The sequence below is a fragment of the Pseudobdellovibrionaceae bacterium genome, assembly GCA_019637875.1.
In the GTDB taxonomy this organism is placed as follows: Bacteria; Bdellovibrionota; Bdellovibrionia; order Bdellovibrionales; family Bdellovibrionaceae; genus JAHBUW01.
The window spans coordinates 169,875-218,346 of sequence record JAHBUW010000006.1 but is presented as its reverse complement, the minus strand read 5'-3'; the positions used below and the strand labels follow the sequence as shown (position 1 = coordinate 218,346).

The 48,472-nt window shown below is 59.3% G+C and carries 47 protein-coding genes and 2 tRNA genes (1 of these 49 running past the window's edge); 17 read left to right on the top strand and 32 right to left on the bottom strand.

Translation table 11 applies throughout. The annotated features are described in order from the left end of the window. Window positions 1–94 precede the first annotated feature (94 nt). The 7 genes from KF767_09855 to KF767_09825 are packed head-to-tail and all read right to left on the bottom strand — an operon-like array spanning window position 95 to window position 6,571. Complete coding sequence (locus tag KF767_09855; GenBank protein ID MBX3018181.1) at window positions 95–1,735, bottom strand: FAD-dependent oxidoreductase; 1,641 nt, start codon at window positions 1,733–1,735, stop codon at window positions 95–97. Then, a complete protein-coding gene (locus KF767_09850) occupies window positions 1,725–3,221 on the bottom strand; it encodes a polyamine aminopropyltransferase (protein MBX3018180.1) in 1,497 nt (498 codons plus the stop codon). The genes KF767_09855 and KF767_09850 overlap by 11 nt, the downstream gene beginning before the upstream one ends. Window positions 3,222–3,230: 9 nt before the next feature. Beyond that, on the bottom strand, window positions 3,231–3,473 hold the full coding sequence (locus KF767_09845) for a DUF350 domain-containing protein (protein MBX3018179.1): 243 nt from the start codon (window positions 3,471–3,473) through the stop codon (window positions 3,231–3,233). Window positions 3,474–3,485: 12 nt separating this feature from the next. After that, on the bottom strand, window positions 3,486–3,623 hold the full coding sequence (locus KF767_09840) for a hypothetical protein (GenBank protein ID MBX3018178.1): 138 nt from the start codon (window positions 3,621–3,623) through the stop codon (window positions 3,486–3,488). 1 nt (window position 3,624) lies between these two features. Further along, complete coding sequence (locus tag KF767_09835) at window positions 3,625–4,941, bottom strand: DUF4178 domain-containing protein (protein MBX3018177.1); 1,317 nt, start codon at window positions 4,939–4,941, stop codon at window positions 3,625–3,627. Further along, window positions 4,931–5,563, bottom strand: a complete 633-nt coding sequence (locus KF767_09830; protein MBX3018176.1) for a DUF4178 domain-containing protein — start codon at window positions 5,561–5,563, stop codon at window positions 4,931–4,933. The genes KF767_09835 and KF767_09830 overlap by 11 nt, the downstream gene beginning before the upstream one ends. After that, window positions 5,564–6,571: an SPFH domain-containing protein gene (locus tag KF767_09825; protein ID MBX3018175.1), complete on the bottom strand. Its 1,008-nt coding sequence runs from the start codon at window positions 6,569–6,571 to the stop codon at window positions 5,564–5,566. A gap of 59 nt (window positions 6,572–6,630) precedes the next feature. On the opposite strand from KF767_09825, the gene KF767_09820 reads away from it, so the two are divergent. Genes KF767_09820 through KF767_09810 form a run of 3 tightly spaced genes read left to right on the top strand, consistent with a single transcriptional unit; the run spans window position 6,631 to window position 9,041 of the window. Next, window positions 6,631–7,377 carry a hypothetical protein gene (locus tag KF767_09820; protein ID MBX3018174.1) on the top strand — a complete coding sequence of 249 codons (747 nt, stop codon included), beginning with the start codon at window positions 6,631–6,633 and terminating at the stop codon, window positions 7,375–7,377. Beyond that, window positions 7,374–8,609, top strand: coding sequence for a toxic anion resistance protein (locus KF767_09815; protein ID MBX3018173.1), 1,236 nt, complete (start codon window positions 7,374–7,376; stop codon window positions 8,607–8,609). The genes KF767_09820 and KF767_09815 overlap by 4 nt, the downstream gene beginning before the upstream one ends. 6 nt (window positions 8,610–8,615) lie before the next feature. Further along, complete coding sequence (locus tag KF767_09810; protein MBX3018172.1) at window positions 8,616–9,041, top strand: organic hydroperoxide resistance protein; 426 nt, start codon at window positions 8,616–8,618, stop codon at window positions 9,039–9,041. A gap of 63 nt (window positions 9,042–9,104) precedes the next feature. Here KF767_09810 and KF767_09805 read toward each other — a convergent pair whose 3' ends face one another. The 6 genes from KF767_09805 to KF767_09780 form a co-directional block, all read right to left on the bottom strand. Next, window positions 9,105–10,913, bottom strand: a complete 1,809-nt coding sequence (locus tag KF767_09805; protein ID MBX3018171.1) for a DEAD/DEAH box helicase — start codon at window positions 10,911–10,913, stop codon at window positions 9,105–9,107. A 15-nt stretch (window positions 10,914–10,928) separates the two neighbouring features. Further along, the gene (locus KF767_09800) at window positions 10,929–11,258 is read right to left on the bottom strand and encodes an RNA-binding protein (GenBank protein ID MBX3018170.1); all 330 of its coding nucleotides are present in this window, start codon (window positions 11,256–11,258) and stop codon (window positions 10,929–10,931) included. Window positions 11,259–11,374: 116 nt separating this feature from the next. Further along, window positions 11,375–12,166, bottom strand: a complete 792-nt coding sequence (locus KF767_09795) for a DTW domain-containing protein (protein MBX3018169.1) — start codon at window positions 12,164–12,166, stop codon at window positions 11,375–11,377. 41 nt (window positions 12,167–12,207) lie between these two features. Next, window positions 12,208–13,197: a hypothetical protein gene (locus KF767_09790; GenBank protein MBX3018168.1), complete on the bottom strand. Its 990-nt coding sequence runs from the start codon at window positions 13,195–13,197 to the stop codon at window positions 12,208–12,210. A 146-nt stretch (window positions 13,198–13,343) separates the two neighbouring features. After that, complete coding sequence (locus KF767_09785; GenBank protein ID MBX3018167.1) at window positions 13,344–15,437, bottom strand: hypothetical protein; 2,094 nt, start codon at window positions 15,435–15,437, stop codon at window positions 13,344–13,346. A gap of 65 nt (window positions 15,438–15,502) precedes the next feature. After that, on the bottom strand, window positions 15,503–17,650 hold the full coding sequence (locus KF767_09780; protein ID MBX3018166.1) for a PAS domain S-box protein: 2,148 nt from the start codon (window positions 17,648–17,650) through the stop codon (window positions 15,503–15,505). A 242-nt stretch (window positions 17,651–17,892) separates the two neighbouring features. Between KF767_09780 and KF767_09775 the strand changes: the two genes are divergently transcribed. Continuing rightward, entirely contained in the window at window positions 17,893–19,704 is a 1,812-nt protein-coding gene (locus tag KF767_09775; GenBank protein ID MBX3018165.1) for a PAS domain-containing protein, read from the top strand. Between the two features lie 19 nt (window positions 19,705–19,723). On the opposite strand, the gene KF767_09770 is transcribed toward KF767_09775, so the two are convergent. The 4 genes from KF767_09770 to KF767_09755 all read right to left on the bottom strand — a co-directional run bounded on the left by KF767_09770 (window position 19,724) and on the right by KF767_09755 (window position 23,335). After that, entirely contained in the window at window positions 19,724–20,365 is a 642-nt protein-coding gene (locus tag KF767_09770; protein MBX3018164.1) for a response regulator transcription factor, read from the bottom strand. Then, on the bottom strand, window positions 20,362–20,913 hold the full coding sequence (locus tag KF767_09765; GenBank protein ID MBX3018163.1) for a phage holin family protein: 552 nt from the start codon (window positions 20,911–20,913) through the stop codon (window positions 20,362–20,364). The genes KF767_09770 and KF767_09765 overlap by 4 nt, the downstream gene beginning before the upstream one ends. 252 nt (window positions 20,914–21,165) lie before the next feature. Further along, entirely contained in the window at window positions 21,166–22,848 is a 1,683-nt protein-coding gene (locus KF767_09760) for a DUF642 domain-containing protein (protein MBX3018162.1), read from the bottom strand. A 112-nt stretch (window positions 22,849–22,960) separates the two neighbouring features. Next, complete coding sequence (locus KF767_09755) at window positions 22,961–23,335, bottom strand: VOC family protein (GenBank protein ID MBX3018161.1); 375 nt, start codon at window positions 23,333–23,335, stop codon at window positions 22,961–22,963. Window positions 23,336–23,508: 173 nt separating this feature from the next. Here KF767_09755 and KF767_09750 point away from each other — a divergent pair, with 173 nt between their 5' ends. The 3 genes from KF767_09750 to KF767_09740 all read left to right on the top strand — a co-directional run bounded on the left by KF767_09750 (window position 23,509) and on the right by KF767_09740 (window position 26,167). Continuing rightward, the gene (locus KF767_09750) at window positions 23,509–24,600 is read left to right on the top strand and encodes a hypothetical protein (protein ID MBX3018160.1); all 1,092 of its coding nucleotides are present in this window, start codon (window positions 23,509–23,511) and stop codon (window positions 24,598–24,600) included. A 59-nt stretch (window positions 24,601–24,659) separates the two neighbouring features. Beyond that, window positions 24,660–25,559: a hypothetical protein gene (locus tag KF767_09745; GenBank protein MBX3018159.1), complete on the top strand. Its 900-nt coding sequence runs from the start codon at window positions 24,660–24,662 to the stop codon at window positions 25,557–25,559. A gap of 71 nt (window positions 25,560–25,630) precedes the next feature. Beyond that, entirely contained in the window at window positions 25,631–26,167 is a 537-nt protein-coding gene (locus KF767_09740) for a hypothetical protein (GenBank protein MBX3018158.1), read from the top strand. A 52-nt stretch (window positions 26,168–26,219) separates the two neighbouring features. Here the strand turns inward: KF767_09740 and KF767_09735 are convergent, their stop codons facing one another. Further along, window positions 26,220–27,371 carry a Gfo/Idh/MocA family oxidoreductase gene (locus KF767_09735; GenBank protein ID MBX3018157.1) on the bottom strand — a complete coding sequence of 384 codons (1,152 nt, stop codon included), beginning with the start codon at window positions 27,369–27,371 and terminating at the stop codon, window positions 26,220–26,222. Between the two features lie 264 nt (window positions 27,372–27,635). Here KF767_09735 and KF767_09730 point away from each other — a divergent pair, with 264 nt between their 5' ends. The 3 genes from KF767_09730 to KF767_09720 all read left to right on the top strand — a co-directional run bounded on the left by KF767_09730 (window position 27,636) and on the right by KF767_09720 (window position 30,149). Then, the gene (locus KF767_09730; GenBank protein ID MBX3018156.1) at window positions 27,636–28,661 is read left to right on the top strand and encodes a pirin family protein; all 1,026 of its coding nucleotides are present in this window, start codon (window positions 27,636–27,638) and stop codon (window positions 28,659–28,661) included. A 116-nt stretch (window positions 28,662–28,777) separates the two neighbouring features. Beyond that, entirely contained in the window at window positions 28,778–29,251 is a 474-nt protein-coding gene (locus tag KF767_09725) for a DUF4383 domain-containing protein (protein MBX3018155.1), read from the top strand. 82 nt (window positions 29,252–29,333) lie between these two features. After that, on the top strand, window positions 29,334–30,149 hold the full coding sequence (locus tag KF767_09720) for an alpha/beta hydrolase (protein MBX3018154.1): 816 nt from the start codon (window positions 29,334–29,336) through the stop codon (window positions 30,147–30,149). A gap of 2 nt (window positions 30,150–30,151) precedes the next feature. Here KF767_09720 and KF767_09715 read toward each other — a convergent pair whose 3' ends face one another. From KF767_09715 to KF767_09670, 10 genes are all read right to left on the bottom strand, one after another. Then, window positions 30,152–31,504: a DUF389 domain-containing protein gene (locus KF767_09715; GenBank protein ID MBX3018153.1), complete on the bottom strand. Its 1,353-nt coding sequence runs from the start codon at window positions 31,502–31,504 to the stop codon at window positions 30,152–30,154. After that, on the bottom strand, window positions 31,501–32,904 hold the full coding sequence (locus tag KF767_09710) for a DUF389 domain-containing protein (protein ID MBX3018152.1): 1,404 nt from the start codon (window positions 32,902–32,904) through the stop codon (window positions 31,501–31,503). The genes KF767_09715 and KF767_09710 overlap by 4 nt, the downstream gene beginning before the upstream one ends. A 24-nt stretch (window positions 32,905–32,928) precedes the next feature. Continuing rightward, entirely contained in the window at window positions 32,929–33,537 is a 609-nt protein-coding gene (locus KF767_09705) for a hypothetical protein (GenBank protein ID MBX3018151.1), read from the bottom strand. Beyond that, window positions 33,503–34,444 (bottom strand): EamA family transporter, encoded by a 942-nt coding sequence (locus KF767_09700; GenBank protein ID MBX3018150.1) that lies wholly within the window; start codon window positions 34,442–34,444, stop codon window positions 33,503–33,505. Before KF767_09700 ends, KF767_09705 begins: the two co-directional genes overlap by 35 nt. Window positions 34,445–34,488: 44 nt before the next feature. Beyond that, window positions 34,489–34,821, bottom strand: a complete 333-nt coding sequence (locus tag KF767_09695; protein MBX3018149.1) for an FKBP-type peptidyl-prolyl cis-trans isomerase — start codon at window positions 34,819–34,821, stop codon at window positions 34,489–34,491. Continuing rightward, window positions 34,818–35,393 carry a dihydrofolate reductase family protein gene (locus KF767_09690; protein ID MBX3018148.1) on the bottom strand — a complete coding sequence of 192 codons (576 nt, stop codon included), beginning with the start codon at window positions 35,391–35,393 and terminating at the stop codon, window positions 34,818–34,820. Before KF767_09690 ends, KF767_09695 begins: the two co-directional genes overlap by 4 nt. Window positions 35,394–35,669: 276 nt before the next feature. After that, a tRNA-Glu gene (locus tag KF767_09685) sits at window positions 35,670–35,745 on the bottom strand. Window positions 35,746–35,793: 48 nt separating this feature from the next. After that, window positions 35,794–35,869, bottom strand: a tRNA-Lys gene (locus KF767_09680). Between the two features lie 124 nt (window positions 35,870–35,993). Then, window positions 35,994–37,226: a chemotaxis protein CheW gene (locus KF767_09675; GenBank protein MBX3018147.1), complete on the bottom strand. Its 1,233-nt coding sequence runs from the start codon at window positions 37,224–37,226 to the stop codon at window positions 35,994–35,996. Beyond that, window positions 37,227–39,365: a PAS domain S-box protein gene (locus KF767_09670; GenBank protein MBX3018146.1), complete on the bottom strand. Its 2,139-nt coding sequence runs from the start codon at window positions 39,363–39,365 to the stop codon at window positions 37,227–37,229. A 221-nt stretch (window positions 39,366–39,586) separates the two neighbouring features. Here KF767_09670 and KF767_09665 point away from each other — a divergent pair, with 221 nt between their 5' ends. Continuing rightward, window positions 39,587–40,861: an alpha/beta fold hydrolase gene (locus tag KF767_09665; GenBank protein ID MBX3018145.1), complete on the top strand. Its 1,275-nt coding sequence runs from the start codon at window positions 39,587–39,589 to the stop codon at window positions 40,859–40,861. Window positions 40,862–40,902: 41 nt separating this feature from the next. On the opposite strand, the gene KF767_09660 is transcribed toward KF767_09665, so the two are convergent. Next, window positions 40,903–41,769, bottom strand: a complete 867-nt coding sequence (locus KF767_09660) for a helix-turn-helix domain-containing protein (GenBank protein MBX3018144.1) — start codon at window positions 41,767–41,769, stop codon at window positions 40,903–40,905. A 114-nt stretch (window positions 41,770–41,883) separates the two neighbouring features. Between KF767_09660 and KF767_09655 the strand changes: the two genes are divergently transcribed. Next, the gene (locus tag KF767_09655) at window positions 41,884–42,108 is read left to right on the top strand and encodes a hypothetical protein (protein ID MBX3018143.1); all 225 of its coding nucleotides are present in this window, start codon (window positions 41,884–41,886) and stop codon (window positions 42,106–42,108) included. A gap of 54 nt (window positions 42,109–42,162) precedes the next feature. After that, window positions 42,163–42,426, top strand: a complete 264-nt coding sequence (locus tag KF767_09650; GenBank protein MBX3018142.1) for a hypothetical protein — start codon at window positions 42,163–42,165, stop codon at window positions 42,424–42,426. On the opposite strand, the gene KF767_09645 is transcribed toward KF767_09650, so the two are convergent. The 3 genes from KF767_09645 to KF767_09635 all read right to left on the bottom strand — a co-directional run bounded on the left by KF767_09645 (window position 42,427) and on the right by KF767_09635 (window position 45,963). Further along, a complete protein-coding gene (locus KF767_09645) occupies window positions 42,427–43,734 on the bottom strand; it encodes an adenylosuccinate synthase (protein ID MBX3018141.1) in 1,308 nt (435 codons plus the stop codon). Window positions 43,735–43,834: 100 nt separating this feature from the next. Further along, window positions 43,835–44,809 carry a phosphoglycerate dehydrogenase gene (locus tag KF767_09640; GenBank protein ID MBX3018140.1) on the bottom strand — a complete coding sequence of 325 codons (975 nt, stop codon included), beginning with the start codon at window positions 44,807–44,809 and terminating at the stop codon, window positions 43,835–43,837. Window positions 44,810–44,814: 5 nt separating this feature from the next. Next, window positions 44,815–45,963 (bottom strand): alanine--glyoxylate aminotransferase family protein, encoded by a 1,149-nt coding sequence (locus KF767_09635; GenBank protein MBX3018139.1) that lies wholly within the window; start codon window positions 45,961–45,963, stop codon window positions 44,815–44,817. A gap of 24 nt (window positions 45,964–45,987) precedes the next feature. On the opposite strand from KF767_09635, the gene KF767_09630 reads away from it, so the two are divergent. The 4 genes in view from KF767_09630 to KF767_09615 are tightly spaced (at most 39 nt apart) and all read left to right on the top strand, a layout consistent with a single transcriptional unit that may run on beyond the window. Continuing rightward, the gene (locus tag KF767_09630; protein ID MBX3018138.1) at window positions 45,988–46,617 is read left to right on the top strand and encodes an LptE family protein; all 630 of its coding nucleotides are present in this window, start codon (window positions 45,988–45,990) and stop codon (window positions 46,615–46,617) included. Next, window positions 46,617–47,720: a DNA polymerase III subunit delta gene (holA, locus tag KF767_09625; GenBank protein MBX3018137.1), complete on the top strand. Its 1,104-nt coding sequence runs from the start codon at window positions 46,617–46,619 to the stop codon at window positions 47,718–47,720. Before KF767_09630 ends, holA begins: the two co-directional genes overlap by 1 nt. Window positions 47,721–47,759: 39 nt before the next feature. Next, window positions 47,760–48,116 (top strand): PilZ domain-containing protein, encoded by a 357-nt coding sequence (locus KF767_09620; protein ID MBX3018136.1) that lies wholly within the window; start codon window positions 47,760–47,762, stop codon window positions 48,114–48,116. Window positions 48,117–48,121: 5 nt separating this feature from the next. Then, window positions 48,122–48,472 carry the 5' end (the start) of a tetratricopeptide repeat protein gene (locus KF767_09615; protein ID MBX3018135.1) on the top strand. It continues 450 nt past the right edge of the window, so 351 of the gene's 801 nt are visible here — the first part of the coding sequence; the start codon lies at window positions 48,122–48,124; its stop codon lies beyond the right edge, outside the window.

Below are 48,472 nucleotides of genomic sequence, written 5' to 3'. Positions count from 1 at the left end.
CTTTGCACCAGAAACAGTGAGAGCGCCACCGCGAACAGCGGGGGCCCTAAAATCCAGATCGAATCGAAAACGGGGCCGCGCAGCCAGGCGTTTTTCACGCGGGCCGATCCGGGGGACGTTTCTTGAGAACCCGGCGGGCGGCTTCGACGCCGCGAAACTGCGCCTCTTCGAAAACCGAAATTCCGCTTTGGTCGGCGTGGGCGAAATGCACGCGTCCGAACGGGGCGAATCTTTTCTCGCGTTCGGTATTCCAGACGTAATCGATGCCGGGCGAGGGCATGCCGTGGCCCCAGACCCAGATGTCAATAGCACGCACCTCGCGGTGCAGGCCCGGATGCATACGCTCCAGATCCGCGAGCACCATTTCGCGCCATTCTTCGAGCGTGCGTTTTTGCGCCTCTTCGCGTTCGGTTTTCGCATCCCTTTCGTCCATGGGGCGGTAATAGGTCAGCACTTTCGCGGTCCGCAGGATGGTCAGATCCTGATGATTCGCGACGATGTAGCCCAAAGAGGGACTGTAGGTGCTGACGTTGTCCCAGCTGAGCGGCGCGCCTTCGGTGACGGGGACGCGCTCGACCGTCACATTCGCGACGACCCAGGGCGCATGTTCGGGCGAGGGCAGTCGCGGCAGGTCCTTCACGATATGATTCGCGGTGAAGCGGGGGCCGGCGTAGATGACGTCCTTCGCACGGTAGCGCATCACTTCGCCCGAGTCGGCTTTGATGACGTCCACCAGCACAAAGTCGCCCTCGTTCTGAATGCGGTAGGCCAGGCGGTTCACGCGCAGGTGTTTTTCCAGTTTGTCGCGAAGTTTCTGCGCGATCCAGCCGTTGCCTTCGGGCCACGTCAAAACGGTCTGCGCGTCGGCATTGGCGGCTTCGCCCGAACGCGAAGCGAAGTAGTGAAGCCCCGCCCATGCCGAAACGAACTCGGCGCGAAAGCCGTAGTCGTCGCGGCAACAGTAGTCCACGTACCATTGCAGCGGCGCCACGTCCCAGCCGCGCTCTTTCAGGAAATCCTGGAAGCTCACGCGGTCCAGCCTTCGCCAATCCGGATCGACGGAGCTGTGCTCGAGCGGAATGTTGAAGATCACCCGGCCATCGCGCCCGCGCTTGTTCTTCAGCGAGTCGGTGAAAGTGAAGAATTCGCGCAGCTTCGCGCGCTCATCTGGCGTCAGGCCCACGTTGGGGACCAGGCTTTCGCTCCAGACGCCGCGATCGAAAAGACGTTCGTGCGGATCCGCGCAGAGATAATACTCGTTGTAAACCGGAAGACCATCCCGGTAGCCGGTGATGATGCCAAGCTCTTCGAAAAGTGCGCGCACCTCTCTCGCCTCGGGCGAGGGCAAAGGGACGTAGTGCGCGGCCCACGGATAGGCCGAGACCTCGTTTTTTCCCGAAGCGGAATTGCCGCCGACCTCGCGATCGAGCTCCAGCACTTCGAAGTCGGTGACGCCGTTTTTCTGTAAGAACCAAGCGGCCGAAAGCCCCGCGATGCCGCCGCCCACGATGAGTGTGCCGATGTCGCGTGTGTCCTGCGGGACCGCTTTGATCGCCTCGCGCAGAAGATGCCCGATCTTGAGATTCGCGCCGTGAAGTTTCGCCGGGATATGGTTGAAGCGCGGCCGGTTCAGAAGTTCGCGAGTCGCGAGACCCGCTCCACCCAGGGCCAGCAGGCCACCGGTGGCGCCCAGAACGTGCAGCGCTTCGCGCCGGGTGATCAGTTTAGTGAGCATACTCCGCCCACTCTTGTTCGAAGTATCGAACCAGGATCTGGTTGTTGAGTTTGTTCACGTCGGTGACCGCGACTTTCATGTCGGCGGGGAACTCGACCAGCGTGCGGGCGATATCGAGATTCATGTACTTCAGGCCTTCGGGCATCTTCGTGGGGAGCGTCGGCGCCACGTTGCCGAAGAGGATGTAACCCCAATCGCCGAAGGCGGGGACGTAGACGTGGTAAGGCAAAGTCCGGAAGCCCACCGAGCGGAGCGTATTGTCGATCGTCCAGAAAGTTTTCTTCGCGACGTAAGGGGAGGTGCTTTGCACGACGCCAACACCGTTCGGCGCGAGTGCCGTGCGGAGCTGGCGGTAGAAGGTATTGGTGTAGAGTTTGCCGACGGTGAAGTTACTGGGATCGGGAAAGTCCACCGCGATGAAGTCGAACTGCTCTTGGTTTTCGCGCAGCCACATGAAGGCGTCGCGATTCACGACATGCATTTTCGGAGAGAGGAGCGCATCCTCGTTCAGGCGGCGCAGTCCCTCTTGTGAACTGAAAAGCTGGGTCATCGCGGGGTCCAGATCCACCAGCACCACCTTCTCGATGGACGGATACTTCAGAATCTCGCGCGCGGCGAGGCCATCGCCACCGCCCAGGATCAGCGCGGTCCGCGGAGCGGCGAGCGAGCCCATCCCCATATGCACAAGGGCTTCGTGGTAACGGTATTCGTCACGCGAACTGAACTGCAGGTTCCCGTTCAAGAAAAGACGCACGTCGCCCGGAGTCTGGGTGACGACGATGCGCTGGTAGGGCGTGGATTTGGTGTAAACGACGGGGTCCGAGTAGCTGGCCGTTTCGGCGAAACCCAGGATGCGGTCGGACAGCACGAAGCCCGCGATCAAGAAGGCGAAGACGGCGAAGCTCGTCATCTTCATGCTTTTGATCCACTTGATGTGGTCGCTGAACAGAAAGAGCGCCCAGATCGCGACCGCCACGTTGAAAATGCCGAACAGAAAGGCCGAGCGCACCAGGCCCAGGTGCGGGACCAAAACCAAAGGGAAAACGAGCGACGCGAGCAGCGCGCCGATGTAGTCGAAGGTGAATACCTTCGAGACCAGATCTTTGAAGTCGAACTGGTTTTGCAAGATCCGCATCAGGATCGGAATTTCGAAACCCACGAGCGTTCCGGTCAGAACCACGAGCGAGTACAACAGAATGCGAAACGAGGCCACGTGCTCGAACGACAAGAATAAAATCGCCGCCGAGCAGCCGCCGACCATCCCGACCAAGAGCTCGACCTGAATGAAGACCGACATCAAATTGCGGTTGATGAACTTGGACAGGTAAGAGCCGATCCCCATGGAGAACAGGTAAACCCCGATGACGGTCGAAAACTGGGTCACCGAGTCGCCCAAAAGATAGCTCGCGAGCGCGCCCGCGATCAGTTCGTAAACCAGACCGCAGGTCGCGATGACGAAAACCGAGAAGAGCAGAACGTAGGACACGAAACCGCCTTAACCGTGCAGGGATGCCGAGATGATCATCGCCATCGCGATGGCCATGGCACCGGCCACGATCGCGAGCGCGGTATTTTGTTCTTCGACGATCTCTTGCCACAGATGTCCGGGCGTCAGGCGGTCGAAGACCCAGAATCCCGCGACCAAGATCACGATACCGAGCGCCGAGTAAACGAGCGCGGCGACGATGTACTTCAAGTTGATGAGCTGTTCGGGAACGAGGACGATTTGTTCGGGCATGGAAGACTCCTTTTATTTGTGATGAAATCCCGCGGCGCCGCGTGCGCCCCAGGTGGCGGCCGATCCGGACATGACGCTCCAGCCGGTGGCGCCCGCGTAGAGAAAAAGCACGCAGATGGTGCTGCCAAAAATGATATAGAAGAGTTTCATATCAATCGTCCTCGTCTTCGCTGAAGTACGGCGAGAAGTCGCTGGTCGACCAGCGATTCACTTCAAAGCTGCGGCTGCGCCACCAGGCGAAAACCGGGAAAATCGTCAGCACGCCCATCGCCCACAGCAGATTCGACCAAGTGGGTACGTTGCGCCAGACGGTGAGTCCGTAGCTCATGGGGTTCATCGAGTTCGCCTGCATCCACGAGGGGCCCGAGCGCGAGTCCGTTTCGTAGTTGATGTGGTATCGCCCCGCGGGCACGCTTGAGATGATCAAGTCCGCATGGCGACTGCCTTCGCGCCAGGTGCCGTCGGAGTCGCGGCCCGTGTAGGTTTCCGCGCCGTGTTCGAAAGCGAGGGACTCGCCGGTCTCTTCGTTGATGAGGTCCGCACTGACGGAAAGCCAGCCGTTGTTCAGGTTCGTATCCAGATCGAAAAGCAAATTCGAGCGGTAGCCCTTCAGCTCGAAAGGCGGCGTGACCTTCGTTTTGACCGGGTCCATGGGATCATGGGTCGCTTCGGTGCGGAAAACGACGGCGCGATCCGCGGTGAGGATAAAGAACGTCTGGAGCATGAAAAGCGCCAGGATGAACATCGCGAAGTAACCCAAGATGCCCGACGAGGTTTCGGCCAGCGTGGTCGGCTGGTTGGGGCCGACGCCCGTCTGCGGGGGCATGGCCTCTTTGATCCCGAATCCATCACGGATTTTATCGGCTTCGATGTAGGTGCTGACGGACCAGATCGCCTCTTTTTCGTCGCCTTCGAAGGACAACATCTCGGGCGGGCTGATGTAATCGCGCACCGTCACGCGTTCGCCGACTTTCACCTGCCAGTTGAACTCGCCGCGCACGAACTGCACTTTGGCGTGTCCCTTGTGGAAAAGATGATAGTCCTTGTCCAGGTAGTGGATCGAGGGCTGGTACGACTCCGCATTGCGCGGAGGATTTTTCGTCACCTTGGTGTAGTTCCAGTGACCGTCGAACTCCGTCAGCCAGCGAAAACCCCGCGCCGGATTGAACAGCAGATATTCGCTCCACATATAAACGCCCGAGTCGTCGGAGCGTTCCATATAGCCGATGCATTCGTAAAGATTGCCGTGCACGCGTCCGCGCCCGCCGAGTTCAATGACCTGCGCGCGTCTTTGCCGCTGCTTGAGCGTCGTCAGCACGCGTAGGGTTTCGTCGGTGGTATCGAGTTCGGATTGGCATTTGTCGCAGACCGCGACGACGCTCAGTCCCTGCGCGCGAATCAGAATGTTTGCGCCGCAAGACGTGCAGTTGATCAAACGTCCTGAGGCGACTTTGGGTTCACCAGCCATCGAATTTCCTCAAATTCTGAAAACGGAAGTCCTCGAATTCGGCATACTTGCCTTGGAAGACGCGCGTGCCCTGCGGACCGTATTCCAAACCGGCGAAGCGACCTTGCTCTGCCGACAGGTCCACGTTCAGGGCTTCGCGTCCGGCGCGGGCTTCGAGGCTGAGCTCCCCTTCGCTGGCCGCGCATTTCACTTCGCGTAAGTCATCGACGTTGTAAGTCGCGCCCGCCAGCTGGACCGGATGCCCCACGCGTAGACTGTCCTTCGCGGGAAGGGCTCCCGGTTCGCGGTTTTCAAAACTCATCAAATAGAAGCCCTGCGCGTCGGCCAACCAGCCGTCGCGACCGTCATCGAAAAGCGCGTACCACTCGTTCCAATGACCGGCGGACCAGGTCATCTTCGCGCGGCCGATCAGCTCGAAACGTTTGCCGTCGAAGTATCCCGTCGTGCCGATTTTCAGCGGGCTCATATCGGGAGGCATCTCGGACATTTTGCCGATGGTCTCGGCGTTCACGCCTTTCCGCGCGACCGCATTTCGGCAGAAACCGCAGACACCGAAGATCGACGCCCGGGATTTGAAGGGAATTGCGGCCCCGCAGGCGGGGCAGCTGACGTTCAGGGCCACTTACGTGATCCTTTTCATGAGCTCGGCTTTTTTGGCCTCGAACTCTTCGCTGCTGATGATGCCGTCTTTCATCATGTCGTGGAGTTTTTTGATCGTGGCCATGGGATCTTCCGCCGTTGCCGCCGGCTTTTCTGTGGCGGTCGCTACCGCTCCACCCGCGCTCTGCGCCATGGCCTGCGACATCGCCAGGCCCACACCCATGGAGGCGCCCGCACCAGCCGCGCCGCCGGAATTTCCCGCCGCGATCGAGATGCTGTCCGCCGCCTGAAACTGGGCGTAGTTGCGCAGATCGCCCAGCATTTTCATCGAGGCGACCTTATCCAAATGACCCTGCAACTCGTCGGGGAGCGACAGGCTTTGCACGAAGAACGACTCCAGTTCCAAACCGTAGGATTGGAACATCTCGGTCAGCGCGCCCTTCAGATAATTCGAGAATTCGATTTGGTTGGCCGCCATGTCGACGAAGGGAATTTCGTTTTTCCCCAGGAAGGCCGCCAGGTGAGTCAGGGTCGCGGCACGCAGTTGTCCTTCGAGCTGCTCGACGCGGAAGACCTCTTGGGTCCCGCTGACTTTTTGGAAGAACAGTCGCGGGTTTTTGATCCGGTAGGAGTAGCTGCCGAACGCGCGCAAACGGATCGGACCGAAGTTTTTGTCCTTCACCAAAATGGGAGTCGTCGTGCCCCAGCGTTGGTCGAGCTGCTCGCGCGTCGAAAAGAAATAAAGATCGGATTTGAACGGCGACTCGAAACCCTTGTCCCAATGTTTAAGATTGGTCAGGACGGGAAGGTTGCGGGTGGCTAGCGCATGGCGCCCGGCTTCGAACAGATCGGCCAGCTGACCTTCGTTGACGAACAGCGCGATCTGCGTGTCACGCACGGTGAGCTGCGCGCCGTTTTGGATCTCTTGATCCTTCATGGGAAAACGGAAGGCCAGGACGCCCGGTTCGTTTTCGGTCCATTCGATGACATCCAAAAGCTGCTTGCGGAAAAATCCGAACACCATACGCACGTGCTCCCTGTCCGTACGCTCACGGACTTGCTCGCGATGAAAGAAGTGGATATGACTGTATGATGAGAAATGACGGGCAAGCAAGTGGCAGTTCCGGTGCGAAAACCCTCGGGCTGAGTGCGGGATTGGTCGCCGGCGCGGGCGCCACGAGCGTCGCGCTGGGGATCTTCGGCATCGTCGCGACTTTACCCGCCGTGGTGGTGGGACTTCTTCTGATCGGCGGTGCTTCGGGCCTCGCTTTGACCCGCGCGCTCGTCGCCAAATCTTTGGCCGGCGGTGCGGAGACGTTGCCGGCGCCCGCGGAACGGGCACTTCTGACGGGTGGCCGCCCTTCACTTGAAGAGATGCGGCGCCAGCTCTCCAAATGTAAATTTCTTGAAAAGGTGGAAGCGGAGGGGACCCGGGCCGCCGCGCTCGCGGAAGAACTGCTGCAACGCGCGAACCTTTTGCGGCGTCGACTGAGTGAAAAGTTCGAACCCGGCGAGATCACCTTTTCACGCTATCAGGACGCGGTGGATGCGGCCGTCTTGGCCTTGGCCGACCAGCTGATGTCCGTCCGCAATCAGCTGGAAAATTTGAACGCGCGTGCGGACGTTCGGGGCGAAAGTTTCGTGCAGGAGCGTGTGGAGGTCGGATCGGCAATCGAGCGTGTGACTCGCGGGCTTGCGGAGCTCGGTGGACTGGATGAAGCTTTAAATCAGATCGTGACCAAAGGCGATCAACGCGATCAACTAGAGGCGCGCCTGGCGGAGGTGCAAAACCTCGCGGCACGCGCCGGAAAGTATTCGAAAGGAACGGAATCATGACGGGAAAGACCAGCACGGCAACTCTTGAGAAAACGGCTCTCGTTCTTCCCGACACGGTCGCCGTGAAGAACGCCCTCGAAATCCAGCCTCCGGACAGCCTGCACGCAACCCCGGGGCAGGATCCGGAACTGGATGCGCGCGCCGACGAGTACGTCAACCGCTTGCTGGATTTCAATCCCGGCGACGCCGATCAAGAGAACTCGCTGAAGGCCTCGGTCGAACAGATGGGCGGCGAGGTGCAAAAGCGCGCGGCGAAACAAAGTGAACTGCTGCGCCAACCCGTCAAAAAGCTCGCGGAACGCGGGGGCGACGGCGGCCCGGTCGCGAACGCGCTGGTCGATTTGAAAATGCAAGTCGAAGAGCTTGATCCGGGAAAATTCGATTTCGAACCCGGTTGGTTCTCGCGCGCGTTGGGCGCACTGCCGGGCGTGGGGACACCGCTGAAGCGTTACTTCACGAAGTTCGAAAGCGCGCAGACGGTGATCGCCGCGATCACGCGTTCTTTGGAAGACGGTCGCGATCAGTTGAACCGCGACAACGTCACGCTTTTGGAAGACCAAAAGCAGATGCGCGAAACCGGGAAGAAGCTCGAGCGCGCCATCGCCCTCGGCCAGCTGATGGACCAGAAACTTCAGTACAAACTGGATCGGGACATTCCCGCCGGGGATCCCAAACACAAATTCGTCGCCGAAGAGCTCGTTTTCCCTTTGCGCCAGCGGATCATGGATCTGCAGCAGCAGCTCGCGGTCAGCCAGCAGGGCGTGATCGCGACCGAAATCATCATGCGCAACAACAAAGAGCTTTCCCGCGGCGTGAATCGCGCGCTCAACGTGACCATCACCGCGCTCGAAACCGCGGCCAGCGTCGCCATGGCGCTCGCGAATCAGAAGATCGTGCTCGATAAGGTGAACGCCGTGAACAAGACGACCTCGGACTTGATCGCGGGGACGGCGGCGCGCCTCAAAACCCAGGGCACCGAAATCCACAAGCAGGCGGCTTCGGCCTCGCTGGACATGAACGCGCTGAAAAATGCCTTCCAGGATCTGAAGATCGCCATGGAAGAGGTCTCGACTTTCCGTATGAACGCCCTTCCACAAATGGCGGGGCAAATTCTTGAACTCGACAACATCACCCGTGACGCCGAAAAAACCATTCAGAAAATGGAAGAGGGCAACCGTGCCCGGCCCCAGGTTCGTTTGGAAATCGACGCCACCCCCACTGAGAGGAAGTAGTCCATGGTGAAACTTGAAAAAGCACTTTATACCGCGGAAGCCAAAGCCACCGGAGGCCGTGACGGCTTCGCCGCGACATCGGACGACGCACTGAAAGTCCGTCTGGCGACGCCCAAAGAACTGGGTGGCCCCGGCGGTCCCGGGACCAATCCCGAACAGCTCTTCGCGATGGGTTACGCGGCCTGCTTTACGGGCGCATTGAAGTTCGTCGCGGGCCAAGAGAAGTTTCAGCTTCCCACTGAGCTTGAAGTCCACTCGAAAGTCGGCATCGGCAAAGTGCCCAGCGGCTTCGGTCTGAACGTCGAGATGAAAGTCAGCGCTCCCGGCGTCGACACCGCGAAATTGCAGGCGCTCGTCGAAAAGGCGCACCAAGTTTGCCCTTACTCGAACGCCACTCGCGGTAACATCGAAGTGAAGCTGATCGTCGGCTAAGTGTCGGCCGATCCTTGAGCCGCAAATAAAAAAACCGGGAGGTTCGCTCCCGGTTTGTGTGAACTAACGACGGCGTCCGCGGCCTCCGCCGCGCCCACCACCACCACGGCCAGAGCCGCGGTGTCCGGTGCGATGACCTCCGCCTTCACGGCGACCACCTCGGCCCAAATCGCCAGAGGACGAGGGGCTCGAGACCGCGGTCGGTACGAAGTCGGGGAATTCGGTCACTTCGAGGGGACGTCCCGTCAGGCGTTCGATACTTTTCAGATCGACACGCTCTTCCGGATTACAGAACGCGATCGCTTGGCCTTTGGCTCCGGCGCGCGCGGTCCGACCGATGCGGTGGACATAGTCCTCGGGCACATTCGGCAACTCGAAGTTGATGACGTGGGTGATTTCGTCGATGTCGATCCCGCGTGCGGCGATATCGGTCGCGACCAGAACGCGCACGTCACCTTGACGGAAACTCTCCAGCGCCTTTTGACGGGCGTTCTGGGATTTGTTGCCGTGGATGGCGGCGCTCTTGAAGCCGTTTTTCTCGAGCATTTCCGAAACCTGATTCGCGCCGTGTTTCGTGCGTGTGAACACGATGACCTTCGCCAGATCGGGGTTTTGCAGAACGTACCGGAGCAGTTCACGTTTGTGCGCCTTTTCGACGAACACGACCTTCTGGTCGATGAGTTCCGCCGTCGAAGACACCGGATTCACCGCGACCCGCACGGGGTTCTTCAGGAAACTCGAAGCCAGTTTGTTGATCTCGTTGGCCATGGTGGCCGAGAAGAACAGGTTCTGACGCTCCGCCGGCAAGACTTTGATGATCTTGCGGATGTCGTGAATGAAACCCATATCGAGCATACGGTCGGCTTCATCGAGGACGAAGATTTCCAGTCCCGAGATGTCCAGATGTCCCTGATCCATCAGATCCAGGAAACGTCCGGGCGTCGCGACCAGAATATCGAGTCCACGTTTCAGCGCGGCGACCTGCGGTCCCTGTCCCACTCCGCCGAAAATCACGGCCGAGCTGAGGTTCAGGTGTTTTCCGTAGTCGACGAAGCTTTGCTGAATCTGGAGCGCGAGTTCACGCGTCGGCGAAAGCACCAGCGCGCGGAAGCGGCGGGGTTCGGCGCGACGGGGATTCTCGAAAAGACGTTGCAGGATCGGCAGCGCGAACGCCGCGGTCTTGCCGGTTCCGGTCTGCGCGTTGCCGAGCAGATCGTGACCTTGAAGCAGATGCGGAATCGACTGCTGCTGAATCGGTGTCGGGCTCGTGTAACCGAGGGCCGCGACGGCGAGTTGCAAGGGTTCGATCAATCCCAGTTCACTGAAGCCTTCGAGTTCGTCCAGCGAGACCGGAGTCGGTGCGGGAGCGTCGGTTTTCAGTTCGGGGAAATGCGCATTCGGAATGCCGACCAGATCCGGTTTGCCGGACTGGGGCTCGCGGGCTGAGCCTTCGCGATTGCGGTTACGACCGCGACCACCGCGGCGACGCCGACGTTGTCCGCCTTCGCCACGCTCTTCGGAAGACGCATTTGCGCTGCGTTCGGGGCGCGCGTCGGTGTTCGGTCCACGTTCGGGACGGTTTTGACCGGGACGTTTGTTTTGATTGTCACGCGTGGGACGGGCGTTGCGTTCCGCTCTGTCATTTTGGCCGCGTTCCGCTCTGTCATGCTGGACGCGTTCCGCGTCACGGTAATTACTGCCGCGGCCGGGACCCCAGTTGCGATCGTTTTTCGCGGGGGTGGCTGCGGGAGTGGATGATGTGGTCTTCGACGGAGAAGGTGTGTCGGTCGAAGGGGATTCGTTCTTTTTCTTCAAAAAAGAAAACCAAGATTTACTCTTGGTTTTCCCAGAAGATTGATTCTGTTCTGACATCGGTTGGAGGATCGCTTACCAGCGTCCGCCGCCGCCACCACCGCGGCCGCCACCGAAACCACCACGACCACCGCCGCCGCCGCCACCTTCGCGGGGAGCTTGAGGACGGGCTTCGTTCACGGTCAGTTTACGACCTTCCCAGTCCGCGCCATTCATTTGGCTGATCGCGTTTTCTGCTTCAGCATCGGTCGCCATTTCGACGAATCCGAAACCTTTCGAACGACCGGTTTCGCGGTCGATGATGATTTTAGCCGATGTGACTTGGCCGAAATCTGCGAATGTTTGGTTGAGGACGTTGTCGTCCACCGAGTACGGCAGGTTGCCGACGTACAATTTCTTACCCATGAAACCTCCTAAAGGCTGGGGACCGATTCGGAGATTTGGGCCCTATTGCCAAAGACTCGAAGCAGTACGCCCAGAGGAGTAACAGGCTTTTTCGGGGAAAGAAAGGCTCAATTTGGTCAGGGTTCGGCAAACCCCAGGCCGGGGCCATTTTGCGGTGCTTCCTCGCCCTCGAGGAGGCCCAACCCCGCGAGGACCTTGCGGTTCTCCTCGCGGCGGTAGGTCACTTTACGGGTGCTCAAATGAGAGGCGCGGATGAAATTGAGCTGTTTTTCCACCATATGATCGAAAACTTGAAGCAGACCCGCATGCTCGGGACGCTCCGGAGCGCTGAATTCCAGCAGCTGGTGGATCGCCTCTAAAGTCGAGAAACACTCGGGCCGGGGCTGTTTGCGCACGCGAAAATTGGACGGACGAGCGGGGGTAAAGGCGAGGCGTGGAAGCGGGGCCAGGTTTTCCGATTGGCGCATCATCTTCCGTGCGGTGGCCCAGGTGCCATCGATCACAAAAATGACGAGCCGCCGGTTCGGCGCGGGCGTCAACATCTGCCGCCGTTCCTCTGCGGGCATGGCCCCCAGATCGGTCGCGCGCGGTCCCGGATACAGGATGCGGCAGTCGTTCGCGGGATCCTCCAGAAGCGCGTTTACTTTGGCGTTCTGGCGGTAGTCTTGCCCTTCGATCAACGAGGAGTTTTGCAGGGTCAGATGGGACATCCGTCCGGTGGCGATGCGGCGCCGGCTTTCGATGGGATGGATCAGGATCGCGAAGTGGATGTCCGAGTGAAAGGGACGGAGCTCCGGGCAGTAACAGGCGAAGCCGGGCTGTCGGCAGCTCCGGCAGAGTTCACGAGTGCGGGGGGCGTTGGCCTTGAGGGCTTCGCGCTGGCGGAGGTAGTCTTCCAGTTTCAACACCCCCTCATTTTAGTGGGGGGCGGCGGCCGGGGCCAAGGGAATTATTGAAGACCGAGAGTCTCGTCGGCCGCATCCATCGCGGGCGATGACGAAATGACGGACGTCGTGCGGTACGAGGATTGACGATAAGTCGGGCAGCGGTTCTCGCTGTCGTTGTTGGTTTGCGACGGGAAGTAGTTATAGACGACCGTGCCGTAACCCAAGTGGCGCTTGATCTCGGCGAATTGGGCCCACGGAATGCCGATGCAGCCATGGGTATGACCATTCGAGGGGTGCAAGATCACGCCGCGGCCGACGGTATTGGAATTTTCCGAGCCCATGCCCTGGATACCGATGGAGTTGAACTCTTGATAAGCGCGACCGTTATGCACTTTCGTGATGTGAAAGCCCGGGGGCGTCGCCAACGAGGATGGCGTGTTGTTGGGGCGCGGGGGGTTGCCGTGCGAGTTGACGCCGTAGCCGACGTGAACCGCGGTCACGCAACTGAGATCCGACTGGCGAAGAACGTAAAGAACGGGGCGGCTTGTGGAGAAGTCGATGATCGAGACGTTGCCGTTCGGAATGCGCAGACTGGATCCGCAGCGGGAAAGGTACGCCTTCATTTTTTCCTTCGCCGCCGGCGCGAGACCGCCACAGTCTTTCAGCGGGCGCGGATCGACGGAGGGCGCGGTCGATTGGCGATTCACGGTGGCGGGGTTCACGTAGTCGGGATATTTCGACATGTTTTTCTGACCTGCGGGCGATTGCATGTACTGCATGAACGCCTGAATCGCGGCCTGCATGACGGGAAGGCTCGCGTCGGGTGAGGGCGGCGTCGGGTAAGCGAGCGGCGCCGCGGTCGTTCCGGCAACGCTGTAGTCGAGGTAACTGGGGCCGTTCACGGCGGCCGCGTAACCGGTGGTCGTCCCCGTGGCGGCTTGTTGCTCCGCGGGCATCGTGCGCGTGTCTTCGGATACGATCTTGCGGCTTTGCGCGAAGGTGGGGGCCGCCAGCCAGCTCGTCACGATCAGGATGAAGATTTGCTTTTTCATGGGCCCCTCCGGTGTCACCCCTCTGAAAAAGCAAGGCCTATGCCCTGTCGCAAGCATCTGGGCCGAGCAGGCCGTTTCACTCCGAGACGGGTGACGATTTGGTGTCGTCACCGTCCCGAGCGCAAGATCGGTCTCGTTTTGAGACGTCAGGCGGAAAGGCGCAGCCAGCTCCGCAGCGACGCGCGCTCACGGTAGGCCAGCGTGACGAGGGTCACGAGCGCCAGGAAGAAGAGAAGTTTGGGAACGCCCGGATGCACGAACGCCGCGAACATCATCACGGGGGCGCTCGCTTCGATCAAGCCGCGTTCGAAGTGGATGACCCGGCGGCCCTCCGGTACGACGACTTTCGCGGGAAGGCCTTGGTAGTCGTCGCCCCCACCGACCGCGCCCTCCGCGTAAGCTTGCTCGGCCGGAGCGTCGGCCAGGTCCTCGGCCGCGTAGGATTCCATCATGGGCGCGGCGCTGCGGGCGCCGGCACCAAAGCTTGAGACTTTGTTTTGCAGAAGGCCTGCCGTCATATTGCGTGCACTGGGGCCTTCCGTCGTTAGATCGCCGCGGATTTTCAGAAGGGTGAAACTTAAGACCAACATCATCGCGAGGGCAAGCCCTCCGCCGACGATCAGGCCGCCCAAAGTTTTATCCCACGTCCACTTGATGCCCGTGAACCAACCGACGAGGCGTGCGCGGTGACGAACGAGGGCGGCGACGGCCAAAAGCAAGACCCCTAAAAGCGCGACGCCGAGTGAATGGGTCGCGATCACGCCCGCGGCCACGGCCGCGCCCAGGCGCCAATTCCTCGGCACTTGCGCCAAAACGAAGTAGGTCAGTGCGGCGAAAAGAACGAAGCTCGCCAGCAGAGCGAAATCGAACAGATCCGATTCGGATTTGCTCAGACCCTGTGCCCACAAAAGGCTCGCGCCGTCTTCGAAGCTGAGGCGCGACTGAATTTGGCTCATGACGGAGTTCGGTTTCGCCAATCGCAAAAAGGGAAAGCCGATGCTCGCGCGGGTTTCGGTAGGCGCTTCGTACTGGACGTAGACCGAACGGACACCGGGGGTGAGTTGCAACAGCAGCTCGCCGTCGGGATTGGTGGCGAGAACTTGGGGTTGACCGTCGACCTCCAGATAAAGGGGACGGCCGCCGACCGCGAGGGGGATTTCGGGTTGGCCTTGGTTGTTGATGCGGAAGGTGGCTTCGACGACGCCTTTGCCACGCGTGGGAATGAAGTAGTTGTAGTCGGCGTTTTCGACCGAAAAGCCCAGCGCCGGCAGCACGTCGAGCTTTTTCGTTGTCCACGCGACGCTTTCACCGTCGGTTTGGAGTAAGAACGCGCGTTGTCCCGCGAAGCGTGACGACAGTCCCGCATCGCGCGCCGAAACCCGGCGCGCTTGGGACTCGGTGGTCACCTGCAAGAGCTGGTGATTCTCGATCAACAGATAGTGCGGACCGCCCGCGATGGGGGATTTGAAGTTCGCGCCGGTGTAAGGGCCTTCGATACGCACGCTATTCGAGCCGGGTTTCAGACGCAGGCGCAGCACGCCGCCGTCCTCGGTGTACTCGCCATCGGTCGCCACGCGGCTGGGACTTTCGCCGTTCGCGAAGCGAATCTCGAAGGGCCGGCTGCCGCGTGCGGGGTTTTCGACCGTGATGTCGTAGTCGAAGCGCGCATTTTCGGGAAGCAGCGAAATCCGGAAGCGTCCCACCGCCGTGACGGGCAGATTCTCGTCGGGACGTGCGCCGCCGCCGATCGCTTTGGTCACGCTGATCTGACGATCGCCGTTGGGGTCGGTCAAGACCAGCGCTTCCGCGCCCGCGACGTCGGCCTTCGCGCCCATGACCTGCACGAGGGTGAATTGCACCTGCCCCCAGTTTTTCGGCAAGATGTCGCACTTCAACGTGAACTTCGGTGCGAGCGCGAGCAGTGAAGCGCTGCCGCCGTCGAACGCGATCTGCGCGTCGCCCGAGCAATTTTCGAAACTCACGTTTTGCGGGTCGAAGCGCAAGAATTCGCGTTTCTCATTCAGGCTTGAGGCCTGACCGTTCAAGGTGAAGCTCAGTCGCTCACCGAAACGACCGCCCAACGAGGCGCCCAGGATCGTGACGAAACGGGGTTTTTCGTTCTGTCGCACCAGACTCAAATACTCTTGCACCGGAATCGTGACGGTGCTGGTGGGCGCGGGGTTCGCCGGTAAATTCATGGCGAGCAGGAAGGGGATACAGAGAGCAAGGATGAAACGCATGAAGAGCCTCCGATCCCGCAAGTCTAACGTCGCGGGAAAGGCTCTGTCTAGGGTCAGCCTCCTGGTCAGTTTCCTGGGCGCTGGGCGGGGTCGGTCGGTTCTTCCAACCAGGAGATGAGCGCTTGTTGAAGGACGTCCATACGCACGGGCTTCGTGATGACGCCGTCCATGCCGGCCTGCATGCACTGCTCACGGTCTTGCGCGGTGGCATTGGCCGTGAACGCGATGATGGGCGTGCGTCGGCCGGTCCCGGTCTCGTGTTCACGAATCAAGGCGGTGGCCTCGAGTCCGTCCATTTCCGGCATCTGGCAATCCATCAAAATCAAATCGAACTGTGAGGTGCGGAAGACGTCGACGGCCTCGCGACCATTGGCCACGACCTGCGCGGAGTAGCCGAAACTTTGCAGCATCGACAGCACCATCATCTGATTCACGCGGTTATCTTCCGCCACCAAGATACGCGGCGCGCGATCGCGGGTCGTCGGTGCGGCGGGACTGGCGGGGCGACGATTCGTTTGGATCGGCGGCAGCACGCGTGCGGGGGATTCCAGAACCATGAAGGCGGGTTTGATCCGGACGGTAAAGAAAAAGCGCGAGCCCTTGCCGGGTTCACTTTCGACGCCGACTTGACCGCCCATCAGCTCCGTCAGCATTTTACAGATGGAGAGTCCCAGCCCCGTGCCGCCGTAGCGCCGGGCCGTTGAACCGTCGGCTTGCGTGAAGGGGCGGAAGAGCATCCGTTTTTGCTCGGGCGTGATGCCGATGCCGGTGTCGATCACGCTGAACTCCAACGTGCAGCCTTGATCGTCGCGGGATTTCAACGCCACGCTGACGCTGACTTTCCCGCTCGGGGTGAATTTGATCGCGTTGCCCAGAAGATTGAGCAGAACCTGACCGATGCGGGCGGGATCGCCGCGCAGCAGGGGCGGGATCGTCGGGTCGATGAAGGTCTCGAGGGTCAGGCCCTTATCGGTGGCCCGCGAGGTCAGTAAGTTCACTTGCGACTTCACGATCGAACGTGCGTCGAAATTGACACTTTCCAGATTCATCTTGCCCGCTTCGATCTTCGAGAAGTCCAAGATGTCATTGATGAGCATCAGCAAGTTCGAGCTCGACTCTTCAAGCGTTTTCACGAACTCTTTTTGCTGTTCATTCAAAGTCGAACGCATCAGCAGGTCGGTCATCCCGATAATCCCATTCAACGGAGTCCGAATTTCGTGGGACATATTCGCCAGAAATTCCGATTTCGCGCGGTTCGCGTCCTCGGCGATTTGGCGCGCGTTGACCAGTTCATCTTCGGCCATTCGCTGTTCCGTGATGTCTTGCGAGAATCCTAAAAGATACTTCTCTCCGTCGGGTAGGGAGATCGCGATTTTTTTGGTGCGCATTTGGCGAACCCCGTGATCGCGCGTTTTCAAGGTCTCTTCGATGTCCAGCGGTTGCATGGACTTCAAAACGTCGCGGTCGCAGCTGGTGAAGTGGTTGGCCTGTTCGGGAGTGAAGAAATCGGAATCGTTCTTACCGATGAAATATTCCGAAGGATATCCCACCAGTTTTGAACCCGTGCGATTGAAACGCACGAAGCGCAGGTCGGCCGAATCCTTGATGTAGATCATCATCGGGATGTTGTCGATCATGGCGTCGAGCAGGACCTGGCTTTTCTGAACGCTTTCTTCCCGATTGCGATCATCGGTCACGTCGCGGGCCGCGGCGTACATGACGTTGCCGATCGGCACCGATTTCCAAGAGAGCGTGCGGTAGCTTCCGTCTTTGCAGCGGAAACGATTTTCGAAAGACATCACCTGTTGGCCTTGGGCCTGACGTTTGATCTCGTGAATGGTTTTGTCCCGATCGTCGGGGTGTACGAACTCCAAGATGGGTTTCGCGCGCAGTTCGTCGACGCTGAAACCGAGCGTCCGCGAGAACGCGGGGTTGAGCTTTTTGAAGAATCCATCCAAGCCCGAAATACAAAGCATCTCCAGCGACTGCGTGAAGAACTGATCGCGCTCTTCTTCCGCTTTCATCAGTTGGGATTCGCCACCCAACGTGACGAGCGCGATGACGAACACGATTAAGGTCAAGATCGAGCCCATCACGATCATGGCCATGGCGCCGTTGATCAGCTCGATATGGGCGATACAAATCCCCACCACGGCGACGATGCCCATGACGGAAGCTAAGATGCCGAAGTTCTTGATCCAAAACGAGCGCAAGTTAGGACTCCTTCATTCCCCGCGCGGGGCCACCTCGGTTATCGGCGTGTTTTGTTCCGTCTTTCAGTGACGTTTTCTTCTCAAATCATTTTGTCGACGGAAGTCGAGCGACAATCGAGATAGAAAGAGTCGAGTTTCCCCCATTTGGGGGAAGCGGAAGTCTCCGTTATCCTTTGGTTTTTTTGAATAGGGAGAACGGCATTTTCGTGGCAATCTGACTGCAAAGAATCGGTGGTTCCTGCATGTTGCCCGTGTACGCGCTTCTCTCCATCATTACGCTCACCATGTGCGCATCGTTCGCGCTGATGGCGTACTCGTGGCAGAATCGTGGCGCGCCCGGAAGTCCCGCTTTCTGCGCGACGATGGCGCTGACCTTTATTTGGTCGACCTTCACGCTCTTCGTTCTGGTGACTCCCGACGAGGCCTTGATGGAAACGCTGATCCGTCTGCGCATGGCGGTCATTCTTTTCGCGCCACCGGCCATCGTTTTGATTCACACTCACGTCAATCCGCGAGCCGATCTTTACGGTCGGCCCTACTTGCAGGCGTTGCTTTTCGTGCCCTGCGTGGTGGCGGTCGCCTCATTGTTCGTGCCGTCGTGGTCCGAGTATGGATTGGTCGATTTCGAGAAGGTTCAATTGAAGACCCTCTCGGCATTGACGTTCACGCGCGGTCCGATCATGAGCTTTCAGCGTATTTACTCCATCTTGTGCGTCACCTACGGTTTGTCGCTGGGCGGACGGATGTGGTGGCGTGGTGATGCCTCGACCCGCCGCCAAGCTTTGTGGCTGATGGCGGGATCCCTCGTCCCCATCGCCAGTCACTGGGCGGGTATGGTGACCGGTTGGACGATCACCATGTACCAGTGGTCCGCGGCCCTCGGTTTGGTGGGCGCGCTTTGTTTCTCGATGGCGCTTTTCCGTTACCAGCTTTTGGATTGGGCGCACTTGGCGAAGAGCCAAGTCTTCGAACGCCTACCGGATCCGGTTTTGAAACTCGACAACGAAAATCGCCTGCGCGTTTTCAACACGGCCGCGCAGCGAGTCTTCGCGATCTCTCAGGGGCATGTGGGACAAGAGTGGAAGACGATCTCGACGCTGCCGGGGCCGGTGATCGACCGCGTCTCGGAAGAGATCTTGGCCATGCGCCAAGGGGTTGAACCGCGTCGGACCCTCGAGGTGATTCACGAAGCGGGGAGCTGGGCCGTTCATATCGAGTGCGCGCGCACCTGGAATCCTCAGGATACCGGGCTCTTGCTGAGCTTCTACGATTTGAGTGAGCGGAAAGCGCTCGAATCCCAGATCCGTGAGCGGTCCGTTGAACTCACGGACGCCAACTCACGGTTGGAAGAGCTGGTCGGTTTTAAGAACCGTCTGCTGTCGTTGGTGGCGCACGATCTGTCCGGCAACATCGGCACGATGGTCATGGTTTCCTCGGCGCTGCAAAGTAAGATCGAAAATGAAGTGGACGAGCCCGCGCGCAAAATGCTGCGGCTGATGGTGCGGTCCTCGGTTTCGGTCCAAGAGTTCTTTTCGAATCTGATCCAGTGGATCGCGAAACTCGATTCACGGATGGAGCCCCGTCTCGGAATCTGCGATCTGCAGGCACTGGTCGAAAAAAGCGTCGAGCAGCTGACGCCGATTCTTTTGGTGCAACGTCAGACCGTCGTGGTCACGGCCCCCAAAGTGGTTTTGATCGCCGCGGATCCGGACATGATCACCGCCGTTATTCGGAATTTGATCTCGAATGCCATCGGCGCCTCGCAAGCGGGGCAAGAGATCGCGGTCGGCATCGACGACGGTCCTTCGGAAGTCACTTTGTGGGTGAAAGATACCGGCGTCGGGATTGCGCCGTCGCGTTTGGCGCAACTCATTGATGGCGGGGCGTTGATCGATCGGGACGCGGAAGCGCCGGCTCCGGGCTTCGGCATCGGTCTGAACGTCTGTCGGGACTTCATCCACTTTCACGGCGGACGTTTGGCCGCCGAATCGACGCCCGGTTCCGGGAGCCGATTCTACTTCACGCTTCCGAAAGGCTCGAAGCCCTCGGTCTAAAAGGCGCGCGGACCTGGCGTTAGATCAACCCGGTGCGCGTCGCCCAGGCGACGATCTCGGCTGAATTTCGCGCGCCCAGCTTACGCAACAAGTTGCCTTTGTGCGTTTTGACAGTTTCCGGGGCGCAACCCAGAGTTTCGGCGATTTCTTTTTGGGTTTGTCCCGCGGCGACCAAACGCACGATCTCGACCTCGCGTGCGGTGAGGTTCGGCTTGAGCGCGGGCACGGGGTTCATGCCTTCTTCTTCGTTGGAGTTCGGAAGCGGGGGGCTCGTGAAGGGCTGGTTGTTGCGTAAAGCTTCCACGGCTTCGACGACGGATTGCAAGGGCGCCATCTTGGACAAAATCGCATCGACTTCCAAGCGACGGAGTTCGCGCTCGGTCTTGGGGTCCTGCACTTGAGTCAGCACCAAAATTTTCGTGGGGATCTGACGACTTTTCACTTCGCGGACGACGTCGAGTCCCGACGTCGATCCCAGAATCAAATCGAGGATCACCAGATCGGGGCGCTTGTCGTAGATCTGATCGAGAGCCGTCTTCGCGTTCGCCGCTTCGCCCACCCACGTGAAGTCTTTGAGGCTCGAATCCAAAGAGAGCTTCAAACCTTCGCGGAAGATCGGGTGATCGTCCACAACCAGGATGCGGGTAGCCAAAGAACTCATGGACGGGTCTCACTTTCGTTTGCGGAGGACGGCGTTTGATCGCCGGCACGTTGAGATTGAGCGAACTGCTTTAACAGTTGAAGCGCGATATCCTCAAGCACGTCCTTGAGTTCGCTTTGAGTCGAACGCGGAGGAGGGGGTTGAGCATTTACTTTATTCTCGGAGCTCGATGAAGCGATGAGGAGGCCAATGAGGCCCCCCAAAAGAGCGATCACGATAAGAATCGTCGCCGAGATCATGAGCCCCGAATAGGTGAGGCCCGCGCCCCGGTCGTACTGCAGACCCGCCTCAATAGCGAAGGTCACGATGGCCGCGAATGAAAAGGCCGCGGTCAGACTGAAAAAGGCACCGGCGATCGCCAGCTTGCGCCCCTTCTCGGCGGCGCGAAGCCCGGCCTCGCGCAGACGTTCGGTCTGTTCGCGTGCTTGACGGTCAAGAAAGGAGTGCAGCAAAAGCGTGAACAGGTTCATCGCGAATCCCGCTCCCGGCGCGAAGTCATCGAACCGAGCACGTAACCCAAAGCCAACGCTCCCAGCGCGGCGGCCCACGGGTGCGTCTCCACCCACTGACGGGCTTCGCGTGTCCAGTCCTTGAGGTTCTCTTGAGTCTCGGGCCCGAGAAGGTCACCGAGCGTTGCGTGGCCTTTTCCCCGTGTTCCTTCGCCTTGATCTTGCGACATGGATGCATTTTAGCGATGGGCGAGGAGCTTGGGAAGAACTTAAGTCGAATGCCACTGACTTTTTCATGGAAGAGACGTGGATTCCGATATCGATGCCTCAAATTTTAGGCAGACTCACATTTCACGGACAGCTCAACTGCGCTTGAGTGTTTTCGTTGACCGCGACTTCTTTGTCGCCGTTCAAACAGCTGTAGCGAATCGTCAACACTTTAACGATTCCGTTTTCGGGATCGCCATTCATGTCGTTGTTCGCGTTGAAGGAGCAAGAGGCTTTGTCTTCGCAGCGTGCGCGCACGAAGGTCGTGGTGTCCACGAATTTGTTTTTACCATAGCGAGCGGCAAGGATTTTGATTCCCGGGGCGGGGATCGCGCCGCCTAAGCACACGCGATCATTTTCACGGATCTCGCGGAAAACAACGTTGTCGATGTAGGCGCCGTTATTGTCGTCGCCACCGCCCTCCATCAGTTTCACTTTCATCCGGTTCGAGGTTCCCGAGTCGATGCGGCGTTGGTAGGTCAACCAAGCGCCCGTGTTCGGTGCGCTGACGGTATCCAGATGATCAAATTGAAAGTTGCCGTCGGTTTTCGAGGCCACGCGATAGACCAAAATCTGCGACGTATTTTGGCTGGTGCCGGGCTCGGTCGCGTAGTCGAAAAGATGACGGTAGCTCGTATTCGGTTTCACGGTGATCTCTTGGTGAATGGCGTCCACGCCTTGGTCCGCGTCGAGTTCGATCCAGTAGTTGCCGCCGCGGAACGAGAAGACGTTCGTGAAACCCGAATTCTGCAATTCGAACTTTTGGTAGGCCAGCCAGCCCGGGAGCGAGGTGAAGTACTTCCACCACGTTCCCGTGGTCGGGAGCGAAAGCCCGCTGACGTTTTCGAAGTCGCCATTGACGACCAGATTTTCGCCGTCGGTGGTTAGGGTCAAGTTGTCGGCCCCCGGTGACCGCCACCCCTCATTCAAAATGGTTTGCATTTGCGAAGTCGCTTGGCCGTCGCGGAAGAGCTCGCCCGAAGCATTGCAAGAAGCCGAGGCCGCGCTGGTGGCGGAACCCACTTTACGCCAGTAAAGCGCGGCGCTGAGCGAGGCCCCCGTGCGGTGGGTCTGGCGCAGACGCAGGCCGATTTGATCACCGCGACGGATGAAGATGTTCTGGTTCACGCACAGAAAACGTGTCTCGTCGATTCCCGTCATCGCCGAGATCCGTTTCACGTAGACCCCACTCGCGTCTTGGATCTCGAGTTCGACCTGACCCGAGGCCGCGACGGCGATCTGATAGGTTCCGTGGTCTTCCTGCGCCAGCTGCAGGTAAGATTCGTACATCACCGCGAAGCGCTCGCGCAGTTCGGTCCCGTCATCGCGCCGGATGGTGCCTTGGCCGCCGAGGTCGTATCCGAAATGGACGGGAAGGGCTTTGATGTCGAGTTTGGGCAAATAGATATTGAGATTCGCCAGGCGCACGTCCGCGCGGAAGAACCGGTCCAGCGAGGTCACGTCCTCGAGTTTTTGCTCTCGCAGATCCGCCAGGCTGAGACGAAACTTCGGAAGTTCGCCGGCTTGACGTGCGCAGAATTGGCCTTGGGTCGCCTGACCGGTCGGGACCGGTGTCGGTGTCGGCGTCGGCATCGGTGCGGGGGCGCCGTCGTTTCCGGCGGGGGGAGCTGACAGGTCGCCGACGCCACTTAAGCTTTGGGTCGCTTGTTCAAGATCGAAGTTTTGGCTGGAACCACAGTTTTGGAAAAAGAGAACGAGGCCCAGAATGGCGATGCCCGCACTGAAACGGCGTTGCTTCCGTGTCACGATTCCCCCTCGATCCGAGTTCTCAGTTTAAAGGGGGGGCGCTTGCGGCCGCCAAAGAATTGCACGGATGTCCCGAAGTTCGACGGGGATTTGGGATCCCCGTCTCAGTTTGTTACGCGTTCGCGGGCTTCATCAGCTTCAAAACATTCCCGTCCGGATCTTCGAAGACCAGCATGTGCCCCCACGGCTGTTCGGCCTCGCCCAGAATTTTACCGCCGGATTTGTGGATGCGGTCCCGATCGCCGCGGACATCGGTTGAATGCAAAGTCAGGGTGCCGCCACATTCTTGTCCGTGGTCGTTGCGCGGAGTTTTCGGAACGCTGCTGCCCTCCGTCCAGTGAAGGCCCAGACGCAAATTTCCCACGCGCATTTCGGTCCAGAACTCATGCGTATGTGAGACTTCCATTTGGAGGGCTTCCTTGTAGAAAGTGACCGCCCGTTTCATGTCTTGAACGTTGTAGTAGAAGTCCACGTATCCAGAAATCATCGGTGTCTCCTTGGCTCATGAAAAGATAAGTCTGACATCAATCGCGGACAAACGCATGGCCTGACGCGGGAATTCACGTTGTTTCGTCGAAAACGTAAATGTAACCTCGGGCCATGGGGCGCGAGCGGACTCAACTCAATTCAATCTTAGGGTCCGCCTTGCATGGGACGTCCTTGGCCCCCGATTTGACGTCGGAGGCGACGCTCGAACCCGACGAAAAGGGGCGTTTGTTCATCGGTCTTTTGAACTTACGGACGGTCGCGGAGCGATTGGGTGAACAGCACTGGCTTTTGACCGCGCAGCCCGAAAGTCACGACCAGCTTTTTTGGGAAAGTCTGGCGCAGTCCCGAAATCGCGAACTGCGTCCGTTGGCCGATTTGCCGGCGCTCTTCGAGCCTTTCGCCGTCTCGAGATTGAAACCTCTGGGAAAAATTCTTCGTGAAAACGCCCACGCGATCGTGCGCGAAAGCCTGCGGATGCCCGAGCCGGAGTATCGAAAGTTCGTGCGCGCGGCCGCGCAAGAGATGTGGGCGTTCTCCGAATTCGAAAGGGAGTGGCGGCCCGAGCGTGTCCGTATCGAGGACTCGCGTTCACGGCGGCTGGCCGAGCTGGGGCCGGGCGCCGTTTGGCCCGCCGTGCGTCCACTGCTTGAGGAGATTGTCTTGCCCGAGGGACTCTTTCGGGCATTCGACATGATGGACGACATTCTGCAACTGCAATATGAGCGCGATCTGATGATGGAGAACGTTCCGGAAACGCGGGAACGGATTTTTGAAAACTCGGGTGCCGGGGTGCAAACCTCTTACGCGACCGCCATGGTGGCGTTGCAAGCACTCGACATGCGGCCGGGCGAAACCTTGATCGATCTCGGGTCGGGGTATGGGCGCGTGGGAATTTTAGGCGGACTGTTGCGCGAAGACCTCCAATTCGTCGGTTACGAGTTCGTGCGCCACCGGGTGGAATGCTCGCAGAACTCCGGTGAACGGGCGGGACTGGGGCATGTTCGTTTTCACTGTCAGGATTTGGGCGATCCGGACTTCGAAATTCCCGCGGCCGCGGTCTATTATCTTTACGACCCTTTCAACGAAGAGACATATCGACGGGTTCTGCGTCGAATTCACGCCGTGGCCAGCCGCAAACCCGTGCGGGTCGTCACCAATGCCGACGCCGGAGCCTGGTTTCAGAAGTTCATGACGCCCGAACGTTGGTTTCCGCCCGAAATTCACGATGGCGGCACGCTTCGCATCTTCCGTTCTCGCGCGTAATTCACTAACTTCTGCGCATGCCCATTCGCGCCCTTTGGTTTTCGTTTATGTGTTCGCTCATGTCTTTTTCCGCCTTGGCTCAAGACTCCCTCGCCGAGGCGGGAGAGCCGGGAAAGCAGCACTATCGCTTCGGCTACGGTCACACCGAAGATCCGGCCCTCCGGATCGACGAGGGCTTTTTGTACGTCCCGTTTTACCAGACCGAGGGATTGACGCTCGCACTCGGGGGGAAATCACGACGCTTGGATTTCAAGGACGTGCCCACGGGGCAGGCCTTCCCGGCGCCGTCTTCGCTCGAAGACCGTGAGTTCTCTTTGCACGCGAGCTACCGGCAAGATGAAAACGCGGTTTGGGGACTCAATACGAACTACGGGTCCGCCAGCGATCGCCCCTTTGATGGCGGCGACGTCAGTGTCTTCGGCGTGACGCTTTCGCACCGCTCGAAGACTTCCGAAACGACCCAATGGATTTGGTTTCTGAACTACTCGAACAATCGCGTGATTTTGAACAACGTCCCGCTTCCGGGATTCGCGGCGACCTTTCACAACGAAGAAAAAACTCGCGGCGGGATGTGGGGATTTCCGTTCGTGATGTTGTGGGCGCGGCCGACGCCGAAAACCTTCGCGTCCGCGTTTTTGCTTTTTCCGGCGGCGGCGCGCGTGCAGGCGGGATATCTGTTCTGGGGACCTTTGCAGGTGAACGCGAAGCTTGAATACGGTCAGCAGGTGTACATGATCGCGAATCGCCCCCGCCGTGAAGATCGGTTGTTCGTCGAGGGCGCGCGCGGGCTTTTGACTTTGAAAGCTTATCTCGGCGCGCAGACCTTCTTTGAAGTCGAAGCCGGACGGGCGTTTGGCCGGTCCCTCTTTCAGGGGAGGAGTTCTTTCGAACGTGACTCAGGAAATTTGGATCTGCCGGATGAGAACGTCATCGCGGCTTCTCTTCAGCTTAGTTTGTAGGCTTTCTCAATTGGCTTTCCGGTTTTTGGTGAGGGTGGCGTAAAGAGGTTCTGAATGCTACGGAGGGCGCCATGCCTAGTCGTAAACTGATGATTCAAATTCACTTGGTCATCGCGGCCCTCTTTTTGCCGCTGATGTTAATGATGCCTTTGACCGGAACCCTCTATATTTGGGGCTTCAAAGGTTCCGATGAAAAAGTCGAAGCCTTCCGCGCGTCGGGTCCCGTGCCCGAGGGGAAAGAAGAGCAAGAGGCCTTCTTCCGCCAGAAGTTCAAAGATGCGGGCGTCGACTACGATTTCGAATACATCCGCGGGCGCGGCTCGGACTATACCTTCCGTCCCGTGACGAAGCTCTACTATACCGCGTCGGCATCGGGTGAAGAGATCGTCTTCACGAAGGTCGATCCGAGTCTTCTGCTACGGATGATCGAATTGCACAAAGGTCATGGCCCCACGCTCATGCGTTGGTACGAGTCGATCTTCGGGGTGTCGTTGATTCTGGTGACGCTTTCGGGACTGTGGCTGGCGTTCACCGTTCCCACGTACCGCAAAACGACTTTGATTTCTTTCGCGATCGGCGCCGCGGTGATCGCAGTCTGTCTCATCTAAAAAAAAGCCCTTCCCCGAATGGGAAGGGCCGTGCTGAGCCCCCACGCGCAAATCAGTTATGGGGGGTCGTAATATGAATCATGTTCTCGCGCCGGGGTTTGGGCGTCGGCGGTCGACGCATTTCTTGGCGTAAGGTCGGTCGCGCGGTTTTCGTCCGCGCCCGCAATTCGACGGGCCGACCCGTGCGGGCCGACTTGAGCAAGGCCTCGATGACCAACAAGTCGTTGTACCCTTCTTCGAAAGAGGGCTCGACCCGGCGGCGTTTCAAAATGCAATCCGAGAAATAAACGAGTTCGGGCGCGAACTGATCGCGCTTCTTAAATTCCCGGCGGGTCGTGCGGTCGCCAATGCCGACCTCCAGCTGCATGCCCTCGGCGTATTCGTAGCTGGAGTCCAAGCAGAGCCAACCTTTCGTGCCGACCACCTCGTAGTGGGCGAGGGCCGCCGCGCCGAAACTGCAGGTGAAGGTCGCGACGCGATTTTTCGGAAAGCGCATCGTGACCGCGACCATTTCGGGAACGTCACGGAAACGGAGGTCGCCTTTGATGGATTCGTTCACCGCGAAAACCGAAAGGGGTTCGTCGCGAAAAATCGAGCGGGCGGCGTTGATGCAATAGATGCCGATATCGAAAAGAGGTCCCCCGGCTTTCGCCGCTTGCAGGCGGATGTTCTCGGGATCTTCCACCTGCATCGTGAAGGTCGAGGTGAAAAGCCGCAAATCGCCGAGCTTGCCGGAATTCGCGATTTGCGCGGCGGTTAAATTCGGACGATCGAAATGCAGCCGGTAGGCCACCATGAGTTGCGCGCGGCTGCGGGCCAGGATCGGGCGAAGTCGTCGCGCTTCTTCGACGGTCGCGACCATCGGTTTTTCCGTCAAGACGTGGATGTGATGTTTGAGTGCGATCTCGATGAAGCGCAGGTGATCCGTGTTCGGCGTCGCGATGTAGACGGCGTCGATCTCGCCACTTTGGCAAAGGGCTTCGAAGCGCTCCATCTCGTAAAGGGCTTTGACCTTCAGTCGCCGTCCCCAGAACTTCAATTTGGCCGGATCTTCCGAGACGAGGGCCGTCAGTTCGGAGTTTTTGCGGGCATGTTTGAAGGCGGGGATCATCGCGGTCTGGGCGATATGCCCCAGGCCGACAACGGCGTAGCGGATCTTTTTTCGGGACGGGGTGCGTGGTGTAGGTCTTGTTTTTGTTTTCATGACGAGTCGGGTTTGCAATGGGGGTGCCCGGCCCTTTCAGGGCGAGGCGGTCGGGTTTTCTCCCAGAATGGGAGAAGGGGATCGTGAATCCACATTGAGGCGCGCCCCGATTCTGCATACAATAGATATATGAAGTTGCGGCGACGACATTTTGTGACGGGACTGACGGGACTCTTCGGGGCCGGCGCACTGGGAGCGTGGGCCTCTCTATCGGAGTCCGCGCGTCAGTTCTGGGGGGCATCCGCAACTCCGGTGGAGGTCGACATGAGTCAAGCAGCCAAGATCAAACAGAAGTTCGCGTTGGATTTTCAGTGGCGCACCCAAGAGCCCTTTCTGTTTTGCGTTCACCACAATGACCTTTACCCGAAAGGCGAGAAGAACTTTGGCCCCGACCCGAAGTTACTTGCGGGTCGGGACATGGGCCAAGATTTCGAAGGCAAAGACGGCTTCCGGATGTACCACGGTGAAGTCGTTCCCGGTTTCCCCGTGCATCCGCATCGGGGGTTTGAGACGATCACGATCGTGCGTCGCGGATACGTTGACCACGCGGATTCATTGGGCGCGGCCGGACGTTACGGCGAAGGTGACGTGCAGTGGATGACGGCGGGCGGGGGCGTGCAGCACTCTGAGATGTTCCCGCTTTTGAGTGCCGAGCGCGACAACACGATGGAGCTTTTCCAGATCTGGTTGAATCTGCCCCGTCGCTCGAAAATGGTGGCGCCACATTTTGCGATGTTCTGGTCCGAGAAAATTCCGAAGCTCGAAAAAGACGGCGTGGACGTGCGCGTGATCGCGGGCGCGTTCGAAGGGCTTTCGCCGCTCGCGCCACCGCCGGACAGTTGGGCCGCGGACCCCGCCAATGAGGTGTCGATCCTGCTCGTGAAAATGCGCAAAGATGCGCGCCTGACCTTGCCGGCGGCGCGGGGCACGGTGAACCGCACGCTTTATGTTTTCGAGGGTGAAGGGCTGAAAATCGCGGGCGACAACGTCAACACGCGCACGGGCGTGATCGTGGACGGCGGCGAGATCGCGATCGAGTCCACGAGTGAAGGCAGCGAGTTTCTGCTGCTTCAGGCGAAACCCATCGGCGAGCCGATGGTGCAGCACGGTCCTTTCGTGATGAATTCGCGCGAAGAGATCGTCCAGGCTTTCCAAGACTACCAGCGCACCCAATTCGGTGGTTGGCCGTGGCCGCGTTACGATATGGTGCACGGCACGGGCTTCGAACGTTTCGCGAAGTTCCCCGACGGCCGCATCGAAAAACCCGAGAAATCCGATCGTTCGGGGTAATTCCGCCCCGAATCTCGCCTGATCCTGACACTCTTCCTTTGGCGCTGGGCTTGCACAAATCTCGACCGTGGCCGCAAGGCCCGTCATTTGTTGTGATCCAACACCAAGGAGGAGTTATGCATCCGCAACGTTTCGCATTGTTCGGTGGGATTTTGATGCTCGTGATCGGCGCCGTCGCGTTGATTCCGGCATTGGTCGGCTCTAACGCAAGTTTACCGCCACTCATGAACGAGACCAGCTACGGTTTGTTCTTGGGATTTTTCCCGATGAACGTCTTCAATAAGATCGCGCTGATCACGTTCGGGATCGCCGGCATCGTCGCTTCGCAAATGAAGGGGACAGAGTTGCCGTCGTCGATCCGGTACTCACGGATCGTCTTCTTCGTTTTCGGGGCGCTGGCCGTCTTGGGTCTGATTCCCGCGACGAACACGCTGTTCGGCTACTGGCCGCTTTTCGGTGGCGAAATTCTGGCGCACGCCGCATTTGCGCTGGTTGGAGCGTATTACGGTTACGCGCTCAGTTCGAAAGTTCCCAAGGTCACTCGCGGTGGTCCCGAAGACTACCGCAGCCCCGCACACGGCGTTCGTTAACCCCCGAACGTCAGTGCCCACATCCCACCCGGTTCTCGTTCCGACGGGGACCGGGTTTTTTTATGAGTAAGGAGTTTTCCCCATGAAATGCAAACTGCAAGACGGCACCACGCTCTACTACAAAGACCAGGGCCGTGGCCAACCGGTCATCCTGATTCACGGCTGGCCCTTGAATGCGGACATGTTCGAGTACCAAACGACGGCGCTTCTGGCGCGCGGTCATCGCGTGATCGCTTATGACCGGCGCGGTTTCGGCCGCTCGTCACAGCCGACGGGCGGTTACGACTTCGACACGTTCGCGGATGACTTGCGCCAATTGATCGACCACCTCAAGGTGGACAAGGCTTCGCTCGTCGGATTTTCGATGGGTGGCGGCGAGATCGCGCGTTACCTTGGCAATTTCGGCGCGGACAAAGTCAGCAAGGTCGCGTTGGTCAGCGCCGTCACGCCGGGTCTGCTGAAGACGCCGAATCACCCGGACGGGGTCGACGCCAAAGTTTTTGATGACATCCAAAGTGGACTCAAAGAGGACCGCCCCCATTTTCTGGCGGGCTTCGCGAAGGATTTTTACGGCGTCGGAATGATGAGCTCGCCGGTTTCGAACGAAATTCTGCAGTGGACCGCGTTCATGGCGTACCAGGCGAACCCGAAAGCGACGCTCGATTGCGTGACCGCATTCGGCAAAACGGATTTTCGCGGGGACTTGAAAGCGTTCACCGTACCGACACTGATCATTCACGGCGCGCTGGATAAAACGGTCCCGATCGACGCGTCCGCGAGGGCGGCGGCGAAGCTTTTGCCCAAGGCGCGTTTGGTCGAGTACAAAGACGCGCCTCACGGGCTTTTCATCACGCACAAGAATCAACTCAACGAAGATCTGATGATGTTCTTGGGCTGAAGTTAAGGGGTGTGCTCGGCATGCTGAATGGGCGCATCCGTCCATCCCGAGCGCGCCCGCGCGTAGGATTCGAGTCCTACGCGCGCGGCGGATGCCGGGGATTTTTCCCAGATCACCCAGATCCCTTGGGTCGCGTCTTCGTGAAGGATGACCTTCGAGACCTCGGGGAAAAAGTTTTTCATCTCGGCGGAAATTTTCTCTCCGAGCGAGCGCCGCTCTTCCTCGCGGCTCAATCGTGATTCCAATTGGGAAATTCGTGTCTCGCGGATTCGCTCGGCGGCGTCACGGGAGCGTAGACGATCTTGTAGCTGTCTCTCCAAAGTCGTGTCGAGCTCTGTTTCGTGAAGCTCCAACGCCGTCGCGGGCAACCCGCGCGCGACGAGCCGCGCGCGCAAGGTTTCCGTTTCCGCAGCGAGAAGAGGTTCGCCGATCAGCGTGACCGAAATGCGCGGACGGTACCAGTGGTAGACGATTTCGTGATCCACCACGAAGCTATGCGCGAACCGAATGTCCTTGTTGACGAATTCGCGCGCGCGGCCAATGAACTGGGTCTCTTGTTGCAAACGCCAAGCTAAGACGAGTGAAGGGGTCATAACGATCAACGCCAGAATCGCCATCCGTTTACGGGTCAATCGGCGTAACTCCTGGTCCGGGGATCCGATGCGCTCGAACTTCAAATAGCGGACGAAAGTGAAGGTCGAAAGGCAGATAAACACCGAATTGATGAGAAAAAGATAAAACGCGCCGAGCGCGAGCTCCGGCTGCAGGGTCGCCAAGGCGAAGCCGGTCGTGCAAAGTGGAGGCATCATGACCGTGGCCATGGCGACGCCAGCGATGGACGTGCCTTTGGAGCGCCGCGATTGGGCGACGATGCCGGTGGCCCCACCGAAGATCGCGACCAGCACGTCAAAGAAGGTCGGGCGCGTATAGGACAAAATCTCGGATCGGGCGATGGCGAGAGGGGAAATCAGAAAGTACAGGAGCGAGACCGTCAGGGCGATGCCGACCGCGAAAAGCAAATTTCGGATGGCCCGCTTCAGGAGCGCGGAGTCTTCGATCCCGAGGCCAAGCCCCACTCCGACGACGGGCCCCATCAATGGAGAGATCAGCATCGCGCCGAAGACCGCCATCGTATTGTTCGTGTCCAGGCCGATGCAGGCGATGAGGATCGCGCAAGCCAGCGTCCAAGCGTTCGCGCTGTGAAAGGTGGCATTGCGACGGATGGTCTCGATCGTTCCGGCTTCGTCGGTGTCCGCCCGCAGATGAAGGAGTTCGCGCAGACGGGTCAGGGTGCGATCCAGCGCGCCCCAGAAACCGCCCTCGACTTCGAGTGGATTCACCGGTGCGGACTTCATTTCGAACGACGTTTGCGCGCGGCGGGAGGTGGGGGATCGACGACCGCGACGGTATGTTCGACAAGGGCGTTCGGCGCGTCGGTGCGGGCTTTCAGAAAATCGTCGAAACGTTTTCGTTCTTCCGTCCCGGGAGGCTTTTGCCAGAGAACCCAAAGCCTTCGTTCGCCCTCTTGGCTGCCTCCCAAAACCAAAATTTCGGCCACCTGCGGGAAAAGGCCTTTGATTTCGCTCGTGATCTTGCCGCCCAGCTCACGATTGAGTTCGTGCGCGCGCAGCCGGACTTCGAGTTGCGACAGCTTGGATTCCGCTTGCTGGGCGGCGGTATCTTGGGAACGTAGCTTTTCGTTCAGGCGGCGCTCGACGTCCTCTTCGAGTGAAGATTGGCGGAGCGTGAGGGCGTCGGCCGGCAAGTCATAGCTCCCCATCTTCGCCTTGAGAGTATCAATTTGCGCGGGGGACAGGGTGTCGCCGATCAACCCGACATTTAGGATGGGTTTGGTCCAGTTGTAGGCGATTTCGCGGTCGACGACGAACGTGCGGGGGAATTTCATTTCGCGTTCGATGAACTGCGCGGCCCGATTCGTGAAAATCGTCTCGCGTTGCAGTTGCCACGCGAGCAGAAGGGACGGAAGAATGACCAGGATGGCGACGATCGCGACCCAGCGCTGGATGCGTTTTTGTTGCACGGGGTTTTGGTAGCTGACCCTCGCGAATTTCAAATAGCGCACGAACAGAAAAGTCGCGATACAGATGAAGACCGAGTTGATCAGAAACAGGTAAAGGGCTCCCAAAACGTAACCGAGCTGTCCGCTGGCGATGCCGAAGCCCGCGGTGCAGAGTGGGGGCATCAGGGCCGTCGCGATGGCGACTCCGGGGATGGCGTTGCCTTTGGTCTGTCGGGATTGGGCCACGATGCCGGCGGCGCCGCCGAAAAACGCGATCATGACGTCGAAGAAAGTGGGGCGAGTTCTCGCGAGCAGCTCACTTTGCGCGAGGGAAAGGGGCGAGATCAGAAAATAAATCGTCGAAGTGACGATACTGATGCCGACGGCGAAAGCCAGATTGCGGGCCGCGCGCCGAACCAAAACCGGATCGTTGACGCCGAGTCCGAGGCCCATGCCGATGATGGGGCCCATCAGGGGCGAGATCAACATCGCGCCGATGATCACGGCCGTGGAATTGGTGTCGAGACCGACCGAGGCGATGAAGATCGCGAACACGAGGGTCCAGGCGTTCGCGCTTTTGAAATCCACGTTTTCGCGAATGCTTTCGACGGTTCCCTTTTCGTCGGTATCGCCCCGCAGATTCAACAGAAGGCGTAGGCGTCGGAACGTGATTCGTAGCCCGTCGATGGGACTCCGCATTTTTTCGTCGTCGAGTTCCTTTTCCGTCATGTTCATCGGGATCTTCTCCTTCCGCGTTTTCTAGTGGACGTGGGCCGCTTTATTTTCCTCGGGGGTCAGAACGCGCGGGGGCACGACGGGCGTTGCGTTCTGGAAAAATGGATGAGGCTTATGCTGCCGCTTCAGAAATGCGGGCAGCATGAATTTCGCGACCCACCAGAGCGTTCCCAGGTCCATCGTCTCCGCCGTGCCCGGGGGTGGCGTTCCGCGCGCGAACTTCCCCATGACGCGGGAGCGGATTTCGCCGAGGACTTCGCGGCGATCGTTTTCGTCTTTGAAGGCGAAGATGGTCGAGATCATGCCGACGTAAGGCATCTTCGCGCCGTGAACGTTGCCGATGGGGGATCGGCAGCAGCTCGTGTACCAGCGGTACATTCCCCGGTCGGTCAAACGCACGCAGGAGAGCAGTTCGCGCGCACCGCCGGCGAGCTGAATGCGCGTGGGGATGACGGGCGTGATTTCGGTGCCACCGGCGGAGTCCAGGACGCGTTTCTCTTGTCCGATGTACTTCATGTAGGCTTGGCAGTCGTCGCAGTAACAGACGAAACGGCCGTTCGTTCCGTCAAGCTGGGCCTGGCCTTGGAATTTTCCGCATTCACAGCGAAGCGGGATCACGCGGTCGTGGGACATCGCTTTTCTCCTTCCGGTCGCCGGCGGTCAGCACGGCAATCGTTAAGAGAATCAAAGCGGTTCCGATCCAGTCCGTCAAGGCGAAGGGCGTCCCGAGCCACAACACGCCCGTGATGACGGCCGAAAGCGGCTCGGCGCAAGCGAGCACGCTGGCTTTCGTCGCGCCGATCATACGGACGGCCGTCAGGTAAGCGTAGAACGCGATGAGCGTCCCGAACAGCACGATAAACGCGAACGAAACGGCGGTGCCCGCGTCCCAGGTGCCCGGCGGTCGCGTGAGTCCGCTGAAGGGGGCGATGAGCGCGCCGCCGATGAGCATCGCCGGACCGATGACGACCGACGCCTTGTAGGTTCGTAAGAGCGTGAGCGGTTGGATCGAGTAGGTCGCGAGCGCGACGGCGGACGCGATTCCCCAGAAAAGCCCCAGCTGCGAGATCTGCAGTTGCGAAGGATCCCCGTGCGTGACGAGCAGGAACGTCCCCCCGAGCGCCAGCGCGATCGCGAGCACCTCCAGGCGGGTGGGCAGGCGTCTTTCGATTCCGGAGTAGTAGATCGCGATGAAGACCGGACCGAGATACTGCAAAATCGTCGCGGTCGCGGCGTTGGAGTGGTGGATCGCCGCGAAGTAGGTGTACTGCACGGCGAGCATCCCGAAGAGCGCGAAGAAAAAAAGGCGCGTGAAATCGCGCGGGTCGCGGAAAATGCGTTTCACTTCCGCAGGCGCCTCCCAAAGCGCGATCGCGCTCAGGATAAGGCCCGCGCTCAGCAGTCGTGCGGTGACGAGCCACTCGGGATCGATCCCGCGCTGCTCGAACAAAAACTGCGCGAACGAGCCCGAAACTCCCCACAGCGAAGCGGCGAGCAGGGTCAGCAGAGTTCCACGAAGCAGGGCGGACGAATTGGACATGGGTCAAGATCCTACCGGAACGCCGGTGCCCGGTCACGCGGGGATCATTCGCGCGGGCGCACTTCGATCATCTCGACATGGAAAGTGAGGTTTGAATGAGCGGGAATGGTCGATTTCACACGTTCGCCGTAACCCAGATGCGCGGGAACGTAGAGCGTACGTTTCCCGCCCTCTTTCATGCCCATGATCCCTTGGTCCCAGCCTTTGATCACGCGGCCGACGCCGATCACGAATTGAAAGGGGCGGCCGTGATCGCGGGACGAGTCGAACTTCGTCCCGTCATCGAGAAAGCCTTCATAGTGGCACAGGCAAAGCGCGCCCTTCACGGCGGCGGTCCCGGTGCCTTCAACGGTGTCGGTGATCTTCAGTTCGGTCATGTGGGGCTCCGGGGGGCGACGGGGCGGTAACGCAAAATCACGACGCCCGAAGCGAGCGATTTCATCGAGACGAGCGCCAGATCGCGGCGTTCCCTTAGATTTTCGAAAAGTTTCGGTCCGCCGGGGATCGCCATGGGTTGCAGGACGAATTCGTATTCGTCGACGAGGTTCAATTCGCTGAGTTTCTCATGAAGCGCGACGCTCCCGAATAGCAAAAGCATCTTCGGCGTGTCGGCTTTGAGTTTCTGAATCGCGGTCGCGAAATCCGGCTGCCCGTCGACAAAGGTCGTATGCGACCACTCGCTGCGCTGACGGGTCGAACTGATCACAACTTTCGAGGCCAGGCTGAGCGCTTGTCCCATCGCGCGCAGATCGGGCGTCGCCTTCGGATTCCGCGCGGCTTTCGGCCAAAAAGCTTCAAAAAGCTCGAAGGTCTTGCGGCCCAGAAGGATCGAGCCCGCGTTACGGACCGATTCCATCATCACGGCGTGCATATCCGCGTCGTGGATCCCGGCCTCGTGGCCGCAGTGTCCACCCCAACTCACATTGATCGAGCTCACGAGTTTCGCCATGGGTTTGATTCTACGGTATTCCGAGCTTAAAGAACAAGGGGCCGTCCGTTGGTGAGAATGCGATGAACGTGGTCTTGAACAGCTTAATACCGGATCTGCGACCACAACGAAGCCCCGGGGCTACGACGCCACCGACAAGACAATCGAAGCTCGATAAAAAAAATGAGGGAGCGCAGCGACCGGGGGGCCCCGACGCCCTAGCGGCGGGGTTCAACAACAACGACGAAGATTGGCGAAATTTCTGAAGGAAATGAGCAGGATCTCTGCTCTTCAAAGTGGCGTCCCCAAGGGGATTCGAACCCCTGCATCCTCCGTGAAAGGGAGGTGTCCTAGGCCTCTAGACGATGGGGACCCGGGAAAATCTTCGTCGCTTCCAAGAACCCTATTTGGGGAGGAAAGTTGGTGGCTCGCGATGGATTCGAACCATCGACCCCTTCATTAAAAGTGAAGTGCTCTACCAGCTGAGCTAGCGAACCACTTGCGCGAAGAACCGTGAATTTATTCAGATAGTGATGGGAGTCAAACAGAAATTTGGTCTTGCTTGAAAAGGGTGCAAGTTACCGGGATTGCACCCAAATTTGCGCTGAACTCCGCCTGTATTCAAGGCGATCCCGCCCGTAAATGCGCGAACGTCAGCACCTTCATATTCAACGTGCGCTCGTGGCGCTGATCCAACGCCTGGAAAAACTCCGTCACGTCATCGCGGTAGCGCGGCGTGAAAGAGTCCAGCATCAAGCGCGGGAAGTCCAAACGCGAGGCCGAGTCGATACGTAGGATGTTCGAGATCTCGTCGACGATCACGCCGAAAGGATGGTCGCCGTTACGTAGAACCACGACGCGTTCGCGGCCCGTCGGGGTGGCGAGCGCGGGAAAACCGTAAAGCGCGCGGCCGTCGTAGATCGGGACGTCCTGGCCATGCACGTTTTGGTAACCGACGCCGCCCGTGGGCGCGGCGCGCCCGGGTGCGAGCTGCACCTCTTCCAGACTGAGGACGTCAATGATCGGAATCATCGTCGCGTCCCCCAGCACGAACTCCAGATAGGTATGTTCCGCTCCGCGGGTGCGGACCAGCTGCCGGTCGGTTTGGTCGGGGAAGATGCGGTCGTAGCCACGGCGGATCTCGGGCAAATCGCCGAAGGGGATCGCGTCGGTGGGCTTCAGTACGCGTGCGCTCCGCTCGCTCCAGCGCGGCTCGGTTGCTAGAGCGTGAACGCGGTGAAGCGGGACCGCGAACGCCAGGCCCTCGGCCTGTAAGACGACGAGCGACGGATCGGGAGCGGGCGCGGGATTTTCGTGAAGCGCCAGGACGGGGACGGCGGGCCCACGATGGTTCAGAAAACCGATCGTGCGCTCGTGAACCAAACGCCGGCTCTTCATCTCGCGGATATGCACGACTTCCACTACGTCGCGAATGTCGAGCGCGATCAAACCTAAATCCGATTCTCCGAGCAGATAGGTCGTGCCGCTGTCCGTGTGCGTAGACGTGGTCGTCACAGGCGTCCGCAAAAGATCGCCGGGTCGAAAGAGTGAACTGCGCGCTGGCCGCAAAGCGTCCTCGGGAACCGCGCCCGAAAGGATGCGGTCGATCCGTAGGCCCACGCGACGATCGCCGTCGCGTAGAACCAGCACGATACGTCCTTCGCCGGTGGACCGCTCGGGGAGCGTGACCAAACGCAACTCGCCGTCGCCCAGCAAGGCTCCGCGCAGTTGCTCGAGGGGGATGAATTCACCGTGAACGGACGGATTCACCAGAGGGTAGGCCCCCACGATCCAATCTTCGGGAACGGCCAGCGTCCCCGCACCGATCTGAAAGGCGCAGAGGGAGTCCTTCAATCAGGCCGCCTGGCGGTGGGGCCGAGGCGTGGCGGCGGACTTCGCGGGGGAGGGCTCACCGGCCGGCCCCGGAACGAGGTCGCGCATCGCTTCGCCGATCTCCATCGCGAGCGTCAGCTGATCTTGGGTTTCTTTGGTGATCTCGCTGATGGAGGTCGATGTTGATTCGACACCGTGATCGATCTGGCCGAAGGTTTCATTCGTCGTCCGGCACAAATCGCGACCCGTTTCGGCCAGCGCCAAAGTTTCGGTGATCAACTTCGAGATGTCTTTTGTGGCGTCGGCCGACCGTTCGGCCAGCTTACGCACTTCGTCCGCGACGATGGAAAAGCCGCGGCCGTGCTCGCCCGCGCGCGCCGCTTCGATCGCGGCATTGAAGGCGAGCAAATTCGTGCGTTCGGCGATGTCGCGGATGACCCCGACGATTTCGACAATTTCTTTGGCTGAGCTTTGGATTTTCTCTGACGAAAGCACGACATCGCCGATGGTCGCCTTCCCTTGCCCGGTGCGCGTTTGGTTTTCACGGGCGAGTTCACTGGCGGTGCGTGTACTTTTTGCGACCAGATCGATCGACGACGTCAGGCGGCCGATGGACTCGCCCACATTTGCGGCCGTGCGTGCGAGTTGTTGTGCGCGGTGCTTTTCCGCAGTGATGTTGGTTGCGAACTTCACGACTTTGAAAGCGCGGCCTTCCAAATCCATGATCGGATTGTAGGAAGCGAGGATCCAGACTTCTTCCCCATTTTTGCCGTAGCGCAGGTATTCTCCGGCGTCGTATTCACCGCGTCCGAGTTTATCCCAGAACAGACGGTACTCGGCGCTTTCGCCGTAGGCCTTGTCGCAGAACAGGCGGTGATGACCGCCGACGAGCTCGCTTTCGCCATAACCCATGGTTTTGAGGAAGTTGTCATTCGCACTCAAGATCCGGCCCGTAAGGTCAAATTCGATGACCGCTTGCGATTTGCTGATCGCGTTCATCTTGCCTTCGTAGTCGGCCGAACGCATCCGCGCGTGCGTGATGTCGGTGGCGAACTTCACGACCTTGAAGGGACGTCCGTTCGTATCGAGGATCGGGTTGTACGTTGCTTGGATCCAGACGTCCTGGCCCGCACGTCCGACTCTTTTGTAGACGCCCGATTGGAACTGTCCCTGGGCGAGTTTTGTCCAGAACTCGCGATAGTCCAGAGTCGCCACGTACTTGGCGTCGCAGAACATGCGATGATGTTTACCGCGAATCTCGTCGATCGTGTATCCGAGAGTCGCCAGGAAGTTTTCATTCGCCGAAAGGATGGTACCGTCGAGGTTGAACTCGATCACCGCCTGGGACTTGCCGATGGCGTTCACTTTGCCTTCGAACTCGGCGTTGTGGCGTTTCGCCGTGGTGATGTCGGTCGCGAATTTGACGACTTTGAAGGGCTTGCCATTCATATCGAAGACGGGATTGTACGAGGCTTGAATCCAAACCTCGCGACCGTCTTTACCAAGACGGCGGTATTCTCCAGAGTCGAATTCGCCGCGCGCGAGTTTTTCCCAAAACTGCGCGTATTCGCGTGTGCCCGCATAGCTTTCGTCACAGAAGATGCGGTGATGTTTACCGCGGATCTCTTCCAGATGGTAACCCACCGTGCTCAAGAAGTTCTCGTTCGCCGAGAGGATCTTCCCTTCGAGATTAAATTCGATCACCGCTTGAGAACGGTGGATCGCGCGCACGATGCTTTCATCTTGCGAGCTCTTCAGCTTTTGCGCGGTAATTTCGGTCGCGAATTTGACGACTTTGAAGGGTTTGCCGTCCAAGCCCAGCACGGGATTGTACGAAGCTTGAATCCAAATCTCTTTGCCATTCTTGGCGATTCGACGGTATTCACCCGAGTCGAATTCCCCGCGGGAAAGACGCTCCCAAAATTTCCGATAGTCGGAGGTCAGTACGTAGTCTGGATCGCAGAAAAGACGATGATGTTGTCCGACGACTTCTTCGGCCGTGTAGCCCAGGGCGAATAGAAAATTCTGATTCGCGTTGAGGATCCGCCCATCCAGGTCGAATTCAATCACCGCTTGAACGCGATGAAGGGCCTGGTGCATCGACTCCATTTCAAAGGCATCGGGAGTCTTGGGGGATTTCGTAGCTTTCGTTTTCCGCATCGCGACCTCGGTGTGTAACAGCTATTCGTGATGTTAAAGATCGGTTTAGTTTTAATGAAACTTAATGTCCTCGGACGTTACGGGTCTCGATTCCATCTGGGGTGGTCCGATTTGGGACAGCGTTTCGCTCTGAAACGTGAAATGCGTGCGTTTGAAGCTCCAAAATTTTCAAGGCCCTTCCGTGGGCTCCCTATCTTGAGACATCCGTGGTCCGAATAGCCATGCGTCAAATTCTCGCTCTGCTTTTTCTTTTCCCGGTTTCCAGTTTCGCCCACGACATCTGCGCCATCGAGTTTACGCTCCTTCATTATTTCCAAGGCCGCTGCGCGGACGTTCGTCCCGAGGCCATGAAGGACTTCACGATCCACAGCGTGCTTCTCGCGAAAGACCTGTCGCGTGCTCCGATGCAGGAGACGGTGGTGCTCGTACCGGGAGGCCCGGGCTCTTCGGCCGAGCCTTTGAAAACGGCGCTGCAAAAACGCGAGATCGTGAATGGCTTCATGGCGTCGCTGAACGTGAACGTCGTCATGTTCGATCCGCGCGGGACGGGGATGTCGCCGTTGAAAACCCCTTCGCCGACGTGGACCGCGGATGATATTTCGACCGAACGCGCGGTCGAGGACCTCCTTGCCGTCATCGATGAGCACAGTCCGGGGAAACCCGTGATCCTCTTCGCGCACAGTGCGGGTGGACACGTGGCCCTTCGCTTCGCGCAAGCTTATCCCGCACGCGTGAAAGGTCTTTTTCTGGTCTCGGTCTCGACGAGTCCGCGACGGATGGCCGTCCAAAATATCAAGCTCATGGGCGCGGCGCCACTCCTCTGGGAGGAAAGCCTCGCGCGGGCGCCGGCGCTCGCGTCGGTGGCCGCGGACTATCTGCGTGCGGAAGATCTCGCGCGCCAGCAGCTTAAGGCTCGTCTTTTGAACATGAACCCGATCCCGAACTTTCGCGTGCTGACGCCGATGGTGCTGCGCCAACAGCTGATCCTGCGGATGAACCAAGATCCCTCCGGAGCCGCGGCGATCGAGTGGATTCGCGGCGTCGCGATGGAGATCGACCGTTTGCAATCTATCCACGGCGAACTCGTTCCCCGTGCGCTCCGGGACGCGCGTCTGCGCGCGGACGATTTGCCGCCGGAGTGGCTGGGGCCGAAAGCGATGATCCAGCGTCTGATCATGGGGGGCGAGGGCGTATTGGCGAAAGAACTCGCGTCCGCGTCCGTTTACGATGGGATCACGCTCGGCGAGTTGTGGGGCGACTACGCGCTTCCCGAGAATGCGTCGGCATGGGAGCCGCAAGCCGAGCGGATCAACACACCCACGGTCTTCCTGGCCGGAGGGCGCGACGTGATCGTGCCGCCCGCAAGCGAACGTGACTTCGCCGCGCGGATGCCGAAGGCGACCCACGACGTGGTGCCGGAGGCCGATCACGATTTCTTCCCCGGCGCGCCGATGGCGGTTTTCAGCCGGTTCGAAAAGTTCTTAAACTCGTTATGAGAAAAATCGGTCATCTACTGGCAGTCGACGGGCGGCATCGGTCAGTTCTGCTTCGCGATTCCCATGGCGTAGCGGTGTCGCGCACGGAACTCCGACGGGGTCAGGTTGAGCTTCGCACGGAACAGCCGCGTGAAATAGTTCGCGTCTTCAAGGCCCAGCTCGCGGGCCACCTCGCCGACGCTGAGATCCGTCAAAGTAAGTAGTCGCTTCGCCTCAAGTAAGACGCGGTCTTGGATGATCTTGCGCGGCGATTGGCGCAGCGTTCGCGTGAGCCGCATGGTCAGGGCTTTGGCGGTCAGCCCCAGCCGGCGGGCGTAATCTTCCACCCGATGTTCGACGGCATAGTTTTTTTCCACCAGTGCTTGAAACTTCCGCGCAAGGTCGTTTCCGGCGGCGGCGCGAGTGGGAGCGGGGGCCTCGCGGGCGATGAAGATCAGGAGCGCTCGCAGCTCGGCTTCGAGCGCCAGTTCGTAGTAGGCCTCTTTGCGCGCGAACTCGGTTCGCATCAGGTCGAGAAGTTCATCCAGTCGCGCCGGATCCGCGATCATCAGGCGGTCGGGGGCGCGCAGGATCGCGGCCAAAAGGTCGGCGCGCGGGTCGCTCGCGAAGGCGCCGGCGTCGAACTCCACGAGCACGCCGCGCGTGTCGCGCGACATTTTCCAATCGTGCACTTGTCCCGGTTTCATGACGAAAAGCGTGTGGCGTGCGACGGGATACCGGACGAAATCGATCTCGTGCCAGCCGCGCCCCCGCGAAATCCAGCAGAGCTGCACGAAAGCGTGGCGATGCGGAAAGGGGACGCGCGGTTCGAAACGTCGCTCCAGCGCTTCGACGCGGATTTCGCCGGGCGAGATCTTCTCTAGCCCCAGCTCGCTCAGATTGTGATGAATGCGGAGGTTGCGTTTCATGTGGCCAGTCTGCCATGAAAGCCACCTTACGGGAAGTTTGTGCTAGTCAAATGGAAGTCCGTCTCTGGCGTTTGGGCGCGGGATCACTTAGAATTCCAAAGGAAGGGAGCCAAAATGGATACGGGAACGTTAGTGCTGATCGCTTGTTTCGGGGTTTTCGTGGCCTCGGTGCTCGTTTACGTGCTGTTCATGGTCTTCCTTCCCGAGTGGGTTGGAATTACCGGCAAGGTCGCCAAATCCATCGAAAAAAGCCACGAAGAGGGCTCCGTGGATACGACGGATGCCGCGCATCTCGATAAACACGGCTTCGGTTACAAAACGAAGGATCCTGGGACGTAATTCCCGCTCTTTCATCGGCACGACCTTTGCGAGTCTAGAGGCTCGGAGGTGGTGATGACTCGCTTACTACTTGCGACGATCTTGCTGGGCGCGACTCCCGTTTACGGTCAGACCCGCGCGACGGGTGTGGATCCGGTCACGCCGGAGCAACAAACGACTCACGATCAAGTCGAACTTCATCAGAAAAAACTGAAAAAAGAGCTGAAACGGGACGCGCCTCCGGAGGCGATCGGCCGCGCGAAGGCCGACGTGCAAAAGGCGCGGGTCGAGGCCAATCGCCAGGATATGAACCAGGCGATGGACTCGCAAACCGAATAATCAGTTCGAAAAGAGCGGCTTCACCCAAAGGATCTGGTCACGGCCCGGACCGACGGAGATCACGTCGATGGGGGTGGCCAGCTGATTCCCGATGAAGTCGATGTAGTTCGTGGCGTTGCGCGGAAGGTCCTTCAGCGAAATCACGCGCGACAGATCCTCTTTCCAGCCCGGGAACCACTCGATGATGGGTTCGGCCTTTTCGAGCGCCTCTGAAGAGGGCGGGTAGTCGGTGACGACTTCGCCGTTGATCTTGTAGCCGGTGCAGACCGCGACTTTGTCGAAGCCCGACAGGATATCCAGCTTCATCAATGCCAGATTCGTAATGCCGTTCACGCGAATCGAATACTTCATCGCGACTAGATCCAGCCAGCCCGTGCGGCGGGGGCGACCCGTGGTCGCGCCGAACTCTTGGCCGATGGTGCGCAGCTTTTCGCCGGTCTCATCGGTCAGTTCCGAAGGAAAGGGCCCCGAGCCCACGCGCGTCGCGTAGGCTTTGAAGATCCCGATGACTTTGTCGATCGAGGTCGGGCCGATGCCCATGCCCGTGCAGGCCGATCCGGCGATGGTCGACGACGAGGTCACATAGGGATAGGTGCCGTGCAAGATGTCCAGCAAAGAGCCTTGCGCGCCTTCGAACAAAACCTGTTTGCCGCCCTTGAGCGCTTTTTGCACGACGAGCGAAACGTCGCGTTGACGGTAGGGGGCGAGGACTTCACTCAGCTCCCGCACGCGCGCGGCGATCTCTTTCACGTCGAATTCGGGCTCGTTGTAGACGGTTTTGAAAAGCACGTTCTTTTCGGCGAGACCCAGTTCGAGTTTTTTCTCGAGCGAGGCGTGGTCGAACAGATCGCCGAAGATCAGCGCCCGGCGTGAGGCACGGTCTTCGTACGCGGGACCGATGCCTTTGCCGGTCGTGCCGATCTTGGTGCCGGTCTTCGCGGAGAGCGCGATCTCGCGGCAGGCGTCGAGTTTTTTGTGGTAGGGCAGGATCACGGTGCAAAGATCCGAAATCAGAAGCTGCTTCGGGTTTTTCAGATGACCCAGTTCTTTCAGGTATTCGATCTCTTTCACGAGACCTTCGATATCGAGGACGACGCCGGGACCGATGATGCAGGTGGTGTTCTCGCGCAGGATGCCCGAGGGCACCAAGTGCAGAACTGTTTTCTGGCCATCAACGACGAGAGTATGGCCCGCGTTCGCGCCGCCTTGGAAACGGACAACGGTATCCGCTTTCGCCGCGAAGACGTCCACGATCTTGCCTTTGCCTTCGTCTCCCCACTGCGCACCAATGACGACAATACCAGCCACGGTCTGAAGCTCCTTCGCTCGATTTTTTGAAGCAGCCGAATGTAAACTCGGGGCCTCGGCCTTACAAGTCAGAGAGGCCTAACAAACTGCGTAATTGTCCCTAAGTCCACGGATTTTCAGGATAGCGCTTCGGCGGAAGGACATCCGAGGTCGAACCGTTGCGGAAAAACGCTAAAATTTTCAGCGCGGCCTGCTCCGAGGCCTTCTCGAAGGCTTCGCGGGAGTTGGCGCCCACGTGGGGGGTCATCACGATCTGGGGCATTTTCAACAGAAGCGAGGTCCGCGGCAGGGGCTCTTTTTCGAAGACGTCAAGGCCCGCGGCCAACACCCAGCCCTTCTCGATGGCCTCGGCGAGATCGGGTTCGTTGATGACCGAGCCGCGCGAAGTGTTCACGACGATGGCGCCGCGGTGGATGTACTCGAAGTGTGAGCGGTTCAGCATGTGGTGAGTCGACTTCGTCAAAGGCACGTGGAAGCTCAGGACGTCGGCGCGTTTCAAACACTCTTCGAACGAGACCCTTTCCGCGTCCACCTCGGTGAAGTTTTTGTCTTCGCAGTAAGGATCGTAGGCGACGACGTGCATGCCGAAGGCTTCCGCCAGCTGCGCGACTTTCGAGCCGATGCGTCCCAGCCCCACGATACCGTAGGTTTTGCCCGCAAGCTCCATGGACTGCAGAAGGTGGCGGTCCCACAGTCCGCCCCTGATCATCGCGTGTCCCGCATTGACCTTGTGCACGCAGGCCAGCACGAGCGCCCAGGTCAGCTGCGCCGTCGTGGGGACGTTCGCCCATGGGCAATTCATGGCGGTCACGCCCCATTTTTCGCAGGCGTCGAAGTCGATGTGGTCAAAGCCGGTGGTCGCGGTCACGATGACCTGCAGGTTTTTCGCTTGCAAGAGAAGCCGCTCGTCCACTTTGGTCCGCGAGCGGATCAAGAGCGCGTGTGCGCCCGCGATCTCTTCCGCCGAGATGTCATGGGATTTGGTTTTTTCGACCTGCACGAAGTCCTGCCCTTGCAGCATCAAAAGGGCTTCGGGGGACAGGCGGTCGGTGACGAGGATTTTCTTTTTCTCCATGAGCTTTATTTCCAGAATCCGCGCATCTCGCGCTCAAGTGCCGCGAGATCGCTGGGGGTCGTCGCGCCAAAGTGTTTCAAGCCTTCCGCCAGGTTCAACATCAACGTGATCATCTGTTCGGGACGGATGTAGCCCATGTGCCCGATGCGGATGATCTTGCCCTTCGCTTGATCCTGTCCGCCCATGATCGTGGTTTTGTACGTCTCCTCAAGCCAACCGCGCAGCTTCTGCGAGTCGACTCCGGCGGGCACTTTTAGGGCCGTCACCGAGTCCGAGGGCGCGGTAGGGGCATAAAGTGTGAGCCCCAAGCGCGGCGCGAAGGTCCGGGTGAAGTCCGCGCGCTGACGGATCTCTTGGAAGAGGGCGGGCAGTCCTTGCGCGGTGATTTTATCCAGCACCACGTCGAGCGCGCGGATCAGGGTGACGTTGGAGCTGAAGAAGGTTTCGCCTTTTTGATTGGCCGCACGTTCACGGCGCAAGTCGAAGTAGTAGCGGGGCGTGGGGTTTTTCTCGATGCGCGCCCACGCCTTTTTCGAAAAGCTCAAGACCGCAAGGCCCGTGGGCAGCATCAGCGCTTTTTGCGAGCCGCCGACCAAACCGTCGAGTCCCCATTCATCCATGGGGAGCGGGAAGGCGCCCAGTCCCGTGATTCCGTCCACCAGAAAAAGGGTTTCGGGGCGCGTGCGGATCAAGGCCGCGAGTTCGCGGATGGGATGCGCGACGGCGGTGGAGGTCTCGCACGCCTGGCAGAGAACGGCGCGGATGCCGGGATTTTTGGTGAGCATCTCTTGAACGTCGGCGACCTTCACGGGTTCACCCCACGGCACTTTCAGCCGGTGCACGCGGCCGCCGAAGACCTCGGCCATTTCGGCCCAACGTTCGCCGAATTTGCCCGAGTCGATGGCGAGCACCTCGTCCCCCGGATGTAGAACGTTGACCAGCAGGCATTCCATGCCGCCCGAGCCCGTGGCGGTCAGCACGTAGCAAGGCTCTGCGGTTTCGAAGAGGTTTTGCAGTCGTGAGAGCACGCGTTTCAGGATGGCGTCGAATTCGGGCGTACGGTGATGGATCATGGGCGCGGCCAAGATCTTTTCCACATCCGGATGCAAATTGACGGGCCCGGGGGCGAGTACGTTGTAGGCTTGCATCGTCATCCTTCTGGCTCTAGAGTTGCTTTCATGCAGATGCGCTTGACGCAAATTTACCCGAGCCGCCTTCCCGCTGTCATCAAAGCATTGATCGCAGCCGTGCGCGTGATTGCGTTGGTGGGGCTCATCGCATCGTCAGTCGCACTGTCGGGCTGCGCTTACCGGACGGGCGGCCCCGATCGCTCCCTTCCGGGGGGCTATACGCAGATCCATATCCCGATCTTCAAAAATAAAACCCAAGAGGTCGGTATCGAGGTGGGATTCACCAACGCGCTCGTGCAGGAGTTCGAACGTTCGCGCAGCGCGCGGGTCGTTTCGCCCGAATACGCCGAGGCCGAAGTCGAAGGTGAAATTCAAAGCGTGATCTACCAGCCCGGCGGTATCCAAGGCGGCGACAAATTTCCGAAGGGTTCCGTGCTGGCGTCGGAATACCGGGTGCTGCTCGTCGTGCGGGTGGCTTTGAAACGCAAGTCCGACAATGCCGAATTGTGGAGCGGAAGCTTCCAGGGGGAGCGCACTTACGTGGCACCGCAGGTTCTGCAGGCCGGAGTTAACACGGTGAATCCACTTTACAATCTTTCGGCCAGACGGCAAAACATTGAAAACATGGCCAGTGACTTGATGTCGGAGGCCCACGACCGGATGTCGGAGAATTTTTGATGAGTTTCAAGGCCGATAAGAAAAACGCGAAAGCGTCCTCGCAGGTGGAGCCCCAACAGTTCTACCAGCAGGTCGAAGCGGCCGTGGAAGATCAAAGTTTCAAACCTCTGTATCTGTTTTTCGGCGATGAGCCCTATCTTCTGAATCAAGCCGTGCAGTATTTGAAAGTCTGCGCCCTTCACGGCGGCGCGGCCGATTTCAACTGGAATTCCTATCTGGCCGCGGACGCCGACGTCGGCGCCATTCGTGACGAAGTCGAGACGCTCCCCATGATGGCCTCGCGCCGAGTGGTGCTCGTGCGCGAAGTGAATGACTTCCGCGAGGACGAATGGGAAACGCTCCGTCCCCTCATTGAAAACCCTGTCGATACGACGGTGCTGATGATGACGGCCAGCAAACTCGATCGCCGGAAGAAGACGCACCAGAAACTTCTGGAAAGCGCGGTCAGCGTCGAGTTCAAAAAGCCCTACGAAAACCAAGTTCCCGGTTGGATTCAGCACATCGCGAAAGCCCACGGGATGCAGTTCAACGAAGAGGGACTACAGCTGTTCCACCGTTTGGTGGGTTCGCAGCTGGTCGAGATCGAGCGCGAAGTGCAGAAACTGCGCAGCTTCATCGGTGACCGTAACGAAGTTCGCCGCGAGGATGTCGCCCAGTGCGTGTCGCGTCTGCGCGAAGAGAACGTTTTCGAGTTCTGCGAAATTTTGGCGACCGGCGACCGGCCGAGCGCGCTTTTGCAGGCCGTGAATTTGCTCGATCAGGGGCAAAGTGAACTGGGCATCATCGCGCTCGCCGCGCGCCATTTCCGCATTCTGCTGATGGTTCGTTTGGGCGAGGCGCAAGGTCTGGCCGGACAGAAGCTCGCTACCCACGCCCAGGTCCCGTCCTACTTTCTGGGGGACTACGTCCGTCAGGCGCGGATGTGGTCCGTGCGCAAAGTCGAGAACGTGCTTTTGATTCTGTCCGAAACCGAAAAGGCGCTCAAAAGTTCGCCGTTTTCCTCGGCGATCTGGATCGAAAACATGGTTTCGAAAATCTGCGAGCTTCACCAGACCTCGGTCGAGTCGAAACCCGTCCCCAGCACGCTCTCGCTTTTGTCGTAAGTCCTCATCTTTCGTTCGGGAATTTCCGATCCGTAAGACATGGAAAACACGAACGCGCACATCTACCGCCGCAAGTTCCCCCGTCGTCGCTTCAAACGCTCCATCGGCGTTTTATCGGGCGGCAAGTACTTCATGACCACCGGTTTTGAAATCGGTGAGGGCGGGCTTTCCTTCCGCTCGGAAAAGGTCATCCGGATGGGCGCACTGGTCGTCTTGAATTTCCAGGTTCCTGAAGGGGAGTTCATCAGCGTCCGCGCCGAAATTCGGAATACCGAAGTGCTGGCCGACACGCATCCCGGCGAGGTCGTCTACGGCTGCGCTTTCGAGAATCTGGTTTTCGAGCGCAAACGCGAGATCCGCAACTTCGTCACCAACCGCGCCGAAAGCGAAGTTTAATCGTCATGACCACGATGGCGAAGCTCGAAGGACTAGAGGCCCTGATCCTCGACGCCGGCGCGCGATTCAGTGCCCAAGAAACGCTGGTCGAACTCGCGACGGTACTCGAATCTCTTCACGCCGACGGGGCGGAAGCGCGCGATCATCAGCGCTGTTTGCATTTGATCCATTTGGTGAACTATAAGATCGACCGTTTCGAAGAGGCTTTCGATTACGGCTACCGGGCCCTGACGGCTTTTCCCGAGATCCGGCATCTGTCGCCCAATGCGACTTTGATGTTCCCTTACCGCATGGGCGAGTGTTGTTTGCGGCTGGACCATTTCGAAGACGCGATCCCGTACTATGAGCGCACGCTC

Coding starts and splice junctions, on each gene's coding strand:
- holA (MBX3018137.1), top strand. CDS start 46,617: ATGAGTTTCAAGGCCGATAAGAAAAACGCGAAAGCGTCCTCGCAGGTG.
- KF767_09700 (MBX3018150.1), bottom strand. CDS start 34,444: ATGTCCAATTCGTCCGCCCTGCTTCGTGGAACTCTGCTGACCCTGCTC.
- KF767_09735 (MBX3018157.1), bottom strand. CDS start 27,371: ATGAAAACAAAAACAAGACCTACACCACGCACCCCGTCCCGAAAAAAG.
- KF767_09805 (MBX3018171.1), bottom strand. CDS start 10,913: ATGTCAGAACAGAATCAATCTTCTGGGAAAACCAAGAGTAAATCTTGG.
- KF767_09725 (MBX3018155.1), top strand. CDS start 28,778: ATGCATCCGCAACGTTTCGCATTGTTCGGTGGGATTTTGATGCTCGTG.
- KF767_09715 (MBX3018153.1), bottom strand. CDS start 31,504: ATGAAGTCCGCACCGGTGAATCCACTCGAAGTCGAGGGCGGTTTCTGG.
- KF767_09820 (MBX3018174.1), top strand. CDS start 6,631: ATGATGAGAAATGACGGGCAAGCAAGTGGCAGTTCCGGTGCGAAAACC.
- KF767_09815 (MBX3018173.1), top strand. CDS start 7,374: ATGACGGGAAAGACCAGCACGGCAACTCTTGAGAAAACGGCTCTCGTT.
- KF767_09790 (MBX3018168.1), bottom strand. CDS start 13,197: ATGAAAAAGCAAATCTTCATCCTGATCGTGACGAGCTGGCTGGCGGCC.
- KF767_09670 (MBX3018146.1), bottom strand. CDS start 39,365: ATGCGGAAAACGAAAGCTACGAAATCCCCCAAGACTCCCGATGCCTTT.
- KF767_09740 (MBX3018158.1), top strand. CDS start 25,631: ATGCCTAGTCGTAAACTGATGATTCAAATTCACTTGGTCATCGCGGCC.
- KF767_09630 (MBX3018138.1), top strand. CDS start 45,988: ATGCAGATGCGCTTGACGCAAATTTACCCGAGCCGCCTTCCCGCTGTC.
- KF767_09665 (MBX3018145.1), top strand. CDS start 39,587: ATGCGTCAAATTCTCGCTCTGCTTTTTCTTTTCCCGGTTTCCAGTTTC.
- KF767_09635 (MBX3018139.1), bottom strand. CDS start 45,963: ATGACGATGCAAGCCTACAACGTACTCGCCCCCGGGCCCGTCAATTTG.
- KF767_09640 (MBX3018140.1), bottom strand. CDS start 44,809: ATGGAGAAAAAGAAAATCCTCGTCACCGACCGCCTGTCCCCCGAAGCC.
- KF767_09770 (MBX3018164.1), bottom strand. CDS start 20,365: ATGAGTTCTTTGGCTACCCGCATCCTGGTTGTGGACGATCACCCGATC.
- KF767_09730 (MBX3018156.1), top strand. CDS start 27,636: ATGAGTCAAGCAGCCAAGATCAAACAGAAGTTCGCGTTGGATTTTCAG.
- KF767_09775 (MBX3018165.1), top strand. CDS start 17,893: ATGTTGCCCGTGTACGCGCTTCTCTCCATCATTACGCTCACCATGTGC.
- KF767_09840 (MBX3018178.1), bottom strand. CDS start 3,623: ATGAAACTCTTCTATATCATTTTTGGCAGCACCATCTGCGTGCTTTTT.
- KF767_09785 (MBX3018167.1), bottom strand. CDS start 15,437: ATGCGTTTCATCCTTGCTCTCTGTATCCCCTTCCTGCTCGCCATGAAT.
- KF767_09710 (MBX3018152.1), bottom strand. CDS start 32,904: ATGAACATGACGGAAAAGGAACTCGACGACGAAAAAATGCGGAGTCCC.
- KF767_09845 (MBX3018179.1), bottom strand. CDS start 3,473: ATGCCCGAACAAATCGTCCTCGTTCCCGAACAGCTCATCAACTTGAAG.
- KF767_09695 (MBX3018149.1), bottom strand. CDS start 34,821: ATGACCGAACTGAAGATCACCGACACCGTTGAAGGCACCGGGACCGCC.
- KF767_09655 (MBX3018143.1), top strand. CDS start 41,884: ATGGATACGGGAACGTTAGTGCTGATCGCTTGTTTCGGGGTTTTCGTG.
- KF767_09620 (MBX3018136.1), top strand. CDS start 47,760: ATGGAAAACACGAACGCGCACATCTACCGCCGCAAGTTCCCCCGTCGT.
- KF767_09705 (MBX3018151.1), bottom strand. CDS start 33,537: ATGTCCCACGACCGCGTGATCCCGCTTCGCTGTGAATGCGGAAAATTC.
- KF767_09720 (MBX3018154.1), top strand. CDS start 29,334: ATGAAATGCAAACTGCAAGACGGCACCACGCTCTACTACAAAGACCAG.
- KF767_09755 (MBX3018161.1), bottom strand. CDS start 23,335: ATGATTTCTGGATACGTGGACTTCTACTACAACGTTCAAGACATGAAA.
- KF767_09835 (MBX3018177.1), bottom strand. CDS start 4,941: ATGGCTGGTGAACCCAAAGTCGCCTCAGGACGTTTGATCAACTGCACG.
- KF767_09855 (MBX3018181.1), bottom strand. CDS start 1,735: ATGCTCACTAAACTGATCACCCGGCGCGAAGCGCTGCACGTTCTGGGC.
- KF767_09800 (MBX3018170.1), bottom strand. CDS start 11,258: ATGGGTAAGAAATTGTACGTCGGCAACCTGCCGTACTCGGTGGACGAC.
- KF767_09690 (MBX3018148.1), bottom strand. CDS start 35,393: ATGGCGAAACTCGTGAGCTCGATCAATGTGAGTTGGGGTGGACACTGC.
- KF767_09745 (MBX3018159.1), top strand. CDS start 24,660: ATGTCTTTTTCCGCCTTGGCTCAAGACTCCCTCGCCGAGGCGGGAGAG.
- KF767_09660 (MBX3018144.1), bottom strand. CDS start 41,769: ATGAAACGCAACCTCCGCATTCATCACAATCTGAGCGAGCTGGGGCTA.
- KF767_09650 (MBX3018142.1), top strand. CDS start 42,163: ATGACTCGCTTACTACTTGCGACGATCTTGCTGGGCGCGACTCCCGTT.